At 70.8% G+C, this 57,671-nt stretch carries 44 protein-coding genes and 19 pseudogenes (2 of these 63 running past the window's edge); 43 read left to right on the top strand and 20 right to left on the bottom strand.

Annotated features, from left to right (window positions below):
* From rpsE to L2X98_RS05185, 10 genes and pseudogenes are all read left to right on the top strand, one after another.
* Positions 1–592 (top strand): annotated as a pseudogene (rpsE, locus tag L2X98_RS19440) (30S ribosomal protein S5); it begins 101 nt to the left of the window's first position.
* Complete coding sequence (rpmD, locus tag L2X98_RS05225) at positions 592–777, top strand: 50S ribosomal protein L30 (protein ID WP_259612548.1); 186 nt, start codon at positions 592–594, stop codon at positions 775–777. Before rpsE ends, rpmD begins: the two are co-directional and overlap by 1 nt.
* Positions 777–1,373, top strand: coding sequence for a 50S ribosomal protein L15 (gene rplO, locus L2X98_RS05220; protein WP_259612547.1), 597 nt, complete (start codon positions 777–779; stop codon positions 1,371–1,373). The genes rpmD and rplO overlap by 1 nt, the downstream gene beginning before the upstream one ends.
* Positions 1,374–1,513: 140 nt before the next feature.
* Positions 1,514–2,836: pseudogene (gene secY, locus L2X98_RS05215) on the top strand (preprotein translocase subunit SecY).
* The gene (locus tag L2X98_RS05210) at positions 2,833–3,435 is read left to right on the top strand and encodes an adenylate kinase (RefSeq protein ID WP_259612546.1); all 603 of its coding nucleotides are present in this window, start codon (positions 2,833–2,835) and stop codon (positions 3,433–3,435) included. The pseudogene secY and the gene L2X98_RS05210 overlap by 4 nt, the downstream one beginning before the upstream one ends.
* A gap of 1 nt (position 3,436) precedes the next feature.
* Positions 3,437–4,268, top strand: a pseudogene (gene map, locus L2X98_RS05205) (type I methionyl aminopeptidase).
* Positions 4,269–4,329: 61 nt separating this feature from the next.
* Complete coding sequence (locus L2X98_RS05200) at positions 4,330–4,953, top strand: DsbA family protein (protein WP_259612545.1); 624 nt, start codon at positions 4,330–4,332, stop codon at positions 4,951–4,953.
* Positions 4,954–5,097: 144 nt separating this feature from the next.
* Complete coding sequence (locus L2X98_RS05195) at positions 5,098–6,168, top strand: alkyl/aryl-sulfatase (RefSeq protein WP_259612544.1); 1,071 nt, start codon at positions 5,098–5,100, stop codon at positions 6,166–6,168.
* Positions 6,152–6,781 (top strand): alkyl sulfatase dimerization domain-containing protein, encoded by a 630-nt coding sequence (locus tag L2X98_RS05190; protein ID WP_259612543.1) that lies wholly within the window; start codon positions 6,152–6,154, stop codon positions 6,779–6,781. The genes L2X98_RS05195 and L2X98_RS05190 overlap by 17 nt, the downstream gene beginning before the upstream one ends.
* Complete coding sequence (locus L2X98_RS05185) at positions 6,775–6,972, top strand: alkyl sulfatase C-terminal domain-containing protein (RefSeq protein WP_259612542.1); 198 nt, start codon at positions 6,775–6,777, stop codon at positions 6,970–6,972. The genes L2X98_RS05190 and L2X98_RS05185 overlap by 7 nt, the downstream gene beginning before the upstream one ends.
* Positions 6,973–6,984: 12 nt before the next feature.
* Here L2X98_RS05185 and L2X98_RS20110 read toward each other — a convergent pair whose 3' ends face one another.
* The 4 genes from L2X98_RS20110 to L2X98_RS05165 all read right to left on the bottom strand — a co-directional run bounded on the left by L2X98_RS20110 (position 6,985) and on the right by L2X98_RS05165 (position 9,082).
* Positions 6,985–7,239, bottom strand: a complete 255-nt coding sequence (locus tag L2X98_RS20110; RefSeq protein WP_354002928.1) for an SHOCT domain-containing protein — start codon at positions 7,237–7,239, stop codon at positions 6,985–6,987.
* 155 nt (positions 7,240–7,394) lie between these two features.
* Positions 7,395–7,835 carry a DUF6325 family protein gene (locus L2X98_RS05175; RefSeq protein ID WP_259612541.1) on the bottom strand — a complete coding sequence of 147 codons (441 nt, stop codon included), beginning with the start codon at positions 7,833–7,835 and terminating at the stop codon, positions 7,395–7,397.
* Positions 7,836–7,901: 66 nt separating this feature from the next.
* The gene (locus tag L2X98_RS05170; protein ID WP_259612540.1) at positions 7,902–8,282 is read right to left on the bottom strand and encodes an AI-2E family transporter; all 381 of its coding nucleotides are present in this window, start codon (positions 8,280–8,282) and stop codon (positions 7,902–7,904) included.
* On the bottom strand, positions 8,276–9,082 hold the full coding sequence (locus L2X98_RS05165) for an AI-2E family transporter (protein ID WP_259612539.1): 807 nt from the start codon (positions 9,080–9,082) through the stop codon (positions 8,276–8,278). Before L2X98_RS05165 ends, L2X98_RS05170 begins: the two co-directional genes overlap by 7 nt.
* Positions 9,083–9,302: 220 nt before the next feature.
* Between L2X98_RS05165 and L2X98_RS05160 the strand changes: the two genes are divergently transcribed.
* Entirely contained in the window at positions 9,303–9,770 is a 468-nt protein-coding gene (locus tag L2X98_RS05160) for a DUF6325 family protein (protein WP_259612538.1), read from the top strand.
* 23 nt (positions 9,771–9,793) lie between these two features.
* Here L2X98_RS05160 and L2X98_RS05155 read toward each other — a convergent pair whose 3' ends face one another.
* From L2X98_RS05155 to L2X98_RS05130, 6 genes are all read right to left on the bottom strand, one after another.
* Entirely contained in the window at positions 9,794–12,004 is a 2,211-nt protein-coding gene (locus tag L2X98_RS05155) for a winged helix-turn-helix domain-containing protein (RefSeq protein WP_259612537.1), read from the bottom strand.
* Between the two features lie 465 nt (positions 12,005–12,469).
* On the bottom strand, positions 12,470–12,709 hold the full coding sequence (locus tag L2X98_RS05150) for a hypothetical protein (protein WP_259612536.1): 240 nt from the start codon (positions 12,707–12,709) through the stop codon (positions 12,470–12,472).
* Positions 12,706–13,554, bottom strand: coding sequence for a helicase HerA domain-containing protein (locus tag L2X98_RS05145; RefSeq protein WP_259612535.1), 849 nt, complete (start codon positions 13,552–13,554; stop codon positions 12,706–12,708). The genes L2X98_RS05150 and L2X98_RS05145 overlap by 4 nt, the downstream gene beginning before the upstream one ends.
* Entirely contained in the window at positions 13,551–14,876 is a 1,326-nt protein-coding gene (locus L2X98_RS05140; protein ID WP_259612534.1) for a hypothetical protein, read from the bottom strand. Before L2X98_RS05140 ends, L2X98_RS05145 begins: the two co-directional genes overlap by 4 nt.
* A 164-nt stretch (positions 14,877–15,040) precedes the next feature.
* A complete protein-coding gene (locus L2X98_RS05135; protein WP_259612533.1) occupies positions 15,041–15,823 on the bottom strand; it encodes a mechanosensitive ion channel family protein in 783 nt (260 codons plus the stop codon).
* 33 nt (positions 15,824–15,856) lie between these two features.
* Positions 15,857–17,509, bottom strand: a complete 1,653-nt coding sequence (locus tag L2X98_RS05130) for a SulP family inorganic anion transporter (RefSeq protein ID WP_259612532.1) — start codon at positions 17,507–17,509, stop codon at positions 15,857–15,859.
* Between the two features lie 280 nt (positions 17,510–17,789).
* Here L2X98_RS05130 and infA point away from each other — a divergent pair, with 280 nt between their 5' ends.
* From infA to rplQ, 6 genes and pseudogenes are all read left to right on the top strand, one after another.
* A complete protein-coding gene (gene infA / locus L2X98_RS05125) occupies positions 17,790–18,011 on the top strand; it encodes a translation initiation factor IF-1 (RefSeq protein WP_047544504.1) in 222 nt (73 codons plus the stop codon).
* Positions 18,012–18,079: 68 nt separating this feature from the next.
* The gene (gene rpmJ, locus L2X98_RS05120) at positions 18,080–18,196 is read left to right on the top strand and encodes a 50S ribosomal protein L36 (protein ID WP_259612531.1); all 117 of its coding nucleotides are present in this window, start codon (positions 18,080–18,082) and stop codon (positions 18,194–18,196) included.
* A 163-nt stretch (positions 18,197–18,359) separates the two neighbouring features.
* Positions 18,360–18,734: a 30S ribosomal protein S13 gene (rpsM, locus tag L2X98_RS05115; protein ID WP_259612530.1), complete on the top strand. Its 375-nt coding sequence runs from the start codon at positions 18,360–18,362 to the stop codon at positions 18,732–18,734.
* Between the two features lie 31 nt (positions 18,735–18,765).
* Positions 18,766–19,164 (top strand): 30S ribosomal protein S11, encoded by a 399-nt coding sequence (gene rpsK, locus L2X98_RS05110; RefSeq protein WP_129385805.1) that lies wholly within the window; start codon positions 18,766–18,768, stop codon positions 19,162–19,164.
* Between the two features lie 147 nt (positions 19,165–19,311).
* Positions 19,312–20,304, top strand: a pseudogene (locus L2X98_RS05105) (DNA-directed RNA polymerase subunit alpha).
* Between the two features lie 35 nt (positions 20,305–20,339).
* Positions 20,340–20,921: a 50S ribosomal protein L17 gene (gene rplQ, locus L2X98_RS05100; RefSeq protein WP_259612529.1), complete on the top strand. Its 582-nt coding sequence runs from the start codon at positions 20,340–20,342 to the stop codon at positions 20,919–20,921.
* A 174-nt stretch (positions 20,922–21,095) separates the two neighbouring features.
* Here the strand turns inward: rplQ and L2X98_RS05095 are convergent, their stop codons facing one another.
* Positions 21,096–23,042: an acyltransferase family protein gene (locus L2X98_RS05095; protein WP_259612528.1), complete on the bottom strand. Its 1,947-nt coding sequence runs from the start codon at positions 23,040–23,042 to the stop codon at positions 21,096–21,098.
* A 225-nt stretch (positions 23,043–23,267) separates the two neighbouring features.
* Here L2X98_RS05095 and truA point away from each other — a divergent pair.
* From truA to glmM, 6 genes and pseudogenes are all read left to right on the top strand, one after another.
* Positions 23,268–24,114, top strand: a pseudogene (gene truA, locus L2X98_RS05090) (tRNA pseudouridine(38-40) synthase TruA).
* Between the two features lie 50 nt (positions 24,115–24,164).
* Positions 24,165–24,914 (top strand): endonuclease/exonuclease/phosphatase family protein, encoded by a 750-nt coding sequence (locus L2X98_RS05085; protein WP_259612527.1) that lies wholly within the window; start codon positions 24,165–24,167, stop codon positions 24,912–24,914.
* Positions 24,915–24,989: 75 nt separating this feature from the next.
* Complete coding sequence (locus L2X98_RS05080; RefSeq protein ID WP_259612526.1) at positions 24,990–25,166, top strand: hypothetical protein; 177 nt, start codon at positions 24,990–24,992, stop codon at positions 25,164–25,166.
* Positions 25,167–25,393: 227 nt separating this feature from the next.
* Positions 25,394–25,841, top strand: a pseudogene (gene rplM / locus L2X98_RS05075) (50S ribosomal protein L13).
* Positions 25,842–25,867: 26 nt separating this feature from the next.
* Positions 25,868–26,351: pseudogene (gene rpsI, locus L2X98_RS05070) on the top strand (30S ribosomal protein S9).
* Positions 26,352–26,365: 14 nt separating this feature from the next.
* Positions 26,366–27,725 (top strand): annotated as a pseudogene (gene glmM, locus L2X98_RS05065) (phosphoglucosamine mutase).
* Between the two features lie 38 nt (positions 27,726–27,763).
* Here the strand turns inward: glmM and L2X98_RS05060 are convergent.
* A pseudogene (locus L2X98_RS05060) lies at positions 27,764–28,703 on the bottom strand (Ppx/GppA phosphatase family protein).
* A 201-nt stretch (positions 28,704–28,904) separates the two neighbouring features.
* On the opposite strand from L2X98_RS05060, the pseudogene coaA reads away from it, so the two are divergent.
* The 9 genes and pseudogenes from coaA to tsaD all read left to right on the top strand — a co-directional run bounded on the left by coaA (position 28,905) and on the right by tsaD (position 36,843).
* A pseudogene (gene coaA / locus L2X98_RS05055) lies at positions 28,905–29,843 on the top strand (type I pantothenate kinase).
* A 255-nt stretch (positions 29,844–30,098) separates the two neighbouring features.
* Positions 30,099–31,953: pseudogene (gene glmS / locus L2X98_RS05050) on the top strand (glutamine--fructose-6-phosphate transaminase (isomerizing)).
* A gap of 200 nt (positions 31,954–32,153) precedes the next feature.
* A complete protein-coding gene (locus L2X98_RS05045; RefSeq protein ID WP_259612525.1) occupies positions 32,154–32,600 on the top strand; it encodes a holo-ACP synthase in 447 nt (148 codons plus the stop codon).
* A gap of 99 nt (positions 32,601–32,699) precedes the next feature.
* Positions 32,700–33,721 (top strand): annotated as a pseudogene (locus tag L2X98_RS05040) (alanine racemase).
* Positions 33,722–33,771: 50 nt separating this feature from the next.
* Positions 33,772–34,165 (top strand): annotated as a pseudogene (tsaE, locus tag L2X98_RS05035) (tRNA (adenosine(37)-N6)-threonylcarbamoyltransferase complex ATPase subunit type 1 TsaE); the annotation flags it as partial.
* Between the two features lie 229 nt (positions 34,166–34,394).
* Entirely contained in the window at positions 34,395–34,637 is a 243-nt protein-coding gene (locus L2X98_RS05030; RefSeq protein WP_259612524.1) for a tRNA (adenosine(37)-N6)-threonylcarbamoyltransferase complex transferase subunit TsaD, read from the top strand.
* A 79-nt stretch (positions 34,638–34,716) separates the two neighbouring features.
* Positions 34,717–35,193, top strand: coding sequence for a tRNA (adenosine(37)-N6)-threonylcarbamoyltransferase complex dimerization subunit type 1 TsaB (gene tsaB / locus L2X98_RS05025; protein ID WP_259612523.1), 477 nt, complete (start codon positions 34,717–34,719; stop codon positions 35,191–35,193).
* Positions 35,190–35,765 (top strand): ribosomal protein S18-alanine N-acetyltransferase, encoded by a 576-nt coding sequence (rimI, locus tag L2X98_RS05020; RefSeq protein WP_354002927.1) that lies wholly within the window; start codon positions 35,190–35,192, stop codon positions 35,763–35,765. Before tsaB ends, rimI begins: the two co-directional genes overlap by 4 nt.
* Positions 35,762–36,843, top strand: a pseudogene (gene tsaD / locus L2X98_RS05015) (tRNA (adenosine(37)-N6)-threonylcarbamoyltransferase complex transferase subunit TsaD). Before rimI ends, tsaD begins: the two are co-directional and overlap by 4 nt.
* Here the strand turns inward: tsaD and L2X98_RS05010 are convergent.
* Positions 36,797–37,045: a hypothetical protein gene (locus L2X98_RS05010; protein ID WP_259612522.1), complete on the bottom strand. Its 249-nt coding sequence runs from the start codon at positions 37,043–37,045 to the stop codon at positions 36,797–36,799. The pseudogene tsaD and the gene L2X98_RS05010 overlap by 47 nt on opposite strands.
* Here L2X98_RS05010 and L2X98_RS05005 point away from each other — a divergent pair.
* A complete protein-coding gene (locus L2X98_RS05005; RefSeq protein ID WP_259612521.1) occupies positions 37,026–37,460 on the top strand; it encodes a hypothetical protein in 435 nt (144 codons plus the stop codon). The two genes, L2X98_RS05010 and L2X98_RS05005, sit on opposite strands and share 20 nt — an antisense overlap.
* Positions 37,461–37,462: 2 nt before the next feature.
* Here L2X98_RS05005 and L2X98_RS05000 read toward each other — a convergent pair.
* Positions 37,463–38,652, bottom strand: a pseudogene (locus L2X98_RS05000) (class I SAM-dependent methyltransferase).
* Between the two features lie 148 nt (positions 38,653–38,800).
* Between L2X98_RS05000 and groES the strand changes: the two are divergent.
* From groES to L2X98_RS04980, 4 genes and pseudogenes are all read left to right on the top strand, one after another.
* Entirely contained in the window at positions 38,801–39,097 is a 297-nt protein-coding gene (gene groES / locus L2X98_RS04995) for a co-chaperone GroES (protein WP_017203655.1), read from the top strand.
* Positions 39,098–39,178: 81 nt separating this feature from the next.
* Positions 39,179–40,121, top strand: a pseudogene (gene rarD / locus L2X98_RS04990) (EamA family transporter RarD).
* Positions 40,122–40,243: 122 nt separating this feature from the next.
* Positions 40,244–40,675, top strand: a complete 432-nt coding sequence (locus tag L2X98_RS04985; protein WP_259612520.1) for an ABC transporter substrate-binding protein — start codon at positions 40,244–40,246, stop codon at positions 40,673–40,675.
* Between the two features lie 2 nt (positions 40,676–40,677).
* The gene (locus tag L2X98_RS04980) at positions 40,678–41,514 is read left to right on the top strand and encodes an ABC transporter substrate-binding protein (RefSeq protein WP_259612519.1); all 837 of its coding nucleotides are present in this window, start codon (positions 40,678–40,680) and stop codon (positions 41,512–41,514) included.
* An 87-nt stretch (positions 41,515–41,601) separates the two neighbouring features.
* On the opposite strand, the gene L2X98_RS04975 is transcribed toward L2X98_RS04980, so the two are convergent.
* The 4 genes and pseudogenes from L2X98_RS04975 to L2X98_RS04960 form a co-directional block, all read right to left on the bottom strand.
* The gene (locus tag L2X98_RS04975; protein ID WP_259612518.1) at positions 41,602–42,339 is read right to left on the bottom strand and encodes an ABC transporter ATP-binding protein; all 738 of its coding nucleotides are present in this window, start codon (positions 42,337–42,339) and stop codon (positions 41,602–41,604) included.
* Positions 42,336–43,370 (bottom strand): ABC transporter ATP-binding protein, encoded by a 1,035-nt coding sequence (locus L2X98_RS04970; protein ID WP_435526250.1) that lies wholly within the window; start codon positions 43,368–43,370, stop codon positions 42,336–42,338. The genes L2X98_RS04975 and L2X98_RS04970 overlap by 4 nt, the downstream gene beginning before the upstream one ends.
* Positions 43,360–44,338: pseudogene (locus L2X98_RS04965) on the bottom strand (branched-chain amino acid ABC transporter permease). Before L2X98_RS04965 ends, L2X98_RS04970 begins: the two are co-directional and overlap by 11 nt.
* Position 44,339: 1 nt before the next feature.
* Positions 44,340–45,547, bottom strand: a pseudogene (locus L2X98_RS04960) (ABC transporter permease subunit).
* Positions 45,548–46,023: 476 nt separating this feature from the next.
* Here L2X98_RS04960 and guaB point away from each other — a divergent pair.
* Both guaB and L2X98_RS04945 read left to right on the top strand, forming a co-directional pair.
* A pseudogene (gene guaB / locus L2X98_RS04950) lies at positions 46,024–47,525 on the top strand (IMP dehydrogenase).
* A gap of 813 nt (positions 47,526–48,338) precedes the next feature.
* A complete protein-coding gene (locus L2X98_RS04945) occupies positions 48,339–48,584 on the top strand; it encodes a hypothetical protein (RefSeq protein ID WP_259612515.1) in 246 nt (81 codons plus the stop codon).
* 6 nt (positions 48,585–48,590) lie between these two features.
* Here the strand turns inward: L2X98_RS04945 and L2X98_RS04940 are convergent, their stop codons facing one another.
* Both L2X98_RS04940 and L2X98_RS04935 read right to left on the bottom strand, forming a co-directional pair.
* A complete protein-coding gene (locus tag L2X98_RS04940) occupies positions 48,591–48,902 on the bottom strand; it encodes a hypothetical protein (RefSeq protein ID WP_259612514.1) in 312 nt (103 codons plus the stop codon).
* 933 nt (positions 48,903–49,835) lie between these two features.
* A complete protein-coding gene (locus L2X98_RS04935) occupies positions 49,836–50,435 on the bottom strand; it encodes a hypothetical protein (RefSeq protein ID WP_259612513.1) in 600 nt (199 codons plus the stop codon).
* On the opposite strand from L2X98_RS04935, the gene L2X98_RS04930 reads away from it, so the two are divergent.
* The 4 genes from L2X98_RS04930 to L2X98_RS04915 form a co-directional block, all read left to right on the top strand.
* Positions 50,425–52,404 carry a hypothetical protein gene (locus L2X98_RS04930; protein ID WP_259612512.1) on the top strand — a complete coding sequence of 660 codons (1,980 nt, stop codon included), beginning with the start codon at positions 50,425–50,427 and terminating at the stop codon, positions 52,402–52,404. The two genes, L2X98_RS04935 and L2X98_RS04930, sit on opposite strands and share 11 nt — an antisense overlap.
* Before the next feature lie 501 nt (positions 52,405–52,905).
* Positions 52,906–55,221: a beta strand repeat-containing protein gene (locus L2X98_RS04925; protein WP_259612511.1), complete on the top strand. Its 2,316-nt coding sequence runs from the start codon at positions 52,906–52,908 to the stop codon at positions 55,219–55,221.
* The gene (locus tag L2X98_RS04920; protein ID WP_259612510.1) at positions 55,218–56,261 is read left to right on the top strand and encodes a hypothetical protein; all 1,044 of its coding nucleotides are present in this window, start codon (positions 55,218–55,220) and stop codon (positions 56,259–56,261) included. Before L2X98_RS04925 ends, L2X98_RS04920 begins: the two co-directional genes overlap by 4 nt.
* Positions 56,258–57,671: the 5' portion of a hypothetical protein gene (locus L2X98_RS04915; protein WP_259612509.1), read on the top strand. It continues 1,142 nt past the right edge of the window; only the first 1,414 of its 2,556 coding nucleotides appear in the window; its start codon is at positions 56,258–56,260; its stop codon lies beyond the right edge, outside the window. Before L2X98_RS04920 ends, L2X98_RS04915 begins: the two co-directional genes overlap by 4 nt.

Below are 57,671 nucleotides of genomic sequence, written 5' to 3'. Positions count from 1 at the left end.
CGAGCGCGGCGGCCGCGACCGCGGTGCGCGCAACTCGCGCGACCGCAGCGACAGCCAGTTCCTCGAGCGCGTGGTGACCATCAACCGTGTGTCGAAGGTCGTCAAGGGCGGTCGCCGGTTCAGCTTCACGGCCCTCGTGGTCGTGGGCGACGGCAACGGCGTCGTGGGCGTCGGCTACGGAAAGGCCCGCGAGGTGCCCCTGGCGATCTCGAAGGGCGTCGAAGAGGCCAAGCGCAACTTCTTCCGGGTGCCGCGCGTGAACAAGACGATCCCGCACCCGGTGCAGGGTGAGGCCGCCGCCGGCGTGGTGCGCTGCGCCCGGCCGCCGCCGGTACCGGTGTGATCGCCGGTGGCCCGGTGCGTGCGGTTCTGGAGTGCGCCGGCATCCACGATGTGCTGTCCAAGTCGCTCGGCTCGTCGAACACGATCAACATCGTGCACGCGACGGTCGCGGCGCTGAAGAGCCTCGAGGAGCCGCGTGCGGTGGCCGCACGTCGTGGCCTGGACTTCGACCAGGTCGCGCCGGCCCGTCTCATCCGTGCCGAGGCGGCGGATGCCGCTCGCTGCACGTGAGCAGAAGGTAGGTGCCTGATGGCTTCCCGTCTGAAGGTCACGCAGATCAAGTCCAAGGTGAGCGAGAAGCAGAACCAGCGCGACACCCTGCGCAGCCTCGGTCTGAAGCGGATCGGCGACTCGGTCGTCCGCGAGGACGACGCGCAGACCCGCGGTTACGTCAAGACCGTCGCCCACCTCGTGAAGGTTGAGGAGATCGACTAATGGCTGACAAGAACGACGCCGTCGAGGTGGAGGCCAAGGCCCCCGCCAAGAAGGCCACTGCCAGCAAGGCCGCCGCGAAGCCGGCTGCCGCCAAGTCCGCGCCCGCGAAGAAGGCGGCGCCCAAGAAGGATGTCGTGGACAGCCGTCCCGGCGTGCTCAAGGTGCACCACCTGCGTCCGGTCCCCGGATCCAACACCGCGAAGACCCGTGTGGGTCGCGGTGAGGGCTCGAAGGGCAAGACCGCCGGTCGCGGCACCAAGGGCACCAAGGCGCGCTACCAGGTGCGTCCGGGCTTCCAGGGCGGCCAGCTGCCGCTGCACATGCGTACGCCGAAGCTGCGCGGGTTCAAGAACCCGTTCCGCGTCGAGTACCAGGTCGTGAACCTGGACAAGCTCGCCGAGCTGTACCCGAAGGGCGGGGACGTCACCGTCAGTGACCTCGTCGCCAAGGGTGCGGTGCGCAAGAACGAGAAGGTCAAGGTCCTCGGGGCTGGCGACATCTCGGTCAAGCTGAACGTCGCGGTCGACAAGGTCTCGGGCTCTGCCGAGCAGAAGATCGTGGCCGCCGGCGGCACCGTGGGCACCGCGGCGAAGTAAGTCTCGTGAACGGGGCCGGAGGAACCTCCGGCCCCGTTTCGCATCCGGCGACACCAGCGGCGCGCTGAAGCGGCGCCCTGGGATACCCTGGTTGTCTGTGCGCACCGTGTGTGCCGGAAACCCTTTCTGGAGGAATCCACTTGTTCAGCGCCATCGTGCGGGTCTTTCGCACTCCAGACCTGCGCCGAAAGATCGGCTTCACCCTGGCGATCATCGTCCTGTATCGCCTGGGCGCGCACATCCCGACCCCGTTCGTGGATTTCGGGAACGTGCAGCAGTGTCTCGCCGACAGCGGCGGCACCCAGGGCCTGCTGTCGATGGTGAACCTGTTCTCCGGCGGCGCGCTCCTGCAAGCTGTCGATCTTCGCCCTCGGCGTCATGCCGTACATCACGGCGACGATCATCGTGCAGCTGCTTCGGGTGGTCATCCCGCACTTCGAGACGCTGTACCAGGAGGGGCAGTCCGGTCAGACCCGGCTCACCCAGTACACCCGCTACCTGACGATCGCGCTGGCGCTGCTGCAGTCGACCACGCTGGTCACCGTGGCGCGCAGCGGTCAGCTGTTCGGCTCGTCCTCCGCGGCATCCTGCCGGCAGGCTGCTCACGAACGACGCCTGGTGGGCCCAGCTGCTGATGATCCTCACCATGACCGCCGGCACCGGCCTGATCATGTGGTTCGCCGAGCTCGTGACCGAGAAGGGCATCGGCAACGGCATGTCGATCCTGATCTTCACCTCGATCGCCGCCACCTTCCCCGCCGCCATGTGGGCCATCCGCCAGTCGCAGGGCTTCGAGGTGTTCCTGCTCGTCCTGCTGATCGGCATCGTGATCATCGCGCTGATCGTGTTCGTCGAGCAGTCGCAGCGGCGCATCCCGGTCCAATACGCGAAGCGCATGGTCGGCCGACGCACCTACGGCGGGACGAACACGTACATCCCGATCAAGGTGAACATGGCCGGTGTGATCCCGGTGATCTTCTCGTCGTCGCTGCTGTACATCCCCGCGCTGATCGCACAGTTCAACCAGCCCGCGGCGGGCGAGACCCCGGCCGGCTGGGTGGTGTGGATCAACAATTACCTGGTCAAGGGCGATCACCCGCTCTACTGGCTGATGTACTTCCTGCTGACCATCGGGTTCACCTACTTCTACGTGGCGATCACGTTCAACCCGACCGAGGTCGCGGACAACATGAAGAAGTACGGCGGGTTCATCCCCGGCATCCGTGCCGGGCGACCGACCGCCGAGTACCTCGACTACGTGCTCACCCGCATCACCCTGCCCGGCTCGATCTACCTGGGTCTGGTCGCGCTGATACCGCTGATCGCCTTGGCGACCGTCAACGCGAACCAGAACTTCCCGTTCGGCGGCACCTCGATCCTCATCATGGTCGGCGTGGGACTCGAGACCGTGAAGCAGATCGACGCGCAGCGGCGAGCGCCACTACGAAGGGCTCCTGCGATGACCTCGTCTGCACGCCTGGTGATCGTCGGCCCCCAGGGTTCGGGCAAGGGAACGCAGGGCGCTCGGATCGCCGAGCTCCTGCGCATCCCCGCGGTCTCGACCGGCGACGTCTTCCGGGCGAACATCGCCGAGGGCACCCCGCTCGGCGAGCAGGTCAAGGCGATCACCGCCGCGGGCGACCTGGTCTCGGACGAGCTGACCGGACAGATCGTGCGCGACCGGCTGTCGCAGGATGACGCCGCCCGCGGCTTCCTGCTGGACGGCTACCCGCGCAACCTGCATCAGGTCGGCGACCTCGACACGTTCCTGAACGGGCGTGGCGAGCAGCTGGACGCGGTCATCGAGCTGAGCGTCCCGCGGGACGAGAGCATGGCCCGGCTGGCGCTGCGGGCGACCGCGCAGGGGCGCACCGACGATACCGAAGAGGGCATCGCCAAGCGGCTGTCGATCTACGAGAGCGAGACGGCGCCGATCCTGGACGTGTACCGCGAGCGCGGCATCGTCGACTCGATCGACGGCGTGGGCACCCTGGACGAGATCACCGAGCGCATCGTCGCCGCACTGACCGCCCGCGGCATCACGCGGCCGGCGGCCGTCTGACGTGGGCCTTCGGCGCGGCATCTACAAGTCGCCCGCGCAGCCGGGCGATGGTCGAGCCCGGTCTGATCACCGCCGCCGCGCTGGATGCGGTCCGTCCGCTGATCGTGGCGGGCACGACGACGCTGCAGTTGGATGCTGCGGCCGCCGCCGTGATCGCATCGCGGGGTGCGCAGTCCAACTTCCAGATGGTGCGCGGCTACCGGCACACGGTGTGCGTCTCGGTGAACGACGAGGTCGTGCACGGCATCCCCGGCGACCGCGTCCTCGAACCGGGTGACATCGTCTCGGTGGATGCCGGAGCCGAGTACCGCGGATGGAACGGCGATTCCGCGATCACCGTCGTGGTGCCCGACCCCGCGCGCCCCGAGCTGGTCGCCGACCGCGCCGAGCTGTCCCGGGTGACCGAGGGCTCGCTGTGGGCGGGGATCGCCGCGCTGGCCACGGCGTCGCACCTGGCCGAGGTGGGCGCCGCGGTGCAGGCATTCATCGAGGCATCCGGCCATGACTACGGCATCCTCCGCGATTATGTCGGGCACGGCATCGGGCGGAAGATGCACGAATCGCCGGCGGTCTTCAACTACCGTGTGCCCGACTCCGGCCCCGAGGTGCGGCCGGGCCTGGCCGTGGCGATCGAGCCGATGATCGTGACCGGCAGCGCCGTGACATCGGTCGGCGACGACGGCTGGACGGTCTCGACCGTGGACGGCAGCGCCGGCTCCCATTGGGAACATAGCGTGGCCGTGCATGATGACGGTATCTGGGTGCTCACCGCACCCGACGGCGGCGCGGCAGGGCTCGCGCCGTTCGGCATCGAACCCACTCCGATCGGATAGAGCGAGGACATCAATGGCTACGGCTGTACGGAAGACGAATTGGTTCGCCATCTGGGTGAGCGTGGCGGCCGTAGTGGTGCTGATCGCCGTCACCGGGGTCGTGATCGCGATCAACAACGCCTCGTCCGGTCCCGGCGCCGAGCCGTCCGGTGACATCATCAACACCGACGCCGGGACGGTCTCGTTCGGCGACGGCACGAACACCATCGACACCTACATCGACTTCCTCTGCCCCTACTGCAACCAGTTCGAGCAGAGCGTCGGCCCGACGATCGACGAACTGGTCAAGGGCGGCACGGTGACGCTGAACGTGCACCCGGTGACGATCCTGGACGGCCACTCGTCGCCGGCGGGCTACTCGAGCCGCTCCGCGAGCGCCTTCTTCGCCGTGGCGGCGGCCGACCCCGACAAGGCGTACGCGTTCATGCAGGCGCTGTTCGCCAACCAGCCGGCCGAGGGTTCGGCGGGTCTGACCAACGAGCAGATCGTGGACTTGGCCAAGCAGGCCGGCGTCAGCATGACAGACGACCTCGAGAAGGCGATCACGTCGGACCGGTACCAGAAGTACGCACTCGCCCAGAGCCTTCCCGCCGGCGCGACCGGCACGCCGCACCTCGAAGTGAACGGCGAAGCGGTCGCGGTCACAATGGACCCGGCGAAGGACATCACGGCCCACCTCAAGTAGGCGTCGTGGGTCCGAGGAGGGGGTGCCGGTCGGCATCCCCTCCTCGTCGTCTCACCCTGCGCGGGCGAGGCGAGGAGCTCTCTGCCTTGTGCCTTGACCCGGTGGGCGAGACGATGCAGGGGAACCTCGACGGAAGGACCACTCATGCAGCAGAACGAACCCCAGGCTTCGATTCGAGCGGCACACGCCGACGCCCTCTCACGCCTGCCGTTCGACGACGTCGCCGACTTCGAGAACGCGAAGCGGGGGTTCCTCGGAACGCTCGAGGATCCGCAGATCCGCAATGGGGCGGGCGATGTGGTGTGGGATGCGGCCAGCTACGACTTCATTGCGGGCGATGCCCCCGACTCGGTCAACCCGAGCCTGTGGCGCCAGTCGAAGCTGGTCGTCCAGCATGGTCTGTTCCAGGTCGTGGAGGGCCTCTACCAGGTGCGCGGTCTCGACCTGTCCGTGATGTCGATCATCGAGGGCGACACCGGTGTCATCGTGGTCGATCCGCTCATCTCGACCGAGACCGCCGCAGCGGCCGTCGGGCTGTACCGCGAGCACCGTGGCGACCGGCCGATCCACGCCGTGATCCACACGCACAGTCACATCGACCACTTCGGCGGGGTGCTCGGCATCGTCAGTCAGGACGACATCGATGCCGGCACCGTGGAGATCATCGTGCCCGAGGGGTTCCTCGAGCATTCCGTCGCCGAGAATGTCTACGCGGGCACCGCCATGGGACGTCGTGCCGGCTACATGTACGGGGCGACGCTGGCTCGCAACGCGAAGGGCGCGGTCGGGGCCGGTCTCGGCCAGACCACCTCGACCGGTGATGCGACGATCCTGGCCCCGACGCTGGAGGTGACCACCACCGGCGAGAAGCACACGATCGACGGCGTCGAGTTCGAGTTCCAGATGGCACCGGGCACCGAGGCCCCGTCCGAGATGCACTTCTACATCCCGCGCTATCGCGCGCTGTGCATGGCTGAGAACGCCACGCACACACTGCACAACCTCCTCACGCTGCGCGGTGCGGTCGTGCGCGATCCGCACGTCTGGTCGCACTATCTCACCGAAGCGATCGAACGCTTCGGTGACGAGGTCGACGTCGTGTTCACCTCTCACCACTGGCCCACGTGGGGCAACGCCGAGATCCGGAAGTTCCTCGGGATTCAGCGTGACCTCTACGGCTACCTGCACGATCAGACGCTTGCGCCTGACGAATAGGGGCTTCACCGGCACCGAGATCGCCGAGATGATTCAGATGCCACCCGCGCTCGAGGCGTCGTGGAGCACCCACGGCTACTACGGCTCGGTCAGCCACAACGTCAAGGCCATCTACCAGCGCTATATGGGATGGTTCGATGGCAACCCGGCGCGGCTGTGGCCGCATCCCCCGCAGGCGCTGGCCGAGAGGTATGTGAAGGCCCTTGGCGGCATCGATCACGTGATCGAAGTCGCGCAGACTGCCTACGACGAAGGCGACTTCCGGTGGGCGGCGACACTGCTGGACCACGTCGTGTTCGTCGACGCGACCCACGCCGCCGGGCGTGCACTCTATGCCGACACGCTCGAGCAGCTCGGGTACGGCTCGGAGAACGGCACCTGGCGCAACTTCTTCCTCTCCGGAGCGACCGAGCTGCGCGAGGGCAACTTCGGGACCCCTACCGTGACCAATGCCCCGCTCATCGTCGCCCAGCTCACCCCCGAGCAGGCCTTCGATGCCATCGCCATCACGGTCGACGGCCCGAAGGCCTGGGATCTCAATCTCGCGTTCGACGTGACATTCTCCGACCTCGACCGCAGCTTCCACCTGGAAGCTCGCACAACGGGGTGCTGATCTATGTCGAACGGGAGCCCGCCGAGCAGTCTGCGCTGCACCTGACCCTGGACAAGCCGCGACTCATCCGGCTTCTGGGCGGAGACCTCAGCCCCGAGGGGATGACGATCGACGGCGACCTGTCCGTCCTGCAGGCTTGCCTGGGCGTGCTGGACCCGGGAGATCCCGACTTCGAGATCGTGGTGCCCTGACAGCATCCGCCCTCATGACCGAAGCCCCCGGGAGGACATCCCGGGGGCTTCGGCCGTACCGTCGCTCAGCCCAGGAGCTTGGCCTTGGCTTGCGGCGAACTCCTCGTCCGACAGCACGCCGGCCGTGTGCAGCGAGGCCAGCTGCGTCAGCTGGGTTCCGATGTCGGTCCCGCCGGCCGCCGGCACGGCGGCGACCGGTGCCGCCGGAGCCTGCGCCGACAGCGCCGCCTGGGCGGCGGCGTCGATCTGCGCCTGCTGCTGCTGCAACCGCGTACTGCTCCTGCTCGTACTGCGACTGGGCCTTCCTCTGCTGGGCGCCGGCCATCGCGCCGCTGACCGCGGTCGCGGTGCCGGCGACCACGGCGGTGCGTGCGGCCAGGCCGATGAGGCCGGGACGCCCGACTCTGCGGATCATGGGCATGTCATTCTCCTTCGTTCTCGTGTTCCAGGGTGTCCAGGACGGCGTTGACCACAGGTGCCGGCACGCGCTCCGTGGCGAGCACGACCCCTCCGGCGGCGGCGAGGTGGGACGCGAGCTCACGCTGGAACGCCAGTTCCAGCACCACCAGAGCGGCCGAGCCGCCGAGGGGCACGAGCTCGGCGAACTCCGCGATGTCGGCGTCTCCGGCCAGGCCCGACGCGTCCGGCGCGTAGCCGCCCAGCTCGAGCGTGTCCGGGTCGTCCTCCACCTCGACGATGCTGGTCTCGCCGGACTCGGACCGGGAGATCAGGACGAAGTCGAGCAGACGGACGGCCCCCTTCTCCAGCAGCGCGACAAGCGCGTCCAGGGTGGCACGATCGGGGCGTTCGCCCTCGAAGCCGACGAGGTAGAACTCGACGGGTCCATATCGGAATTCGGGCATGGGATTCCTTTCTCTGCGGTCAATGGGATGCGGCGGTCACAGCCCGCTGCACAGGGCACAGCGTGCTCATCCGTCCGGGGAGGCGGTCTTCGCGTTCTGCGCCGGGATCACCACCTGCCGGATGATGATGAGGACCGACGCGGTGATGGGGATCGCGACCAGAGCGCCCAGCAGGCCGAACAGCGTCGCGCCGACCATGGCGCCCACGATCACGAGGATGCCGGGGACCGCCACGGCCCGCCCCATGATGCGCGGGGTGACGACGTAGGCCTCGATCTGGATGTAGGCGAAGTACGCGACCGCGAACACGAGCCCGGCCCACGGGCTGACGAACAGCGCGCACACCGTGCCCACCACCAGGAAGATCAGCGAGCCGATCAGCGGGACCAGCGTGATGAAGAAGGCGGCCAGGGCCAGCACCACGGCGATCGACGAGCCGATCAGCAAGCTGCAGGACGAACACGATGGCGGCGTTGATGCTGGACAGTGTCAGTCCACCCGCGACGAAGCCGCCGACCGCCGCGGTGATCTGCTCCATCAGGGCCATGAACCGCGCCCGCCGGTACTGCGGCACCAGTGTGCCGATCGCGGACTTCATCGTCTGCAAGCGATACGACGAAGTAGAGGGTCAGCACGACGACGATCACTCCGCTGGAGATGGCGCCGATCACTCCGAATCCCACCCGCAGGACACCGCCGGACACCGCGAGGAACGACGACAGGTTCACCGCGGATGCCAGCGCGTGGCCCACCACGGCGGGCAGATCGACGCCCAGGGTGGACTGCAGCGACGTGAACCAGTCGCTTGCCTCGATCTGGGCGAGCGCGGCCGGTGCGGCCTCGACGGCGTGGACGAACTGCCGCACGGTCGCCGGGATCACCCACACCACGATCAGTGCGACCACCACGAGGAACGTGATCGCCACGGCGGTCACGCCGCCGCCGCGAGACAGTCCGAGACGCTGCAGGGCGCGCACGGCCGGGTCCAGGCCGAGGGCGAGGAAGGCCCCGAGGAAGACGGAGACGAACACCGACGACAGCGAGCCGAGCGTCAGCGCGAGGCCGACGGCCAGCAGGACGCCGATCGCGACCAGGAAGCCGGAGGTCAACGGCCGCGCCGGCAGGAATCGGCGGATCGCGCCGCGCCGCCCACGCGACCCGGCATCCGGAGCAGGGGCGGCCTCGGCGGCGGCCGCGTCCGGCGACGCGGACGCGCCGACACCGTGCGCGGGCTGATCGGGTGCCATACGAGGCACGCTAGCCGGGGGCCGGGACCCGCGGTCCTTCGGTCGCCCGGTTCGGATGAGGCGGGTGCCCAACGTGCTCGAATGACCGGCTCTCACCCCTCGCGGGCGAGGACCGGTGACGGCGGCGAGGCGACCGGTTAGCGTGGCCGTGTCGTCGGTCGGTGCGCATCGCCACGCGCATCGACACTGCCGGCGGCAGCCGCGACGAGGGGAGGACGGCATGCCCGCACCGGTCTCGTTCGCCCTGGGCCCCGTCGAACTCATCGGCGTCCGGCTCGACGCGGCGGGCCCGGATGCCGGAGTCATCGCCGCGATCGGCGAGCAGGTCGCCGCACACGCGGTGCAGGTCGTCGACCTGGTGCTGGTGGCCGTGTCGCCGGAGGGGACGGTCAGCTGGCAGGAGGCGGACGGCGCTGCGTTCGAGCTGGCCGGGCTGCGAGGACGCGCGCCGGGGCTGATCGGCGAGGACGACATCCGCCAATTCGCCCGGTGGCTGCCCGCGGGCGGGTTCGCACTCCTCGTCCTCCTGGAGCTGGTGTGGCTGCACACGATGGCGGCCGATCTGGCGGATGCCGGCGGCACGGTCGTCGTGGACGAGCGTATTCCCGCCCCGATCGTGAACGCGGTGCTGGACGCAGCGGTGGAGCGCAGCGTGGCGGTCGCGATGGACGGCCGATTCGGCACCTGAGGTACCTGAGGTACCTGAGGCGGTCAGGGGACCAGCAGCCGCACCTCGCGCCGCGAGCTCACCTCGAGCTTGCGATAGATCGCCCGCTGGTGGCTCTTGATCGTGTTCACCGACACGCCCAGGTCCTCGCCGATCTCACTGAGCGTCTTCGCCGTCTGCAGCAGGGCGAACACCGCGCTCTCCCGCTCGGAGAGCTGGTCGAGCATGCTGTCGCCGCGGGGCTGGGTCAGGCACTCGGCGATGAACGCCTCGTGCGCGGTGCTGCGCACGATGTGCGCGGTCAGCAGGCGGCGCACGCTGAGATCGCCGTCGCAGAACGGCAGCCGGATTCCCTCGGCGGCGGCGATGTCCAGCGCCGCCTCGCACAGTTCGTGCGCCACCGCGGCATCACCGCGCTTCTCTTGGAGCAGGGCTGCCGTCACCCGCGTGGCGACCGCGATGTACGACACCTCGGCGTACGCGCGCTGCCGCTGCAGGATGTGGAGCGCGGCGGGCAGGTCGCCGGTCCGCCGCAGGATGCCGGAGAGCGCGACGCCGACGAACGGCAGGTCGGGCACCTCGAGATAGTGCCGGGCGATGGCCATCGCACGGTCGCGGTGTCCGGCCGCCTCCTCCAGCAGGGCGATCGCGGTGTCGCGGAACGCCGACCAGAGCACCCCCTGCGCCTGTCCGTTCGCCATCGTCTGCAGCTCGGCGGCGGCGCGGCGGCACCGTCGAGGATCGCGGGAACCGGCGGCCGCGGCGGCGAGCATCATCCGAGCCACCCCGCCGAAGGAGGTGCGGGCGCTGCCGCTGGCGATCACCTGGAAGAAGCTGTCGTAGGCGGCGTCGAGGTCTCCCGCCCAGTACTGCACCCAGCCTTCGCCGGTTGCGCGGCCTCCTCCGGCGTAATAGATCCACGGCACCGCGAGTTCTTCGTCATCGTCGCCGACCCGGCGCAGCACCGCCTGCGCCTGGCGCATGTGTCCGGCCCATGCCCGGGCCAGGACCAGCTGCCCGAGCGCGCGACGACGCAGCACGGTGTTGCCGGATGCCTCGGCTTCGACGGCGGCGGTCTCGAGGAACTCCGCCACCACCGTGGGGTTCATCCGGTGCCGCAGCTCGGCCCAGCCGACGACGTAGAGCAGCGCCGCCCGATCCGAGGTGCCGAGTGCGACCGACGACTCGAGCAGCCGCCGCACCTGCGCGCTGGCTTCGGCGGCGTCCGCGCGGTCGTCGATGAGGAACAGCCGGGCGAGCATCATCACCTCGGCGCTTCCCTCCAGGCCGGGTTCGGCCGCGAGGCGGGACGATGCCCGGGCGAACAGCGTGCGGGCCATGGTGTGCTGGCCCAGGACGTCCTGGGCGCACGCGCGCACGAGCAGGACTCGCGGGTCGTCGGCGTACGGATCGGGCAGTCGTGCGCACAGCAGCTCGACCGCCGGCGCCTCGGTGCCCACCACCAGCCGGACCCAGTGGAACAGCAGCGTGCGCACCGCGTCCTCGGGGCGCTCGGCCCGCAGGAAGTGCGACACCGCCCGCAGCGGTTCGGTCGCGGTGAGCACCTCGGCCGCCTTCTGATGCAGCTCCCGCAGGAGGGCCGGATCGTCCGCGCCCAGCAGTGCCGTGCACTGCCGGGCGAAGACCAGATTCCACCGGTAGGCCGGTCCGACGCTGCGCTCGTACCGATCCAGGAACAGGCCGTGCGTGGCACAGTGCTCCAGCAGGTCGGCCGCATCATCCCGGCCGCTGAGCTCGGCGGCAAGTTCGGGGCCGATGTCGGTGCAGATCGTGGTGTGCAGAATGAATGTCGCCAGATCCGCGGGCAGAGCACCCAGGACGTGGCGCTGGACGTAGTCGTGCAGCCGGTTGTCCATCGAGGGCTGGGACTCCAGCGCACCGTCCGGGGCGACGCCGCCGACGAGCATCAGGCGCACGGCGATCGGCCAGCCCTGCGTGTGCCGGATCACGTCCGCCGGCGGCAGGGTGGATGACTCCCGGGTGACGAGGGTCTCCACCTCGGCGGCGGTGAAGCCCAGTGTGTCGGTGCCGACCATCGCGCCGGGGTCGGTCAGCAGCATCCGCGACATGGAGACCTCGAGCAACGACGTGCCCACCAGGATGATCCGCAGCGTCTCGGGCGCGTTCTCGATGAGCGCCCCGAGCAATCCGCCGGTGAGGGCGTCCTGCGCCCGATGCGCGTCGTCCACGACGAGGTGCACGGTGCGGCCGCTTTCCTGGAAGTAGCGGCACACCGCCCGGTAGGCGATGGAGTCCAGCTCCGCTTCCGGGTCGAGTTGGAGAACGCGCGCCGCGCCGCGGTCGGTGGCTCCGCGCAGGGCCAGCTTGCAGCGTCTCCACGAGGCCGATCCGCAGCGCCTCCGGGTCGCGGTCGAACGGTCCGAGTCCCAGCCATGCCACGGTGTCGGCCGTGTTCGCGGCCCAGGCGGCGACCGCCGTGGTCTTGCCGTAGCCGCTCGGAGCCGTCACGACGGTGACGCGGCGCGTGCGCACGGCGGCGTCGATCGCGTCGGTGACCCGGGAACGAGCCAGCGATCCCTGCGGCTTCCGGGGCGGCTGGAACCGCGTCCATTCAGCCTGATGGATGCCGAGCTCGAGGTAAGGCACGTGGTCAGGTTATCGTCGCCGTGCGCGCAGGGGGAGTCCCCATGCCGGGTTGCGCCATCCGAAGACACATGGCGCCGCGGCGCCGCGGCTGCTCAGCGGATCGGGATGGCCACGTCGCCGCCACCCTCCTCGGTGAGCCGGCTGCCCATCTGCACCAGCTGCGGCTCGGCGCTGAAACCGCCGGCGAACAGCGCCTGGCCCTTGCCGAACGCAGGCGCGGCGCTGACCAGCTCTTCGGGAGCGTAGCCGAACAGTTCGCGCAGCTCGCCGAGATCGCGGGGCGAGGCGGTCTTCATCAGAGCGAGGTTGTCGCACTGCGACAGCACGTTCACGTGGATCTTCGAGGGACGCTGAGTCGACAGCGAGCCAGATGCCGTATTTGCGCCCTTCGGCCGCGATCTGGATGATGCGCTCGACCAGGGCCCGCTGCAACGGCGTCGAGGGGTCCGGCGGGCAGAGGTTGTGCGCCTCGTCGATGACCACCAGCCGCCCGACTCGCTCCAGGCGGTGCGCCCAGAGGTGGTCGAGCACGGCCAGGGCCGCCGCCTGCATCTCGGCCGACGTGGGAAATCCGGCCAGGTCGAGCACCGTCGCGTCCGGGCGCTCGTCCACGACATCCGTGACGTCCCTGCCGCCCCATGCCCAGAGCCTGCCAGTCGGCCACGCCCAGGTTCTGCAGCCGCATCGCGATCCGGTGGCGGCCCGGGTCGTCCGAGGACCGCAGGTACGGGAGCAGCGGCTGGTCCAGTCCGCCGCGGAGGTCGGCCTCGATCTCGAGCGCCGTGTGGAAGTCCTCGGCGTCCAGCACCGGGTCCAGCTGCAGGATCGCCGTGCGGGATCGGCCGGGAAGGTCCAGGAAGCGCACCTGCAGCAGCTCCTGCGCAGGCGACGGGGTCACGCTCAGGACGCGGATGTCGCGGGTGGCCAGGGTGGCGGCGTCCTCGGCCGGCGCATCCGGGCGCACCTCGGACATCCGCACGAAGTCTGCGTTCGGGTCGAGCACGATGATCGGCAGCGCCGTGTGCAGCAGCACCTGCTCGAGGAGCACCCCGAGCGCGTACGTCTTGCCCGACCCGCTCTGCCCGCACCAGAACGTGTGCCGGTTCAGGCGGGTGGCCTCCAGGTGCGCGGGGCGATCCGTCTCGCGCACCGTTCCGATCGACAGCTCCGTGGTCATGGCGCCAGCGTACGGGATCCCGCCTCCTCCACCGGCGCCGGAGCGGCCGGCCGGCGGAGGATCTCGACCAGGAGCAGCACGAGGATGACGCCGCCCAGCACCGCGAACACGCCGCCGGTCGTGGGCGGGCGGTTCACGAACACCAGCACGGCGGCCACGACGATCGCCGCGGTGATGATCACCAGGCGCCAGCGTTCGACGAACGCGCCGAACCGTCCGGTGCCCAGGTGGTGCCGGTCCATGGTGGCGCGCAGTGCGGCGAAGCCGCGGGCGCCGACGGTGCGCAGCGTGACCGCGGCGCGTCCGGATCCGGCCAGCCAGCTGCCGACGGCGACCAGGATGCCCAGCACGAGGAGCGCGACGATCGCCGACTTCATCAGCTCGATCACCTGGTCGAAGATCGTGTTCGCCACCCCGCGGGGCATGATCGACGGACTCACCGAGCTGAGGAACAGCTGCCGGCCGATGCCGATGCCCAGCGCGAGCGCGGCCATCACGGCGGCGAAGCCCACCGCGGTCCGGGTCAGGGTGCTCAGCCGCCTGCGGGCCACGAGCACGCCCGCGACCAGCAGCCCGAGCACGACCCAGGGCAGCCAGTAGCCGGCCGCCACCGCGACGTTGTAGGTCGTGCGGACCAGGGTGATCGCGTCGGCGCGCACCACCGGGACGACCACGCTGATCTCGGGGATCGCCTGGGCGATGGTGAGACCTCTGTCCACGAGCTGTCGCTCGACACCGGAGATGATCTGGCCGAGATCGAGCGAGATGGTGCCGTCCTCGCCGATGCCCACCAGCGCGTCCGGGTCGCCGTTCAGTGCGGCGATGGCCTGACGATGGGTGACGGTCAACGCCTGGGTCCAGAGCTGCTCGAACGCGGGCGAGGCCACCGCGCGGTGCACGGCGTCCGAGATCAGCGTGTGCACGCCCTGGGTCGCCGGCCCCTGCAGGAGGGTCAGCGCCGAACTGGCGGCGGTGGGCAGGTCCAGCTTCTGCAGGCCGTCGAACGCGCTGCCGACGAGCCCGTCGATGTCCACGTTCTCATCGATCGCGTCGACGACCTGATCGGAGACGAACGACTGCACGCCCGCGTCGGACGCGAGCGGCGCGAACGTCTTCACGAAGGTGTCCGTGTCGACCAGCTCGAAGCGCGCCCAGGTGCCCACGGCCGCGACCGGAGCCAGCACCAGCCCGACCACGATCAGCACGGCGGACAGGATGCTGCGACCCGGCCGTCGTCGGGGCTTGGTCGGGGTCGTGCGCAACGCGGCGTTCTCCGCCTCGAGCGCCCGCAGCCGCTCCTGAAGGTCTTCGACTTCGCCCATCCCCGCTCCCGTCGATGTCGCCCCGGTGTCGGACCGCACCGGTGTCGGCTCGCTGCGCCTCACGCTAGGGGCGTCCCGGATGCCGGTGCGGCACGGTCACCCGGCACGGGTGACGCGTCACACGTGGTCCGGCGGGGGCAGGGGAGTGCCGACGGCGCCGCCGATCACCGTGGATGTGAGCTCCTTCGCATCCAGCGCCGCGGCGACGGCACGGACCACGGCCGAGACCAGCACCGCACCCTCGTCGGGGAGTGCCAGAACCACACGCGGAGCGTGACCCGATCCGTCGAGACATCCTGCACCAGCGTCTGCACCGGCTCCTGCGGACGCACCCGCGGAACGGCGGCGATGGCATCCCGCACGAGTCCGGCGACCTCGTCGATGGAGTGCGCTGCGCGCGCGACGCGCACCTGGACCTCGCTGCGCCGCGTGCCGTGCTGAGAGTGGTTGACCACCGAGTCGGACAGCAGCTTGGCATTGGGCACGTGGATCGTGCGGCCGTCCGCGGTGACGATCACCACCGCGCGGGCGTTCGCCTCGAGGACGCGCCCCACGACCGTCTCGTCCAGCGCCGAGACCTGGACCTGGTCGCCGACGTCCACCGTGCGACGCGACTGGATCAGCACCCCGGCGGCGAAGTTGTCGGCGACCCCGCGCAGGACCAGCGCGAGCACGACGACGACCACGATCACGACCGCCAGCACCGGCTGGATGTCGGCGCCCATGAGGACCAGGGCGATGCCGACGGCGAGCAGGATGATCAGGTACCCGGTGACCCGGGCGATGATCGTGATGCCGGAGGGGGAGATCCCGCGCACGCGGGACAGGACCGCGCGCATGCCGCGGCGCGCGAGGCCGGCCAGGACCCAGCCCGCGACGAGCACGGCGACCGTCAGGAGGATCCCTCCCCACGTCACCGTGTCCGGAAGGAACTGTGCGACATCCACCGTCTCATCCTCTCCGATCGGCTGCCCGGCACGTCAGGTTCCCGCGGGTCCGGCGAGGGATGCCGCCGCCTCGCGGTTGGTGTCGTAGACGGTCTCGTCGCGGATGATCTCCAGCCGCTGCAGTCGTGGCAGCGCCGTGGACCGCACCCGGCTGAACGCGAGCGTGACGTCGCGGGCCGCCAGCCAGTCGCGCAGCGACGCGAACGCCTCGGCGCCGGTGACGTCGACGTCGGTCACCGCCTCCATGTCGATCACGACGCTGTGGACGGTGTGCGCCGGCACGACGGCGGTCACCGCCGCGGTCACCGCCGAGGTGAACGCGTTGCCGTTCGCGAAGAAGATCGGCGCCGCCATCCGAATGACCAGCACCCCGGGCGCCGTCACCTCACCGCGGGGAGCGCTCTCCAGCAGCGAGTCGGAGGGGTTGTCGTTCGCGGCGAGGACGTCGATGGCCGGGCTCGCGGCGCGCTTGGCCATGTTCACCAGCGCCAGGACGAAGGCGACGAGGATGCCGGGGATGGACCCGACGAACAGTGTGACCAGGAAGCAGGTGGCCCCGATCGCGAACTCGAAGCGGTCCTGCCGGAAGATCTCGACGAAGCTGCGGATGCCCAGCAGCGGCAGAACGGCGACGCCGACGATGGCCCCGATCGTCGGGGACGGGATCTCGGCCAGCAGCGACGTGCCGAACAGCAGCAGCAGGAGCGTGCCCGCCGCCAGGACCAGCGACGGCAGCTGCGTGCGGGAGCCGGCCTGGTCCATCGCCGCGGTGCGACTGGTGGAGGAGCCCATCATGAACGAGCCGCTGGCCCCGGCGGCGATGTTGCCCAGCCCGAAGGCCAGGAGGTCCCGGTTCGGGCTCGTGGCGTAGCCGCGCTGCTCGCCGTACGAGCGCGAGACCAGGAGCCCCTCGGCGACCGTCACCATGGTCAGGGCGATCGCCGACGGGACCAGCGCGAGCCACTGCATCCAGCCGAGCACGGGCCACGTGAGCGGCGGGGGACCGGCCGGCACCGGACCCAGGACCGCCACCCCCGCGGCATCCGCGTGCGTGAGCGCGACGACGATCGTGGTCACGATCATCGCCACCAGCGCCCAGGGCAGGGCCGCCAGCAGCCGCCGCCCGAGCGGCAGCGCGACCACGCCCACCGAGATCAGCACCGACCAGAGACTGGTTCGGGGCAGACCGGTCACCAGTCCGGTCAGCTTCTCGACGAACTCGCCGCCGGACTCGATCTTGATGCCGAGCATCTTCGCGATCTGCGAGACAAGGATGTCCAGCGCCAGACCGCCGACGAAGCCGACGAGGATCGGCTTGGAGAGGAAGTTCGCGAGGAAGCCGAGCTTGAGCCACGACATGGCGACCAGGAGCACGCCGCAGATGATCGCCTGGGCCAGCGCCATGGTGGCGTAGTTCTCGGACCCGGCCGCGGCCAGTCCGCCGATCGAGGAGGCGACCAGCGCGGCGGCGGCGGCATCCGGCGACGCCACCAGCTGTCTGCTCGAGACCACCAGGGCGTACACGACGGTGGGCACGATCAGCGCGTACAGGCCCGCGGTGGCCGGCAGGCCGGCGATCTGGGCGTAGCCGATGTTCAGCGGGATCGCGATGGCGATCAGGGTGACGCCCGCCGAGAGCTCGCGGACCAGGTTCCTGCGGTTCAGTCCGACCAGCGGTGGCTGCACGTGCCCCTCCTCGTCCGCGCGGATGCCCCCGCCGCGCAGTGCGCGTCCTATGATTCACCAGACTGCCGGGTCGTCGAAAGGCTCCCCCCGGACGTCACCCGGTTCGGGTGGCACGCGAGGGGGCGCCCGGCGTTTGCTTGCGCGTCGTGCGTGGCGTACACTCGTTCTTTGGTGTCTTGTGCCTCTTTTGGCGTGTCCTCGTGAAGCCATCCGAGCGTCTCCGACATCGATCATCCCATCCACCGCAGACCGACCGGTCGGCAGAATCGATAGCGAGGCTATGGCGAAGAAAGACGGTGTCATCGAGATCGAAGGCACGATTTCCGAGGCGCTGCCCAACGCGATGTTCCGCGTTGAGCTGAGCAACGGACACAAGGTGCTCGCCACGATCTCCGGCAAGATGCGGCAGAACTACATCCGCATCATCCCCGAGGACCGCGTGGTCGTGGAGCTCAGCCCCTACGACCTGACCCGCGGCCGCATCGTCTACCGCTACCGCTAGACCGGTCGAGAAGTAACGGCCGCGGGCATCGCTGTGCCCGCGGTACGAAGACAGCGAACAGGAACATCATGAAGGTCAAGCCCAGCGTCAAGCCCATGTGCGATCACTGCAAGGTGATCCGTCGGCACGGGCGTGTCATGGTCATCTGCAAGGCGAACCCGCGCCACAAGCAGCGCCAAGGCTGAGCGAGCGAGGCGAGTCGAAACCTCGCCGAGTGAGCGAAACACCCGCAGAGCACAACTCGATATCACTGACAGGCAGGATCAGAACCCGCAAGGGGGACACCTCGGGGCGGAGGCCCGGGCACCGATCCTGCTCCACACCTCCACACACTCCTAGGAGAGCCGCATGGCACGTCTTGCCGGCGTCGACATCCCGCGCGATAAGCGCGTGGTGATCGCACTGACCTACATCTACGGGATCGGCCGCACGCGGTCCGACGAAATCCTGAAGGCCACCCAGATCGACGAGAACATCCGCGTCAAGGACCTCACCGACGACCAGCTGATCGCCCTGCGCGATCACATCGAGGGCACCTACAAGGTGGAGGGTGACCTTCGCCGTGAGGTGGCCGCCGACATCCGCCGCAAGGTCGAGATCGGCTCCTACGAAGGCCTGCGCCACCGTCGCGGCCTGCCCGTGCGCGGCCAGCGCACCAAGACGAACGCGCGCACCCGCAAGGGCCCGAAGCGCACCGTCGCCGGCAAGAAGAAGGCGCGCTAACCAGCGCCCCCAGGGTTTTTAGGAGAATCGCATGGCACAGGCCAAGAGCGCCGCGCGCAAGCCGCGTCGCAAGGAGAAGAAGAACATCGCGTTGGGCCAGGCCCACATCAAGTCGACGTTCAACAACACGATTGTCTCGATCACGGATCCCTCGGGTGCCGTGATCAGCTGGGCGTCCTCGGGCGGCGTGGGCTTCAAGGGCTCGCGCAAGTCCACCCCGTACGCGGCCGGCATGGCCGCCGAGTCGGCCGCCCGCCAGGCCGCCGACCACGGCGTGAAGAAGGTCGACGTCTTCGTGAAGGGCCCGGGCTCGGGTCGCGAGACGGCGATCCGCTCGCTGCAGGCCGCCGGCCTCGAGGTGGGCTCGATCCAGGACGTGACGCCGCAGGCGCACAACGGCTGCCGCCCGCCCAAGCGCCGCCGCGTCTGAGATTCCCGTGCCGGATGCCTGTGACCCAGGCATCCGGCACTCATCCGCTTCCGGATGCCGAGGGTCTCGGCATCCCCTGGAGAAAACTCAACACCTCATCAACTGCACGTGTCATATAGCGGGCACGTCGCACGAAAGGAACACATAGTGCTCATTGCACAGCGTCCCACCCTGACCGAGGAGAAGATCGGGAGTTCCGCAGCCGCTTCGTCATCGAGCCGCTCGAGCCCGGCTTCGGCTACACGATCGGCAATGCGCTGCGCCGCAGCCTCCTGTCGTCGATCCCCGGCGCGGCTGTCACCAGCATCCGCATCGACGGCGTCCTCCACGAGTTCAGCACCATTCCGGGTGTGAAGGAGGATGTCACCGAGATCATCCTGAACATCAAGCAGCTCGTGGTCTCGAGCGAGCGCGACGAGCCCATCACCGCGTACCTGCGCAAGACCGGCGCCGGTGAGGTCACCGCCGCCGACATCTCCGCCCCGGCGGGCGTCGAGGTGCACAACCCCGAGCTGGTCATCGCGACGCTGAACGACACCGCGCGCTTCGAGCTCGAGCTGACCATCGAGCGCGGCCGCGGCTACGTGTCGGCCACGCAGAACCGCAACGAGTACGCCGAGGCCGGCCAGGTGCCGGTCGACTCGATCTACTCGCCGGTGCTCAAGGTCAGCTACCGCGTGGACGCCACCCGTGCCGGTGAGCGCACCGACTTCGACAAGCTGGTGCTGGACGTGGAGACCAAGCCGGCGATCTCGCCGCGCGACGCGGTCGCCTCGGCCGGTCGCACCCTGACCGAGCTGTTCGGCCTGGCCCGCGAGCTGAACGTCGACGCCGAGGGCATCGAGATCGGCGCCGCGCCGGTCGAGACCGTCGTCTCGACCGAGCTGTCGATGCCGATCGAGGATCTCGACCTGTCGGTCCGCTCGTACAACTGCCTCAAGCGCGAGGGCATCAACACCGTCTCGGAGCTGGTCGCCCTGTCCGAGACGCAAGCTGATGAACATCCGCAACTTCGGTCAGAAGTCGGTCGACGAGGTGCGGGACAAGCTGGTCTCGCTCGGCCTGTCGCTGAAGGACTCCGTGCCCGGATTCGACGGCGCGCACTTCTACGGCGGATACGACGACGCCGAGAACGCCTGATCTTTCATCGACTCATTCACCTGGAGTAATTGAGAATGCCTAAGCCCACGAAGGGACCCCGCCTCGGAGGCGGCCCCGCACACGAGCGCCTGCTGCTGGCGAACCTCGCTGCCGCACTGTTCACGCACAAGTCGATCAAGACGACCGAGACCAAGGCCAAGCGCCTGCGTCCCGTCGCCGAGCGGCTGATCACGTTCGCCAAGCGCGGCGACCTGCACGCGCGTCGTCGCGTGCTCGGCGTCATCGGCGACAAGGACGTCGTGCACGTCCTGTTCACCGAGATCGCGCCGCTGGTGGCCGACCGTGAGGGCGGCTACACCCGCATCACCAAGGTCGGCAACCGCAAGGGCGACAACGCCCCCATGGCCGTCATCGAGCTCGTCCTCGAGCCCGTGACCAAGAAGGCGTCGCCGGTGAAGAAGTCGGCCGCTCCGAAGGCCGAGAAGGCTCCCGCGGAAGAGGCTCCGGCCGAGGACGCTCCGGTCGAGGAGGCCGCCTCGGAGGAGGCCCCCGCGCAGGACGCCGCCGTGGACGAGGGCGCCGCCGCCGACGAGACCCCGGAGGCCGCTGCCGCCGAGGCGCCGGCCGAGGACGCTGCCGAGGAGAAGTCCGAGTAGCGCTCCCTGCACATCTGATCGAAACCCGCGGGCCCTCTGGCCCGCGGGTTTCGTCGTCTCGGCCGCCGCGGTCAGCCGGGCGCGTGCAGAACTCCGGAGAAACCGGCCGTGGGGCGGCGACGCGCCGCCGTCCGGCCGATGTGCCGCACGGATCTCCGGAGTTCTGCACGCGGATCACGCGGCGCCGCGGCGCACGCGGCGCCGCGGCGCACGCGGCGGGCAGGATGCGGTGGGCAGGGCAGGAGAGCGGCGGAGCGCCGCCGGCCGGTCAGAGGGCGATGTCGGTGGGCTGGGCGAGCCGGCAGGCCCGCAGCACCATCTGCTCGTGCTGCGCGGCGTGCGCGCGCTGCGCCGCATCGATCGCGTCGGCCACGGTGCGGGCGTAGATGCGGCCGCCCGCCTCGCCCGGGTGGATGCCGTCCCCGGCCAGGCACTGCCCGGTGCGGATCGATCGCGGCGGCCCAGTCGGCGACGATCACCTCCGGGTGGGCGGCGGCGTAGTCGCGCAGGGCCCGGTTGACGCCCGGGATCCACGACCGGTCGGCATAGGCGGTCACCAGCACGAGGTGACGCCGCGGTCCGAGGGCGGCGACCACGTGATCGAGCGAACCCCGGTCGATCGCACCGTTCGTGCCGAGGCCGAGCACGACATAGCGGCGCAGCGCGCGATCGCGGACGAGCGCATCCACCAGTCCGGGGGCGGTCCACATCGACCGCGAGACCTTCGCATCGATGTGGATGCCGGGGTAGCGCTTGCATCAGGGCGGGAGCCGAGGCGAGCATGACCGAGTCGCCGATCGCGTCGATCTGCGCACCGGTCACGGCGGCCGGTGCGGCGCCGCCGGAGGGGTGATCGGCCTGGTCAGCGGCGAGCAGCGGCGGCCGCGGCCCGGCGTCCTGCTCGAGCGCGCGCTGGCCGGCCTGCACGACGGACTGAGCGGATGACTCGGCCGGCGCGACCTGGATGGCGGCGGTGGTGCCGGCAATGACGGCAGCGCCACCCACCAGCACGCCGATCGCCCGCAGTCGCGCACCCGGCGGACCGACCAGATGCCGGTGCAGCCGGCGCAGCGAGCCGCGGAATCCGTACCGGCGCACAGGCTGCTCGACGAAGCGGTGCGAGGCGGCCGCGCACAGCACCGTGAGCACGAGGACGAGTCCGCCGATCCAGGCCGGAAGCGGGTCGCTGCCGGCGGTGCGTCCGGTCATGGCGGCGATCAGCACGAGCAGCGGCCAGTGCCACAGGTAGATGCTGTACGACCGGTCGCCGATCCAGCGCAGGGGGCCGGCATCCAGCGCCGGGCCCAGTGCCGAACCGGCGGCGGTGCCGGCCACGATCACGATCGCGGTCAGCACGCTGGCGGCGGCCAGGGTGCCCGGGAAGGTGATGGTGTCGGGCTGTTCGGGCAGGAGCGCGATCGCGAACAGGCCGGCCAGCGCGACCGTGCCGACGGCGGCACCCGTCGCGCGTGCGCCGGTGCGCAGCATCCATGCCGGTGGCGCGGTGAGGACCCGCTGCAGTCCCACCGCGAGCGCGACCCCGAGCAGCAGGCCGAACGCGTGCGTGTCGGTGCCGAAGTAGGCGCGGGTGAGGCCGCCGCCGCCGGAGACCACCGCAGCCATCCACCACGCCGACGCGACCGCGGCCGCGAGGGCGGCCGCAGCGCGCGCCCACCGGCGCGGGAGGAACAGCAGCACGAGCAGCAGGAGCGGCCACACCAGGTAGAACTGCTCCTCGACCGCCAGCGACCACAGGTTGCGCAGAAGCTCGGGGGTGCCGGCGGTGAAGTAGTCCGAGCCGCCCGCGACCGACACCCAGTTGTAGCTGAAGGTGATCGCGCCGGCCACCTGCCAGCCCAGGCGCACGAGCACGTCGCCGCCGATCATCCATGCCCACGTCGCCGTGACCGTCACCAGCAGCGCCAGCGCCGGGAGCAGACGGCGGGCGCGGCGGCGCCAGAAGTCGACCAGGGCGATGCGGCCGGTGCGCTCCCGTTCCCGGCAGCGCAGCGAGGTGATGAGGAATCCGCTGATCACGAAGAAGACGTCGACCCCGATGAACCCGCTGCGCAGCCACCAGCCGGGGAACAGGTGGTACACCACGACCAGCACGACGGCCACGGCACGGAGCCCGTCGAGCCCGGTGAATCGGGCGCGCGGGGGCAGAGAAGGGGCGGGAGTCGTCATGGCGGGGCGGCTGCGGCGGGCTGGTCCGGGGAACCGCGCCGCGCCCGACCCAGTCTACGGTGCGGACCCCGGCTGAGACCGTTGATCCGGCCCACCGTCATCCCGTGGCGGAGACCGCACGCGCCCGGAGTGCCGGCGCCCCGCCGCTACGCTGATTTCGTGCGCATCCGGCTCGACATCGCCTACGACGGCACCCACTTCCGCGGGTGGGCCCGACAGCCCGGGCTTGCGCACGGTGCAGGGCGCCCTCGAGCAGGCGCTCGCCCGGATCGTCGGCGGCGAACCGCGCCTGGTGGTGGCCGGGCGCACCGATGCCGGCGTGCACGCGAGCGGCCAGGTCGCGCACCTGGATCTGGACGCCGAGCAGCGTGCGCGCCTGTTCACGCAGACGCGGCGGGATGCCGCATCCGACCCCGTGGAACGGCTCGCGCACCGCGTCCGCGGTGTGCTGGGCGGATACCCCGACGTGACGGTGCATCGCACCGGCACGGCGCCCGACGGCTTCGATGCCCGGTTCTCGGCGGTGTGGCGCCGGTACGAGTACCGGATCGCCGACGAGGTGGGCGGCTACGATCCGCTCGAGCGGGCGCGCACCACGACCGTGCATGCGCGCCTGGACGTCGAGGCGATGGATGCCGCGGCCCGGTCGCTGACCGGGCTGCACGACTTCGCCGCCTACTGCAAGCCCCGGGACGAGGCCACGACGATCCGCACGCTGCTCGAGTTCGACTGGCACCGCGACGACGACGGGTTCCTGATCGCCAACGTGCGCGCCGACGCGTTCTGCCATTCCATGGTGCGCGCCCTGGTCGGCGCGTGCACCGCGGTGGGCGCGGGCCGGCTGAGCGTCGCGGATGTCGCGACCCTGCGCGACGCGGGGCAGCGCACCAGCGCGTTCACGGTGCTGGCCGGGCGCGGGCTCACCCTCGCCGAGGTCGGCTATCCCGCCGACGAGCTGCTGGCACTCCGGGCCGAGCAGACGCGGGCCCGCCGAGACCGCGAATAGCCTCAGCATCCGGCCGACGCACGTGGGACGCGGCTACCCTGGAGAGCAGGATGAAGCTGCTCTCGTACAACCTCCGCAAGCATCGCGCCGCCGCCGAACTGGCGACGCTGGTGGACCGGCACGGTGCAGACCTGCTCTGTCTGCAGGAGTGCGACACCGCCGACATCCCGGCTCAGATCGCGGGACTTCGACTCGCCGACGTCACCCATCGCAACCGGCTGGGCCTGGCCGTCTACTTCCGGATGAGCATGTACCGCCCGATCGAGATCCGGTCGATGTCGCTGAAGAAGTCCCTGCACGACCGGGTGCTCAAACCCGCCGAAGAGCGGATGCTGGGGGTGCGCCTGCACGACATCGACCAGGGCCGCGACCTGATCGTGGCCTCGTTCCACGCGGCGCCGCTGACCGCGCTGAACTCGCTGCGGCGCCACCAGATCCACGCGGCGCTCGCCGAGCTGCAGGAGCTCGGCGACGGCCTGCCGGCGCTCATGGTCGGGGACTACAACTACCCCGTGTTCAAGGAGAACCTCGGCCAGAAGGTGCGTGAGCAGGGGTACGAGCTCACGCTCAGCGACGCCCGCACCTACACGCGATACCGGTATTTCCGCGGGCATTACGACTTCGCCACGTCGATGGGGTTCGACATCGAGCGCATCCGCACGCTGCCGCAGGGCCTGAGCGACCACCTGCCGATCCTCGTCACCGCGCGGATGACCCATCCGGTGAGCGGGCCGGCCACCGGGAAATCGGATCAGGAGGGCGACTCGGACCCCGATCGCGGCCTGGCCGCGGCATCCTGACGGCGCCGTCGTGTCCGCCGGACGGCCGAGAACGCGGTAGCCTGAAGTCAGCACAGACCTCCGGGAAGGATCCGCATGTTCATCGTCTGCTTCCTGCTCTTCGTCGCAGGGTTCGCATGCTTCGGCTACGCGCCGTTCGTCGATGGATGGCAGTCCGTCATCTTCGTCCTCGGAGTGCTGCTCTGCGCCGCCGCCATCGGCATCCCGATGCACAAGTCGCGGCACGACCACAAGAGCAGCGAGCTGCCCTGACCTCTCACACAGCGCCGGCATCCGCGAGCGGATGCCGGCGCTGTGCTGTGTCGGCCGCGCATTTGGCCGCGGGATCCGCATGCCGTAGACTCTCCCTTTGGTGCGTCGCCCTGCCGGCGTTTCCACGAACGTGAGCCCTCCACTGGCGTGTTCGGCGGCCCTGCCGCAGAACCACCCCGGAGTGGGATTCACGAACCTCTCCGTTCGAACAAGAAGCAGGCACTTCCGTGACGCGCACTTTCACCCCCAAGGCTGGTCAGATCCAGCGTGACTGGCTGGTCATCGACGCCACCGACGTCGTGCTCGGCCGCCTCGCCTCGCACGCCGCCGCGCTCCTGCGCGGCAAGCACAAGGCGAGCTTCGCGAACCACCTCGACACCGGCGACTTCGTCGTCATCATCAACGCGGACAAGATCGTCCTGACCGGTCAGAAGCTCCAGAAGAAGATGGCCTACCGCCACTCGGGCTACCCGGGCGGCCTGAAGTCCGTGTCCCTACGGCGAGCTGATGGAGAAGAACCCGGTCCGCGCCGTGGAGAAGGCCGTGCGCGGCATGCTCCCCAAGAACAGCCTGGGCCGCCAGCAGCTGAGCAAGCTGAAGGTCTACGTCGGCGCGGAGCACCCGCACGCCGCGCAGCAGCTCAAGCAGTACATCTTCGACCAGGTCGCCCAGTAAGCGCCGCAGACACAAAGGACACACTCGTGGCGAATATCCAGGACTCCACCGAAAACACCAGCTTCTCCACTGAGACGCCTGCCGAAGAGGTCGTCGAGGCGGCCCCCCGTCCGGTGCTCAGCGTCCCCGGCGCAAGCCGTCGGCCGCCGCAAGCAGGCGATCGCCCGCGTGCGCCTGATCCCCGGCACCGGCACGATCACCGTCAACGGCCGCGCGTTCGAGGACTACTTCCCGAACAAGCTGCACCAGCAGCTGGTCACCGACCCGTTCACGGTGCTCAACCTCACCGGCGCATACGACGTCATCGCCCGCATCCACGGTGGCGGCGACTCGGGCCAGGCCGGCGCTCTGCGCCTGGGCATCGCCCGCGCGCTGAACGAGATCGACCTCGAGAACAACCGCCCGACGCTGAAGAAGTCCGGCTTCCTCTCCCGCGACGCGCGCGTCAAGGAGCGCAAGAAGGCCGGTCTGAAGAAGGCCCGCAAGGCTCCTCAGTACTCGAAGCGCTGATCGGGACCGTCTGCATGCCGCTCTTCGGCACGGACGGGGTGCGGGGGCTGGCCAACGGCTCCCTCACCGCCGATCTCGCTCTGTCCCTGGCCCAGGCGACCGCGGTCGTCCTGGGCCAGGGCCGTTCCGCCGAGGCGCGCCGCGCCGCGGGCAAGCGGCTCACCGCCGTCGTGGCCCGCGACCCGCGCGTGTCCGGCGAGTTCCTCTCCGCGGCGGTCTCGGCCGGACTGGCGGCATCGGGTGTGGACGTGCTCGACGCCGGCGTCATCCCGACGCCCGCCGCCGCCTACCTGGTCGGATCGATCGACGCCGACTTCGGCGTGATGGTCTCGGCATCCCACAACCCGGCACCCGACAACGGCATCAAGATCTTCGCCCGTGGCGGCGTGAAGCTCCCCGACATCGTCGAGCAGCGCATCGAGGCCGCCCTCAGCGGCGCGAAGCTGCTGCCGACCGGCGCCGACGTCGGCCGGATCCGCCGGTTCGCGGATGCCGAGGACCGCTACGTCGTGCACCTGCTGGCAGTCGCTGCCGCACCGGCTGGACGGCATCCACGTCGTCCTGGACTGCGCCAACGGCGCAGCCTCCGGCGTGTCGCCGGAGACGTTCCGGGATGCCGGCGCGACCGTGACCGTGGTCGGGGCCGACCCCGACGGCGTCAACATCAACGACGGCGTCGGCTCGACGCACATCGACAAGCTGGCCGCGCGGGTCGTGGAGCTCGGCGCCGACGTGGGCATCGCGCACGACGGCGACGCCGACCGATGCCTGGCGGTGGATGCCGAGGGCAGGCCGGTCGACGGCGACCAGATCATGGCGATCCTCGCCGTGGCGATGAAGGAGCGCGGCACGCTCGTGGCCGACACCCTGGTGGCCACAGTGATGAGCAACCTCGGGCTCGACCGGGCGATGGCCGAGCACGGCATCCACGTCGAGCAGACCGCCGTGGGCGACCGGTACGTGCTCGAGCGCATGAACGAGGGACGCTTCTCGCTCGGCGGCGAGCAGTCCGGCCACGTCATCATGAGCGAGTTCGCCACCACCGGAGACGGGCTGCTCACCGGCCTGCACCTGCTGGCGCGGATGGCGGCCACCGGCAAGTCGCTCGCCGAGCTGGCCTCGGTGATGACCGTGTACCCGCAGGTGCTCGTCAACGTGCGCGGAGTGGATCGCACCCAGGTCGCGCACGCCGACGTGGCCGCCGCGGTCGCCGAGGCCGAGGCCGCGCTGGGCGACACCGGCCGGGTGCTGCGCGCCTCGGGCACCGAGCCGCTGGTACGGGTCATGGTCGAGGCGGCCGACGTCGACGCGGCGTCGCGGATCGCCGGCCGCCTGGCCGACGTCGTGCGCGAGCACCTCGCGCTGCCGGCGTAGCGGGCAGCGTCAGCGCGATCGCCCCACCGCGGGCGGCGTCAGCCCGGCGGCGGCGTCCAGGCCAGCGACTCGATGTAGCGCAGCACGCCCTCGCGCAGCGCCCACGGGCACACCTCGAGCTCGGCGACATCCATCAGCTCCATCGCGGTGTGCAGCACCACGGCGCCCGCGACGATCTGGAACGTGCGGTCCGCGGTGATCCCGGGCAGCTCCTGGCGGGCGGATGCCGGGATCCGGGCGAGCCGCGGGATCCACGAGCCGAGTGCGGCGCGGGCGGCAGCATCCGCTCGTTCCCGGTCCACCCCGGTGCCGGGAACCCGGCGAGCCGGGCGAGCGAGCGGACGGCCTTGGACGAGCCGACGACGTGATCGGCGCGCGGCAGGGCGCGGAAGCGCGCGGCCACCGGAGCGAGCGTGTCGCGGGCGTGCGCGCGAGCACCGCCACCGCGGCCTCGCCCGGCGGGTCGTCCGGCAGGAACCGCAGAGTCATCCGCCCGGCGCCCAGCGGGACGGATGCCGCGACCTCGGGGAGCTCGTCGGGTCCGGCCGCGAGCTCGAGCGAGCCGCCGCCGATGTCGAACAGCTGGATCCGTCCCGACGCCCAGCCGAACCAGCGCCGCACGGCCAGGAATGTCAGCCGCGCCTCGGTCTCGCCGTCCAGCACCTGGAGCGGCGCGCCCAGCGTGCGCTCCAGCTCGGCGATCACCGCCGGCCCGTTGGTCGCGTCGCGGACGGCCGAGGTCGCGGTGGCCAGCAGCTCGTCGACGGGCTCGGTGGCCACCTGATCGCGGGCGTCGGCGACAGCATCCACCAGCGCCCGCACGCCCTCATCGCTGATGGACCCGTCGGAGGTCAGGAAGCGCATCAGACGCACGATCGAGCGCCGGCTGGTCGTGGCCAGCGGCCGCCCGCCGGGGCGCACGTCGGCGACCAGCAGGTGGACGGTGTTCGAGCCGATGTCCAGGACTCCGAGGCGCACGGGGACAGCGTAGTGCGCGGGGCGGCGTAGTGCGCGGGGCGGCGAGTGCGCGCCGGCCCGGGTTCGCCGAGACACAGTGATCCTCGCGACACAGGGGAGATCGCACCGGGTCTCGCGGAGGATCCCGTGATTCGACGGCGGGCAACGGGCGGCGGGGCAAGCGGCAGACGAGGCGGCATCCCCGCCCGATACGATGGCCGGGTGCCAGAGAATGCGCCCGCACCCGAGATATACCGCGAGATCCCGCGCGCCGAGTGGGCGCGCCTGGCCGCGGGCATGGCCCAGCCGCTCACCGAGACCGAGGTCGTGCAGATCCGCGGCCTCGGCGACCGGCTCGACCTCGCCGAGGTGCGGGACGTGTACCTGCCGCTGAGCCGGATGCTGAGCCTGTACGCCCGGGCGACCAAGCAGCTCGGCGCCGACACGGCCGCGTTCCTGCAGGAGGCCGACTCGACGACTCCGTTCGTGGTGGGCGTGGCCGGATCGGTCGCGGTGGGCAAGTCCACCATCGCGCGGCTGCGCGCGAGCTGATGAGCCGGTGGTCGGACACGCCCCGGGTGGAGCTGATCACCACCGACGGATTCCTCTATCCGAACGCCGAGCTGGAGCGCCGCGGGCTGATGGACCGCAAGGGCTTCCCCGAGTCGTACGACCGGCGCGCGCTGGTCGAGTTCCTGATGGCGATCAAGAGCGGCGCCCCCGAGGCGCGCGCGCCGTTCTACTCGCACATGCGCTACGACATCATCCCGGACGCGCACGTGACGATCCGGCGTCCGGATGTGCTGATCGTGGAGGGGCTGAACGTCCTGCAGCGGCCGGCGGCACCGGACGACGTGTCGGTCGGCGACCTGTTCGACTTCTCCATCTACGTGGATGCCGAGGCATCCCACATCGAACGCTGGTACGTCGACCGATTCCTGGCGCTTGCGCAGCGGCGCGTTCAGCAACCCGAACTCGTTCTTCAAGGTGTTCGCCGACCTGGACGACGACGCCGCGGTCGCGCGCGCACTCGGATTCTGGAACGACATCAACCTGCCGAACCTGGAAGAGAACGTCCTGCCCACGCGCAAGCGGGCGACTCTCGTGCTGCGCAAGGGACCTGACCACGCCGTGGAGCACGTGCAGCTGCGCAAACTCTGACGCCCCTCGGCGCGGGTCGTCGCGCCCGCGGCGTTCTGAGCGGATGCCGGTGCGTGCAGAACTCCGGAGTTCCGGTATGCGAGCGGCCTCCAGCGTGCTGATGGAGCGAAATACGGTGCAGAACTCCGGAGTTCTGCACGCGCGGGCGGGCGCCCGGGGCGGTGCCGGCGCCCGGGCGGGGCGGGCGCCGCCGGACCCGCCCAACCGGGGCTTTGTACAGGCGCCTCGCAATCTGTGTTCCGTACGATTGACGGCATGTGTGGAATCGTCGGCTATGTCGGACCCCGTGAGAGCCAGAGCATCCTCATGTCGGGCCTGGCGCGTCTGGAATACCGCGGCTACGACTCGGCCGGCATCGCCGTCATCGGCGAGGACGGCGAGCTGGGGATGCGCAAGCGCGCCGGCAAGCTCAGCGTGCTGCGCGACGACCTGATCCGCACGCCGTTGGCCGACGGCACCACCGGCATCGGCCACACCCGCTGGGCCACGCACGGCGGACCCACCGACCAGAACGCGCACCCGCACCTGGCCGACGACGGAAAGCTCGCGGTCATCCACAACGGGATCATCGAGAACTTCGCCGCGCTGCGCGCCGAGCTCGAGGCATCCGGTGCCCACTTCCTGAGCGAGACCGACACCGAGGTCGCGGCGCTGCTGCTGGCCCGCGAATACCGGGCGAACGGCCACGATCTCGCGGCGGCCTTCCGTGCGACGGTGAACCAGCTGGAGGGCGCCTTCACGCTCCTGGCGATGCACGAGGACCACCCCGGTCTGGTCGTGGGTGCGCGCCGCAACTCTCCGCTGGTGATCGGCCTGGGGGAGGGCGAGACCTTCCTCGGCTCGGATGTCGCGGCCTTCGTCGAGCACACCCGGCACGCCCTGGCGATCGGCCAGGACCAGATCGTGGCCATCCGTCCCGGGGCCGTCGAGGTCACCGACTTCGACGGCACCCCGGTCACGCCGGAGCCGTTCGAGGTGACGTGGGACGCCGCCGCCGCCGAGAAGGGCGGCTGGCCGTCGTTCATGGCCAAGGAGGTCTCGGAAGAGCCGGATGCCGTCGCCAACACCGTCCGCGGACGCATCAGCGACGGCGCGGTGGCCATCCCCGAGCTGGACGGACTGGACGAGCTGTTCCGCGACATCGATCGCATCGTGGTGATCGCGTGCGGCACCGCCGCCTATGCCGGCCAGGTCGGCAAATACGCGCTCGAGCAGTGGGCGCGCATCCCGGTGGACGTGGAATTGGCGCACGAGTTCCGCTACCGTGACCCGGTGCTCAGCCCCCGCACGCTGATCGTCTCGATCAGCCAGTCCGGCGAGACCATGGACACGCTCATGGCCGTCAAGTATGCGAGCGAGCGCGGCGCCAAGACGCTGTCGATCTGCAACACCCAGGGCGCGACCATCCCGCGCGAGTCGGACGCGATCGTGTACACGCACGCCGGGCCCGAGGTCGCCGTGGCCTCGACGAAGGCGTTCGTCGCGCAGATCACCGCGCTGTACCTGCTCGCCCTGCACATCGGGCGGGTGCGCGGCGCGATCAGCGCCCACGAGCAGGCGGTCAACGTCGCCGAGTTGGAGGCCGTGCCCGACAAGATCCAGCAGATCCTGGACGAGGAGCAGGAGCGGACCACCCAGCTCGCGCACTGGATGGCCGACACCCGCTCGGTGCTGTTCCTGGGCCGGCACGTGGGCTTCCCGATCGCGCTGGAGGGCGCGCTCAAGCTCAAGGAGATCTCGTACATCCACGCCGAGGGCTTCGCCGCCGGCGAGCTCAAGCACGGCCCGATCGCGCTGATCGAGCCCGGTCAGCCGGTGTTCGTGATCGTCCCGTCGCCGCGGGAGTCGCCGCTGCCTGCACGACAAGGTCGTGTCGAACATCCAGGAGATCCGCGCCCGCGGCGCCCGCGTCATCGTGATCGCAGAAGAGGGGGATGCCGCGGTCCTGCCGTTCGCTGACGAAGTGCTGCGCATCCCGCTGGCCGGTCCGCTGTTCGAGCCGCTGCTGGCCGTGGTGCCGCTGCACATCTTCGCGATGGGGCTGGCCACGGCCAAGGGCCTGGACGTCGACCAGCCGCGCAACCTCGCCAAGTCCGTCACCGTCGAGTAGCCCCCGCTCTTCTTGGCCGCGGGCGCGTTCTCTTCTCTTCTTCTCTCTTCTCTTCGAAATCGTACGATTTGGCCGAGTGCACATCATCCTGGGCCGGGTTTGATGTGCAGTCGCGGGTTTGATGTGCAGTCGCGGTGATCCGAAGATCCCGGCGCGATAAAGTCGAGGATGCCGCACCCGCGGCGCTGAGGGGAGTCCGCATGATCGTCGGGATCGGCGTCGACCTCGTCGACATCCCCCGATTCGAGCGGACCATCGCGCGCACGCCGCGACTGCTGACCCGCCTGTTCGCCCTGGCCGAGCGTCCGCTGGCCGCACGCTCGCTCGCGGCTCGCTACGCCGCGAAGGAGGCGTTGATCAAGGCACTGGGCGGATCCGACGGCGTGCACTGGACCGAGATGGAGATCACGACGGATGCCGCGGGCAAACCGTGGTTCTCGCTCACCGGCTCCACCGCCGAGGTCGTGGCCGGTCGCGGCATCCGCACGCTGCATCTGTCGATGTCGCACGATGCCGGCCTCGCGATCGCGTACGTCATCGCCGACGGCGAACCCGCCCCCGCAGAACCCGCCCCCGCAGAACCTGCATCCGCTTCAGCCCCCGCAGAACCCGCATCCGCTTCAGAACCCGTGGAGCCCAGGACATGACCCGGATGGCCGACGGCGTGCTGCGCGAGGCCGTGATCGACACCTCCGCCATCACCGAGAACGTCCGACAGCTTGCGCCGCGTCGTGCGCACCGAGGTCATGGCCGTGGTCAAGGCCGAGGGGTACGGCCACGGTGCGGTGCGCGCGGCGGCGGCCGCGCTCGCCGGTGGCGCCACCCGGGTGGGCGTGACCGACATCTCCGAGGCGCTCCAGCTTGCGCCGTGGCGGGATCGATGCGCCGATCCTGGCCTGGCTGCATGCGCCCGGGGCCGCGTTCGACGAAGCGGCGGCATTCGGCATCGAGCTGGGCATCTCGAACATGGAGAGCTCGAGCGGGCGGCGGCCGCGGCATCCGCCGATCGTCCGGTGCCGGTGCACCTGAAACTGGAGACCGGGCTCGGCCGCAACGGCATCTCGCCGGCCGAGGCATCCGCCGTGCTGGCAGAAGCAGCGCGGCTGGAGCGCATCGGCCGCCTGCGGGTGGTCGGGCTGTTCAGCCACGTCTCGAACACCTCGCCGGAGGAGGATCGCGCCGCGCTCGCCCGGTTCTCGGACGGCTTCGCCACCGCCTCGGCCGTGGGCCTCGCGCCGCAGCTCGACACATCGCCGCGACCGCCGCCGCGATCTCGCTGCCCGAGACCCGGCTGGACTGCGTCCGCCTCGGGATCGGCATCTACGGTCTCTCGCCGTTCACCGGGCGGACCTCGGCCGAGCTCGGGCTTGCGTCCGGCGATGACGGTGCGCGCCGGCGTGGCGGCGGTCCGCCGCGTGCCCACCGGGCAGGGCGTCTCGTACGGCTACACCTACCGCACCCGGCAGGAGACCACCCTCGCGCTCGTGCCGATCGGCTACGCCGACGGGGTGCCCCGACAGGCCTCGGATGCCGGGCCGGTGACGATCGGGGGCGCCGCTTCCGCGTCGCCGGACGGATCGCCATGGACCAGTTCGTCGTCGACGTCGGCAACGCGCCGGTGGCGGTGGGCGACGAGGTCGTGCTGTTCGGCGACCCGACCCTGGGCGTGCCCGCCGTCGAGGAGTGGGCGGATGCGGCATCCACCATCAACTACGAGATCGTCACCCGGATCGGGCCGCGCGTCCCACGCCGTGAGGCGTCGGTGTGACCGGGCTCGACGCGCTCGTCGGGCGGCACGAGGTGGCCTCCGCATCCGATATGGAGCGGCTCGGCGTACGAATGGGCGGGATGCTGTCGGCCGGCGACCTCGTGGTGCTCACCGGTCCGCTGGGTGCGGGGAAGACCACGCTGACCCGCGGCATCGCCGAGGGGCTGGGTGTGCGCGGACCGGTGCAGAGCCCGACGTTCGTGATCGCGCGGACGCATCCGTCGCTGACCGGCGGTGCGCCGCTCGTGCATGCGGACGCCTACCGGCTCGGTTCGGCCCGCGAGCTGGACGACCTCGACATCGACGTCGACGACGCGGTCGTCGTGGTCGAGTGGGGTCGCGGCATGGCCGAAGGGCTTGCGCGAGGTCTGGTGGGAGGTGGAGATCGAGCGCGCGGCCGGCGGGGATGCCGCAGGCACGGGCGACGTGCGCGGGGACGCGGTGCGCGGGGCCGCGGGCACGGCCGATGTCCGCGGGGACGATGTGCGCGGGGCCGACGTGCGCGGGGACGCGGGCGGGGCCGACGTGCGCGGGGACGCGCTCCCGGACTGGGACCCGGAGGACGAGGACGCGCCGGACCCCCGCGTCGTCACGATCACCCGACGCCCGTGAAGCGGCCATCGGGCTCACGGTGCGAGCAGGGACCGGTGCGGGCCACGACTACCCTGGAAGGGTGATTCTCGGCATCGACACCTCCCTCGGCACGACCGTCGCGGTCGTCGAGGCCGACGGGGTCATCCTCGCCCAGGTGGACAGCGCCGAGCCGCTCGCGCATGCCGAGGTGATCGGCACGCTGCTGGAGCGCGCACTGGCGGAGGCGCAAGCTGTCGGAGGCCGCGCCGGCCGGGGCGAGGGTGTCGGAGTCTGCGTCGGCGGTTGCCGCGCAGCATCCCATCTCCTCTGCGACTGCACATGAAACTCGCGAGAGCACATCAAACTCGGCCCAGACTGATGTGCACTCGGCCAAATCGTACGATTTCGAGGCGGGGGGAGGGGTGACGCACGTGGCGGCGGGGATGGGGCCCGGGCCCTTCACCGGGCTGCGGATCGGGATCGCCGCCGCGCGGGCGTTCGCGCTGGGGCGGGGCATCCCGGTCGTCCCGGTCGTCAGCCACGACGCGATCGCGCTGCAGATCATGCTGGGCGACCCGTTCGACGAGCTGCCGCGCTTCGCCGTGGTGACCGATGCCCGGCGCCGCGAATACGCCTACTCGGTCTACGACGGCACCGACGACGACGGACTGCCGGTCCGGGTCGCCGGCCCTGCCCTGGCCCCCCGCGATCGGCTGGACGATGTGCTGGCCGAGTTCGGCGCGCAGCGGCGCGATGCGCATGCCGTGTCGGGGGCGATGATCGCCCTGGTCGCCGCGCGCGCCCTGCAGGCCGGCCGCGAGGTCGCCCCCCGCGAAGCGATCTACCTGCGGTCGCCCGACGTCGCCCCGCCCGCCGCGCCGAAGCGGGTGGGCACGTGACCGCCGCGCTGCGCCCCGCCGTGCCCGACGATCTCGACGCGATCATGGTGCTGGAACAGGCATCCTTCCCCACCGACGCGTGGAGCCCGCGCATGATGCGCGACGAGCTCGCCTCGCCGCACGGCCGCTATCTCGTGCTCGTCTCCGACGGCGTCGTGGCCGGCTACGCGGGGCTGCGGGCGCCCTCCGGCGCCCACGACGGCGACATCCAGACGATCGCGGTGGCGGCGGCATCCCGCGGCCATGGATGGGGACGGATGCTGCTGTGCGCGCTGATCGACGAGGCGGTGCGCCGCGGGGTGCGCGATCTGTTCCTCGAGGTGCGCGCCGACAACCCGGTCGCGCAGGCGCTGTATGTCTCGGAGGGATTCCGCGAGGTCGGGCGCCGGCCGCGCTACTACCAGCCCGACGACGTCGACGCGATCGTGATGCAGGCCGATCTCACCCGCCGTGAGGCGCGCAGAACTCCGGAAGAATGGACGGGGCGGGCCGAGGACCGGCCGGATCCGGCCCGTGATGTGCAGAACTCCGGAGTTCTGCACGCCGACCTGCCGAGCGGAGGCGAGGAATGAGCCGGGAGCCGCTGGTGCTGGGCATCGAGACCAGCTGCGACGAGACCGGGATCGGCATCGTTCGCGGGCGCACCCTGCTGAGCAACACCATCGCCAGCAGCATGGAGCTGCACGCCCGCTACGGCGGCGTGGTGCCCGAGGTCGCGGCGCGCGCCCACCTCGAGGCCCTCGTGCCCACGATCGACGCGGCGCTGACCGAGGCCGACATCGCCCTGACCGACCTGGATGCGGTGGCCGTCACGTCCGGTCCGGGCCTTGCCGGCGCGCTCATGGTGGGCGTCGGCGCGGCCAAGGCGCTCGCCGTCGCCCTCGACAAGCCGCTGTACGCCGTGAACCACCTCGTCGGCCACATCGCCGCCGACATCCTCGACGCCGACGCCGGCCCGCTGGACTACCCCACCGTCGCGCTGCTGGTCTCGGGCGGGCACACGTCGCTGCCGCTCGTGCGCGACCTGACCGACGACGTGGAGCTGCTGGGCGAGACGATGGATGACGCGGCCGGCGAGGCGTTCGACAAGGTCGCACGCATCCTGGGGCTGCCCTACCCGGGCGGGCCCGAGATCGATCGGGCCGCGGCATCCGGCGACCCGGCGGCCATCCGGTTCCCACGGGGGCTCGCGCGCGCGTCCGACATGGACCGGCACCGCTACGACTTCTCGTTCTCGGGGCTGAAGACCGCCGTCGCCCGCTGGATCGAGCAGCGCGAGGCGGCGGGCGAGACGGTGCCGGTCGCCGACGTGGCCGCGAGCTTCCGTGAGGCGGTCGTGGACGTCCTGGTGACGAAGGCACTGGATGCCTGCGCCCGGCACGGCGTGCCGCGGCTCGCTGCTGGGCGGGGGAGTGATCGCGAACCGTCGGCTTGCGTGAGGTCGCGCTCGCGCGCGCGGCGGCGGCCGGCGTGACCGTCCGCATCCCGCCGCTGAGCCTGTGCACCGACAACGGCGCGATGATCGCGGCGCTGGCCGCACAGCTGATCATGTCCGGACGCGAGCCGTCCACACTCGTGTTCGGCGCCGATTCGACGCTGCCGGTCACCGAGATCCAGGTGGCGGCGCAGGATGCCGGAGCCGCCGCATGACCGCGTCGCGCACGCCCGACTCCCCGCCCGAATCCCCGAAGGGGCGCAACCCGAGGCGCCCGGCGCCCACGCCGGAGATGCCCACGCCGGACAGGTCCAGTCCGGACAGGTCCAGTCCGGAGGACTCCGTGCCGCCGAAGCCGCCTCTGCCGCCCAAGACATCGAAGACGTCGAAGCCGCCGGTGACGCCGGTCGAGACCACCGCCCCGACCCCGGACGTCGACGCCGACGCGGGCGCGACGGCGCTGCCCGGCGCCCACCAGGGCGGGTTCCAGCGGCTGCCCACCGCGCCGGTGGACGTGCCCGCCACCGACAGCGGGCCCGCCGAGGACGGGGAGCCGTTGCCGGAGGCGCAGTGGGTCACCTCGCCATCCGCTCCCCGCAGCCTCGCCGGCGGCGCCCTGACGATGGCCGTCATCGCCCTGATCGTCTCGTTCTTCGTCGGGTGGGGGTTCCCGCTGGGCCTGGTGGCGATCGTGCTCGCGATCATCTCGCTGCGCCGCCCGCGCGACAGCACGGTCGTCGCCGCCTGGGCGCTGGCCCTCGGCATCCTCTCGGTGCTGTACAGCGGCGGATGGCTGCTGTGGGCGGCGGGCCAAGCGGGCCTGGCCGAATAGCCTCAGCCCACGCGGTCGGCGAGCAGCGCGAGCCGCCGGTCGCCCACCCGGGTCAGGATCAGCGTCGCCGATCCCTCGCCGGACAGGGTGAGGCGGCGGCGGAAGACCGCCGGGTCGACGTCGACGCCGCGCTTCTTTATCTCCAGCGTGCCGATCCCGTGCGCCCGCAGCGCCGCGTCGATCGCCTTCGGCGTCGCGGCCAGCGTCTCGCGCACCCGGAACGACTGCACGAACGGGCTGGTCAGTGCCGCGTCGCCGGTGATGTACGCGATGCGCTCGTCCAGCATCCCGCCCTCCAGCTGCCGGGCGACGTCGCCGATCAGGCGGGCACGGATGACGGCCCCGTCCGGCTCGTGCAGGAATGCGCCGAGCTCCCGCACCGGAGCGTCGTCGGCGTCCGCCGACGCGGTCAGCTCGTGGGTCTGCTCGCCGCGGAGAACGAGCGCTGAGCGGCGCACGCCGTCGCGGGCCAGGCGCCCGGTCCACACGACCAGTTCGACGACCGACCCGTCGGCGCTCACCCACTGGGTCTCGGCGGCCTCCGGCAGCCGGTCGCGGTCGTGCCCCGGGCCCAGCTTGATGCCGGTCGGGATCCGCTCGGCGGTGGCGAACGCCCAGTCCAGGGACGGGGAGTAGTCCTCCGCCGCCACCCGGTGCGTCTCGCGGTGGCCGGCGGTGCGGCGGGCCGGGTCCAGCCAGAGCGCGTCCGCACCCTGGAGATCAGTGGACTCGGCCTCCCCCTGCGCGACCGTGACCGCGGCGCCGAACGGCGCCAGGTTGTACGCGGCGATCGCCGCGGTGACCTCGTCGGCGTCCACCGCCTGCACGGTCACCCCGGCCGCCGCGAACGCCAGGGCGTCGCCGCCGATGCCGCAGCCCAGGTCGGCGACCCGCCCGATGCCGGCGGTCCGCAGCCGATGTGCGTGATGGGCGGCCACCGTGAGCCGGGTGGCCTGCTCCAGCCCGGCGCGGGTGAACAGCATCCGTGCGGCGAAGTCGCCGAACTTCGCGACGCCCTTGGCCCGCAGATGCGCCTGGCCGACCACCGCCGACACCAGGTCGGGGAGTGCCCGGCCTTGCGCAGACGCGAGACCGCGCGGGCGGCATCCGCCGTCGAGGCCACCGGGCCGAGCTCGTCCAGCAGGCGCAGTCCCTCGGGCGTGAGCAGCGCCGTCAGCTCGGACATCTCCATCCCTCCAGGGTAAGGGGACGTCATCGGTTGGCACTCGCGTTGCGTGAGTGCCAACTGATGCCTAAACTGGGATCAGCACTCGACAGGTTGGAGTGCTAACGAGTCTTCAGTCTCAACTCGGTAGTTCACACACAGGAAGAGGTAGACCGTGTCGGTTTCCATCAAGCCACTCGAGGACCGCATCGTCATCAAGCAGGTCGAGGCCGAGCAGACCACCGCGAGCGGTCTGGTCATCCCCGACACCGCGAAGGAGAAGCCCCAGGAGGGCGAGGTCGTCGCCGTGGGTCCGGGTCGCATCGACGACAACGGCAACCGCGTTCCGCTCGACGTCGCCGTCGGGGATCGCGTGCTCTACAGCAAGTACGGCGGGACCGAGGTCAAGTTCGGCGCGGACGAGTTCCTCGTCCTGTCGGCCCGTGACGTGCTGGCGGTCGTCGTCCGCTAGTCGTGACACGACGAGGGCCCGGATGCTGCGGCATCCGGGCCCTCGTCATTCCCCGGTGCCGCGCGAGCCTAGGCTGGACCGGTGACACCGCAGCAGACCCGCCGGCAGCCGAACGGCGCCGTGCGCGGCGGTGTGTACGCGTTCTTCGCGTACCTGCTGTGGGGGCTGTTCCCGCTGTACTTCCTCGCGCTCCTGCCCTCCAGTCCGTGGGAGGTCGTGGCCTGGCGGGTGCTGCTGACCCTCGTCTTCTGCGCCCTCGCCCTCACCGTCACGCGCGGCTGGGGTCGGCTGGCGGCGGTCCTGCGGCAGCCGCGGGTGCTCGGCTGGACGGCGGCGGCCGGTGTCCTGATCTTCGTCAACTGGACGACCTACCTCGTCGCCACCCTCAGCGGTCACGTGATCGAGGCGAGCCTGGGCTACTTCATCAACCCGATCGTCACGGTGCTGCTGGGCGTGCTGGTGCTGCACGAGCGGCTTGCGCCCGGCGCAGTGGGCGGCGATCGGCATCGCCCTGATCGCCGTCGTGGTGATCGTCGTCGGGTACGGCCAGGTGCCGTGGATCGCCCTGCTCCTGGCGTTCTCGTTCGGCACCTACGGGCTGGCCAAGAACCGGGTGGGCGGCTCGGTCGATGCGGTCACCGGACTCACCCTCGAGACCGCCTGGCTCACCCCGGTGGCCGCCGTGATGCTCGTCTGGGTCGGCGTGACCGGCGGGCTGACCATGGGCTCTGCCGGGCCGGCGCATGCGGTGCTGCTGTCGCTGGCGGGGGTCGTGACGGCCGTTCCGCTGCTCTTCTTCGCCGCGGGTGCGCGCCGGGCGCCGCTGAGTCTGATCGGTCTGCTGCAGTTCCTCACCCCGATCCTGCAGTTCCTCACCGGCGCGTTCATCCTGCACGAGGACATGCCGCCCGAGCGCTGGGTCGGCTTCAGCCTGGTGTGGGTGGCACTGGTGGTGCTGTCGGTCGACTCGGTGCTGAACGCGCGTCGCCGACGCGGCGTGGCGGATGTCGCTGAGATCGCCTGAACGACGGATGTCGCGCCGCGATCGTTAACGCACTGATACGTCGGTTCCCGCCAAGCGAGCCCGGGTGCCAATAAGGTGAGAACACCCAGCGTGGCACGACCACGTTCAAGCAAAGGAGCACCATGAACGGAATGAAAGGCCTGCGCGGAGGCAAGGCGATCGCGGCGATCGCCCTTGCGGGCGCGGTCGCCGTCGTGATGGCCGGGTGCAGCGGCTCGCCCGCCAGCAACCCGAGTGACACGAGCGGCGGCAACAGCGGTCCGGCGACCGAGCTCACGCTCAAGCTCGGTTCACTGATGCCGGAGACTGGATCACTGGCCTTCCTCGGTCCTCCCCAGGAGGCAGGCGTCGGGCTCGCGGTGCAGGAGATCAACGACGCCAAGGCCGGCATCACGATCGACTACACGGCCGCCGACGAGGGCGACACCGACACGAAGGCCTACGAGACGTCGATCTCGAAGCTGCGCAGCGCGGGGATCACCGCGATGGTCGGGGCTCGGCATCCGGCGTCACCAAGCTCATCCTGGACGGGAACATCTCGGCGGGGATCCTGACGGTGTCGGCGTCGAACACGTCGCCCGACTTCACGGACTGGCCGAACAAGGACCACCTGTACTTCCGTACGGCTCCCAGCGACCTGCTGCAGGGCGAGGTGCTGGGCAACCTGCTCGCGCAGGACAAGAAGAAGTCGCTCGGCGTGATCTTCCAGAACGACGCCTACGGCAACGGTCTCTACCAGGCGATCAAGAAGACGTTCGAGGCGTCCGGCGGCCAGGTCGTCGCCAACGCGTCCTTCAACGTCGGCGACTCGCAGTTCGACGCCCAGGTGGCCACGATCAAGGCGGCCAACCCCGACTCGGTCGCGATCATCACGTTCGACCAGTTCAAGACCATCGGCCCGCTGCTGGTCAACGCCGGCATCCCGGCGAAGGACTTCTACATGGTCGACGGAAACCTGTCCGACTACGGGAGCTCGTTCCCGGTCTCGCTCGAGGGCGCGCAGGGCACCAAGCCCGGACCCGCCCTGGCCGACGACTTCACCCAGCGCCTGGACACGTACTGGACCGGCAAGGGCAACAAGAAGATCGCCGACTTCACCTACGCGGGTGAGGCCTACGACGCCGCGGTGCTGATGGCGCTGTCGGCGCTGGAGGCGAAGTCCACCGAGGGCGCGGCCATGGGCGCGAAGATGCAGGAGGTGTCCGGCGGCTCCGGCAACGGCACCGAGTGCACCTCGTTCGCCGACTGCGCGGACCTCATCAAGTCCGGGAAGGTTCCCGCGTACCACGGGTACTCCGGCATGAGCAAGTTCGATGACAAGAACGACCCGCAGGGCGCCGTCATCGGCATCTACAAGTACAACGCGAAGAACACGCCGGAGCGGACCAACTGATCCACCGGTGACGGATGAGGGCCCCGGACTCGCAGAGTCCGGGGCCCTCATCCGTGCGGGGATGCCGCAGCGGTGACACGGAGCCGGCTACGCCGCCTCGGTGCCCAGCGTGCCCAGGTACAGCCCGATCACCTTCGGGTCGTTCAGCAGTTCGCGTCCGGTGCCCTCGTAGGCATCCTTGCCCTGATCCAGCACGTAGCCGCGGTCGCAGATCTGCAGGCAGCGGCGCGCGTTCTGCTCGACCATGATCGTGGTGACCCCGGCCTTGTTGATGTCCGAGACGCGGATGAACGCGTCATCCTGCCGCACCGGCGACAGCCCAGCCGAGGGCTCGTCCAGCAGCGGCACAGACGGGTCCATCATCAGCGCCCGGCACATGGCGACCATCTGGCGCTCGCCGCCGGAGAGCGAGCCGGCACGCTGGTTCAGGCGGCCGCCGAGTTCGGCGAAGATGCCGGTGACGAACTCGAGCCGCTCGGCGTACGCCTTCGGATTCTGGAAGAGGCCCATCTGCAGGTTCTCGGCGATGGTCAGCGAGGGGAACACGTTGTTGGTCTGCGGGACGAACGCCACCCCGCGCGAGACCAGCCTGTCGGCTTTCAGCCCCACGATGCTCTCGCCGTGCAGCCGCACATCGCCGCCCCGGACCTGCACCATCCCGAAGATCGCCTTCAGCAGGGTCGACTTGCCGGCGCCGTTCGGGCCGATGATCCCGACCAGCTCTCCCTTCTGAGCGACCAGGCTCGCCCCGTGCAGGATGTCGACGCCGGGCAGATACCCGGCGGTGACGTTGTCCACCTCGACGACAGCTCCGCTCTCACTCACGCGTCCCGCCCCTTCCCGTCGGTCCCGTCCTCGTCGACGGTCTCCCTCTGCACTTCCTGATCGATCTCTTCGAGCAGGTCGATCGCGGACGTGTTCAGCTCGCCCGAGATCCGGCCGGTGACCACGCCCAGGTCGACGTCCTGATGACTGCCGAGGTAGGCGTCGATGACCGCCTGCTCCTCCATCACCCTGTCGGGCGGTCCCTCGGCGACGACCCGACCCTCCGCCATGACGACGACCCAGTCGGCGATGTGGCGCACCATGTGCATGTCGTGCTCGACGAACAGCACGGTCATCCCGCGGTCCTTCAGATCCAGGATGTGCCCGAGCAGCGACTGGGTCAGGGCCGGGTTCACGCCGGCCATCGGCTCGTCCAGGAGCACGAGCTGCGGATCGCTCATCAGCGCACGCGCCATCTCGAGCAGCTTGCGCTGCCCGCCGGAGAGCGACGCGGCGAAGTCCTTCTCCTTCTCATCGAGCTTGAACCGGGCCAGCAGCTCCCGCGCCTTCTGCTCGATCTCCCGCTCCTGGGCACGCCACAGGAACGGGAACAGGCTCTGCCAGAATCGCTCGCCGGTCTGGTCCCGCGCCCCCAGCTTCATGTTCTCCAGCACCGTGAGCAGGGAGAGCGATTTGGTCAGCTGGAACGTGCGCACCTGACCCATGCGGGCGACCTTGAACGAGGGCACCCCGGCGAGGTTCCTGCCCTCGTAGGACCATGCCCCGGCGTTCGGCCGGTCGAACCCGCACAGGAGGTTGAACAGCGTCGTCTTTCCGGCACCGTTCGGGCCGATGAGCGCGGTGATCGCGCCCCGCGGGATCTCGAGGTGGTCGACGTCCACGGCGACCAGACCCCCGAATGAGCGGGTGACGCCGTCGATCTTCAGGATCGGGTCGACCTTGGCGACACCCGGAACCGGCTCGCTCTGGGCGAGGCCGGTCGTCTTCGCGCGATGGGTGCCGGGGGCCGGCGCAGAGGCACCGTCGGTCGGCTCTCCACTCGGCGTGCTGCTTGGCTCGCTATTTGACAAAGGTCATCTCCCTCTTGTCTCCGAGGATGCCCTGCGGGCGGAAGATCACGAGCAGGCATCAGCGTGATGCCCACGAGGATGAACTGGATGACGCTGGCCTGGCTGGTCGACATGGGCAGCCAGCCTGCGGCGGCCAGCGCCGGGAGCAGGTTGTTCATGAAGGCGAGCACGACCCAGAAGAGCACCGCGCCGAGGGTGGGTCCGAAGACGGTCGCCGCCCCGCCCAGGAGCACGATCACCCAGAGGAAGAACGTCAGCGAGGTGGTGTAGCTGCCCGGGACCACGGCCGAGGGCAGGACGAACACGATGCCGCCGGCCGCGCCGATCACACCGCCGACCACGAGCGCCTGCATCTTGTAGGCGAAGACGTTCTTGCCCAGCGATCGGACGGCGTCTTCGTCCTCGCGGATTCCCTTCAGGACCCGTCCCCACGGGCTTCGCACGAGGGACCACACCAGCAGGAGGGAGACGGCCAGCAGCGCGAGACCGAACACCACGACCCAGAGCTGGGCGGCCGTGTACGTCCACGGGCCGAAGCCGTAGCGGCCCGGAGGGAACGGGTTGGCGCTGTTGAATCCGGCGTTGAAGTTGGCCAGTCCCTCGGCCGAGCCGGTCCACTTGTTGAACAGCTGCGTCGTGAACAGCAGACGGATGATCTCGGCGGATGCGATCGTCGCGATCGCGAGGTAGTCCACGCGCAGTCGCAGCGTCGGGATGCCGAGCAGCAGGCCGAACAGCGCCCCGGCGGCGAGACCGATGAGCATTCCCAGCCACCACGGCGCGCTGAAGGTGAGCACCGAGATGGCGTAGCCGTAGGCGCCGACGGCCATGAACGCGGCCATGCCGAAGTTCAGCAGGCCGCCGTACCCGAAGTGGACGGCAAGGCCGGTGGCCGCCAGCGCGTAGGCGATCGTCACCGGGCTGAGCAGGTAGCTCGCGGTGTTGCTGAAGATCTGTCCCCAGTCCATGTCAGCCGAGCCTTTCCTTGCGTCCGAGCAGTCCCTGTGGTCGCACCAGCAGGATCACGATCAGGACCACCATCGCGCTCGCGTACTTCAGGTCCGAGGGGATCCACAGGGTCGAGGTCTCCACGGCGATGCCGACGATGAGCGCCCCCACGAACGCGCCGAGCGCCGTGTTCAGGCCGCCGAGGGTCATCGCGGTGAAGATCAGCAGGAGCATCTGGACTCCCATGTCCCACTTCACCCCGGGGCGGTAGTACGCCCACAGCACGCCGGACACGGCGGCGAGCAGACCCGCCACCGACCAGACGATGCGGATGACGCGGTCCACGTTGATCCCGGAGGCGGCGGCCAGCTGCGGGTTGTCCGAGATCGCCCGCGTCGCCTTGCCGATTCTCGTCCGGGTGAGGAAGAACGCCACACCCAGCGTCGCCACCAGGCTGACCGCCATGCTCGCGATGTCGATGTAGGACAGCGAGATCGGTCCGAGCTGGAGCGGCTTGGGGCTCGACCCGGGAAGCTGCAGGGTGCCGCCGCCGATGATGAACTCGAAGGCGTACCGCAGCGCCAAGGACAGGCCGATGCTGATGATCATCAGCTGCACCGTGCCCAGCCCCTTGCGGCGCAGCGGCTTCCACAGCCCGGCATCCATCCCCCAGCCGAGCCCGGCACCGGCCACCACCGTGACGACCAGGGCGAGCCACAGGGGCAGATGCCACCAGGTGGAGGCGATCAGCGCGATCACCCCGCCCCAGGTCACCATCTCGGCGTGCGCGAAGTTCGTCAGCCGCGTGGTGCCGAAGATGAGCGCCGCGCCCATCGAGGCGAGCGAGAGCAGCAGCCGAAGTTGACGCCGCTGACCAGCCGGGTCAGCAGGCTTGCCGAGGCGAACGACTGTGTGACCCGCTCGCCCTGCCCGAGGAACAGGTTGACGTACGCGGTGTTCGTCAGCCCGAACGTGACCTCGCGAGAGGCGGACTCGCCCTTCACGATCACGCCCTCGGGCAGCGTCGCCTCGTCGACGGTGAGGGTATAGGTGGCCTTCTTGGGCACGTACAGCTTCCACGATCCCTCGGCGTCGGTCTTCGTCTTCGCCGAGAAGCCGTTGCCCTCGATCGAGACGACCACCCCTGCCAGGGGCTTGTCCTTGTACGAGATGAAGCCGGCGAAGAAGAAGTCGGTCTTCGGCGCGTTCTCGTCGGCGGGCCGCGGCAGTCCCGCGGTTGCGCCGTGAGCGAGCGCGGCGGTGGGGGCGTGCGCGGCGGCGGGCGCGGTGGCCGGGTGGTCGGCGGCGGATGCCGCGGCCGCCGGCTGCACGAGGAGGAAGAGCGCGGCCGCTGCCACGCTCAGCAGCGCGACGCGCCACTTTCCGGGTCGGCGCGGCGCCGTCGTCCTGAGTCTCACGCATCCTCCACACTGAGTCGATCGCGGCGCCGTCGGGTATCGTCGCCGCCTCGCGTGCGGTTCGAGCGTAACGTGCCGCGCGCCGGTTGTCCCGCGGATGCGCGAGATCGATCGATCTTCGCAACGCGGCGGCCCGCGGCATCCGTCTGGATGGCACGTCAGGCGCCCGGCAGCGGGAATGCACGGGTGCTCCACGCGATTACAATCAGTATCGGTGGAGGGCCGTCTCTTCCACGCCGAGGACGCCCGCCGCCGCCAGCGCGCCCCGCGGGGCGAGAGGAGAATCAATGGATCAGCCCGACCCCTTCGGTTTCGTCGGCCTCACGTACGACGACGTCCTGCTGTTGCCCGGCCACACGGACGTCATCCCGAGCGAGGCGGACACCTCCTCGCGCGTGACCCGGCGGATCACGGTGGCGACGCCGCTGATCTCGGCGGCGATGGACACCGTCACCGAAGCGCGGATGGCGATCGCGATCGCGCGCGAGGGCGGGCTCGGCATCCTGCATCGCAACATGTCGATCGAAGACCAGGCGGGCATGGTCGACCAGGTCAAGCGCAGCGAGTCGGGGATGATCACGAACCCGATCACCACCACTGAAGATGCCACCATCGAAGAGGTCGACGCGCTGTGCGCGCAGTACCGCATCTCGGGCTGCCGGTCGTGGATCCGGACGGGCGCCTGGTCGGCATCATCACCAACCGCGACATGCGGTTCGTATCGGGCTTCGAGCGGCAGACCACCAAGGTCCGCGACGTGATGACCACCAAGGGCCTGATCACCGGGCCGGTCGGCATCAGCGCCGGCGAGGTGATCGCGACGTTCGCCGAGCACCGGGTGGAGAAGCTTCCGCTGCTCGACGAGGACGGCAGGCTCGCCGGCCTGATCACGATCAAGGACTTCGACAAGAGCGAGAAGTACCCGCTGGCGACCAAGGACGAGCAGGGCCGCCTGCGGGTCGGTGCGGCGATCGGCTTCTTCGGCGACGCCTGGCAGCGCGCCGAGGCGCTGCGCGACGCGGGCGTGGACGTCCTGGTGGTCGACACCGCGAACGGGCAGTCGGCGGGCGTGATCGAGATCATCTCGCGTCTGAAGGGCGACCCGTCGTTCGCCGGCATCGACGTCATCGGCGGCAATGTGGCCACCCGCGAGGGCGCGCAGGCGCTCATCGACGCCGGGGTGGATGCCGTCAAGGTCGGCGTGGGCCCGGGCTCGATCTGCACCACCCGCATCGTCGCCGGTGTGGGCGTGCCGCAGGTGACCGCGGTGTACGAGGCGTCCCTCGCCGCGCGCGAGGCGGGCGTGCCCGTCATCGCCGACGGAGGACTGCAGTACTCCGGCGATCTCGCGAAGGCGCTCGTGGCCGGGGCGGACGCCGTGATGATCGGATCGCTGTTCGCCGGCACCGACGAGTCGCCCGGCGAGATCGTGTTCCAGGGCGGCAAGCAGTTCAAGCAGTACCGCGGAATGGGATCGCTCGGCGCACTGCAGACGCGCGGCAAGAAGACTTCGTACTCGAAGGACCGCTACTTCCAGGCGGACGTGCCCAGCGACGACAAGCTCATCCCCGAGGGGATCGAGGGCCAGGTCGCGTACCGCGGCCCGCTGGGCGCCGTCGCCTACCAGCTGATCGGCGGACTGCGCCAGTCGATGTTCTACGTCGGCGCGCGCACCGTCGACGAGCTCAAGCAGCGTGGAAAATTCGTCCGGATCACCGCCGCCGGCCTCAAAGAGTCGCACCCCCACGACGTCCAGATCGTGGTCGAGGCGCCCAACTACAAGAAGTAGGGCACCCGGGCCGGGGCATCCGCCTCGATGACGGCCGAGGCTGACGGCGCCGGACGCGCGCTGGCAGGAGAGCCGACAACCGCCATATGCGCTTGTCTGCATATATGGGTGGCCGGGTGGTCCAGCTCCGCCCGCGCCGCGGAGCAGCGCGCGGCTCGTCGTCGTCCGGCGCCGGATTTCCCTGCTTGACGAGCACTCGAGCGCGGGTATACGTTTTGCCACGGACACCGCGCCCGCTGGGCTGATCTGGGTTTCTGCCCCCGTTCTCCGCGCCGCGTCCAGGCCAGCGATCCTTTCGGTCGCCTCGGGGAAGGCTGGCCTGATGGCTGCGACGGGCAGGCGCGCGCACGGCGATCGGCTGCGCGTCGCGATGCCCCGCCGCCCCATGCGGCCGCTGCCGCCCCTGCTCGTGTCGGCGGTCGTGGCGATCACGCCGATGGGCGCGTCGACCGCGGCGTTCGCGGCCCCGCCGGCACCGGCCGTGTCGGCGCCGTCCTCATCCGTGCCGGCCTCCTCCGGCCCGGCCGCTCGGACCCCCGCCGCGTCCGACAGCGCAACCGTCCCCTCAGCGTCGATCGGTGCCACCGGCGGTGCGAAGTCGCCCGTGACATCCCCGGCCCCCCGCCGACAGACCACGCAGCGGACCGTTCGCATCGTCGTCCCGCCCTCCGCGGGCTCACACCCCGTCACGATCCGCATCTCCACGCCGACGCCGACTCCGGTGGTATCCGTCCGCCCGGCCTCGCCGCGGCCGTCGACATCCGCGACACCCACGCCGCAGCCGAGCGCGACGAGCACTGGGTCGCAGATGGTGTGCGTACGCTCCGCCGACGGCAACTCAGTCACCTGCACGTCGGGCCGGGCGACCCCGACGACACCTGCTCCGCCGGCACCCGGTCCGACCACGTCACCTGCGCCGACGACGTCGCCGTCGCCCGCTCCGTCCACATCGCCGTCGCCCGCTCCGTCCACGTCGCCGAGCCCGAGCGACTCGGCGACCCCCGCCCCGACCGATTCGCCCAGCCCCGCCCCCAGCGACTCGCCCAGCCCGACCGGTGACGGCACTCATCTGCTGCAGGCGGCTGCCGCTCCCGCCACCCCGGTCGCGCCCGGCACCGACGCACTCAGTGCGGGCACACTGGCCGCCGCGGTGACGCAGGCCGAGGGGGAGTGGCGGGCTGTGGATCCGTCGGCGTCGTTCAGCGGCTTCTCCGCGAGCGTCGGCGAGCTGCCCGGTCTCGATCTCGGATCCGAGGGGTCGAACGCCGTGGTCATCGATACGAACGCCGCCGGCTGGGGGTGGGGAGCGGCCCCGCGCAGATGGATCTGCTCACCGTGGTACGGCATGAGATCGGCCACTTCCTCGGTCTCGGACATGTCGCCGGCGGGCTGATGGCCCCGACGCTCGCCGCCGGCCACGTGTGGCAGGTCGACGGCTCGCTGCTTCCGCAGCCGGCCGCGGACACGAGCGGCGTCGATACCGGCACGGCGGGCACGAGCACGGCGGGCACGAGCACGGCGGGCACGAGCACTGGGGACACGAGCACTGCGGACACGGCTCCAGCCTCCGCCTCGAGCACGACGGCTCCCGCCGTGACGCCGGCGGCGACCGGCGATCCTGCACCGACACAGACCCCTGCTCCCGTCGCTTCGGCGTCGCCCGTGCCGACGGACTCCGCTTCGCCCGTGCCGACCGACCCGGCCACCCCGACAGCCGCCGATTCGGCGTCACCGGCACCGAGCGACTCGGCTTCGGCCGCCCCCGCCGACACGACCGCCCCGACCACGACAGCGACGCCGGCGGGTCCGGCCTGGGCCTCCGCCGGCGGCGTGCTGACACTGACAGCGGGGACCGGCACCCTGAAGGGCGCCGTCACCTACGACGCCGCCGCAGCATCGGTCCGATTCACCGGCGTCGACGGCGCCGTCCTGGCCGCGCCGATCGGCGCGGCCAAGACGGTCGTGGTGCTCGGTGGCGCGGGTGATGACGTGGTCGTGTTCGATGTGGCGGGCGCGCCCGCCGGCCTCGCGTTCCGCTTCGACGGGGGCGCCGGCGCCAACACGATCGGCGGTCCCGCCGTCGATACCCGGTGGTCGGTGACCGGCGCTGACACCGGCACGTTCGGGGCCGTCTCGTTCATGCGAGCAGGCCGTCTCGCCGGTGCGGCCGGCAACCGCGACACCTTCACGATCCAGCCCGGCGGGTCGCTGACCGGGCTGCTGGACGGCGGCGCCGGCGGGTACGACACCCTGGTCGTGGCGGGGCAGCGCACCGCGGTGGGCACGACGGCGGTCGATCACAGCTCCGGCTCACTGCACATCGACGGCACCACCCTCGCCTACACCGGGCTCGAGCCGATCACGCTCAGCGCCGGTGTGGTGCACGTGACCGGCACGGCCGGCGACGACACCATCACCGTCGGACTCGCCGCCGGCGTCATCACGGTCAGCTCGCCCACGATGGAGACGCTCGCCTTCGGCTCGACGGCGACCTCGATCGTGATCGACGGCGGCGCGGGTCACGACGCCGTGTCGTTCTCGACCGACCTGCTCATCCCCGGCGTCTCGCTGACGGTCGACGCGGAGACGATCACCGTCGACGGGGTCACGATCAACACGCAGGGCGGCACCGGCGACGGCAGCATCGTCCTGCGCGCGACAGCATCCGACGACGGCACGACCTCGCTCGGCAAGATCACCGCCGCGCCCGGAGCCCACATCACGCTGACCGGCGCGACGCTTGCGCGGCGGGACCATCACGCTCGCGGCGAGTGCCGCGGCGAATCCGGCCTCGGCCGTTCCGGTCAGCGTCGTCACGGTGGACTCCACCGCGACCGTGTCGATCACGGACAGCACGATCGTCGCCAGCGGCGCCGCCGACGTGTCGAGCTCTTCGACCGTGACCGCCACCGCGGCCTCGACCGACGGCAGCCCGAACGATCCAGCCGTCGACGCCGCCTATGCCCAGCTCGACGTGACCTCGACCGCGCAGACCCACTTGTCAGGCACCACGCGCTTCCAGGTCGCGGGCGCCCTGTCGCTGTCGGCGACCACCACGTCGAACCTGACCGCCAACGGCAGCGCGCTGTTGGCCGGGGCCGGCGCCGGCGTCGCGCTGCTCACCCTGAACCAGACGACCAAGGCGTACATCGACGCGAACACCACCGGCAACACGGCGGCGAGCCTGGCCGTGCGCGCCGACACCGACACCACGCTGACCACGCACGCCGCGGCAAGCCCCGGCGGTGCCACCGCCAACACCGACGGCGCGGGGGCCGCGATCACGCCGGCCCAGTTCGTCGGGGGCACCATCACCGCCCTGAGCCCGCTCACGGTGGCCGGAGCCCTCGCCGTGACCCGCATGACCGGCGACACCGAGGCGTACATCGCGCCGTCGTCGGGCACGTTCGGGCTGACGACCGCGCCGACCGGCACTGTGATCGTGCACGCCGACGGCGGCACGTCGGCCGACACGGTGGCCGACGGGCACGCGATGCTGCGCTCGGGTGCGGCCATCGCCGCCGCCGTCGCGGTGGCCATCGCGACGCTGACCACGACGGCCGCCATCCGCGGTACCGTCGATCTGCAGACCGGCACGGTCACGGTCGACGCGGTCCAGCCCGTCGATCCGGTCACCGGCGTGGCCCCGGCATCCGCCCAGACCTTCGACACCCGCGCCACCTCGGGCGGCGGTGCGGGCATCGCCGTCACGAACCCGGTCGCGTCGCCCGTCAGCTTCCAGGGCTCATTCGCCGTGAACGTCGTCACGGTCGACCACTCGGCCGCCATCGGCGCCGGCGCCCGTCTGAGCGTGCACGGCGCCGACGTCACGGTCGCCTCGACCCACGGCACCGAGTCGACCACCAGCGCCCGCCCGTCCGGCCCGTTCTTCGACCCCACCGTCGCGATCGAGGCCGACCACAAGACCATCGATCTGCCGATGCCGTTCCTGCACTCCAACGGCGGCCTCGCCGGCTCGCCGGTGCTCACCGGCGACAAGGTCGTCTACACCTCAGGCGGCGGCAGCGACATCGGGGGCCTCACCGGCGGCGGCACGTATTACGTGTACTGCCCCGGCGGCATCGGCTTCGCCTGCACCCCCGACCCGATCACCGGCATCACCAGGGTGCAAGCTGATCTCGGCGAGCCTCTACCCGGCCGTTCTCCTGAACGGCTCGATCGTGCTGACCCTCGACCCGTCGGCGGCCAGCGGCACCGACCACCAGCTGACCCTGGTGCAGAAGCCCATGGATGCGGTCGGCGTCGGCGCGGGCGTGTCGGTGAACATCGTCAACGACACCGGCACCGCCGCGATCGCCGACGGGGCCACCCTCACCGGCGCGCACGACCTGACGCTCGCCGCGGCATCGACCGTCGACATGACGGTGAAGTCGAAGGCGGGCTCGTCGGGCGGCATCGCGTTCACCCCGGTCGTCTCGGTCGGCATCTCGAACGCCACCACGCACGCCGGGGTCGGCACCGGCGGCGCGCTCGTGCTCACCGGTGCGTTCGACGCCGAGGCCACCCAGGCCGCGACGATCAACACCGGAGCCAGCGGCGACACCACCTCGAACGGGGCGATCGGCGTGTCGGTCGCCGTCAACACCGCCGACCACACGGTCACCGCCACCACCGCGCGCAGGCATCACCGCGGTCGGATCAGCCACCTTCGCGGCCGTCGGCTCGTCGGCGACGTCGGCCACCACCTGGGCCGGCACCGGCGGCGCCCCCGACGAGAACTCCTCGCCGGCCGGGTCGGTCAACGCGCAGGCCGACAAGTTCCTGGGCATGGCCAACGGGCTCGCCGGCAGCAACGGGGCCGACAAGGGCAAGGATGCGACCACCCCCACCGCCGGCACCGACGGGGGTGCGTCGCTGAGCGTCGCGGCGGCCATCTCGTTCAACCTCGTCACCACCACCAGCGATGTCACCCTGCCCGGCGGGGTGACCTTGATCGTCACCGGGGGGCCGGTGACCCTCAACTCGTCGGCGAACACCGACGCGACCGCTGTGGGCGACGGAGAGACCGCGACCGAGGCCGCGACCGCCGCCATCGGCGCCGGCATCGCGCTCAACCTGGCGAAGGTGATCAACACCGCCGACGTCGCGCCCGGCGCCATCATCCGCGCCGACGGCCTCACCCTGTCGGCGACCGTGACGCCGGTCTGCGTCGCCGACGACACCGACGCGTGCGCCGACACCGACACGAGCCACAGCTTAGACGCCGAGGGGTACTCGGCCGCGTCGGGCGGCGGCAAGCTGGGCCTCGCCGGCTCGGTCGGCATCAACATCGCCTCGGTGACCACCAGTGCGCATGCGCTCGTCGGGCACCACCGCCGCGCAGGTCGATGCGGGCACGGGCGACGTGACGATGGATGCCGTGGCCGGCGTCGACGAGACGACCTCGGCCGTTCCCTTCCTGAACGCCTTCGACCCGGCATCCGCGATCCTGCCCGGCCCCGACGGCAGGCTCACCGTCATCCAACTCGCCTACGCGGTCACCGACGGCAACCTGCAGACGGGTGACGCCGTCGTCTACCGCACCGGAGGCGGCGACCCGATCGGTGTGGTCACGAACAACCCTCGCCTGCTGCCGCCGACCCTGGTGAACAACCGCACGTACTACGCCATCGTCGTCAAGCCCGGCTACATCGAGCTGGCCGCCACCTTCGCCCAGGCGATGGCACTCGACCCGCTCGTGCTGATCCCGAGCAAGGCCACCGGCGACGCGCACTACCTCGTCGCCGACGGCGGCGACGGCCCGAAGATGGGTATCGGCGCCTCGTTCGCCTTGAGCATCGACAATGTGACCACGACCGCCGGCATCCAGAACGGCGCCGTGCTCACCGGCGGCGCCGCGCTCGAGATCCGCGCCGAAGACGACAACACCGTCGACACCCTCGCCATCAGCGGCTCGGGCGGCGACATCGCACTGTCTCCTGCCGTGGCACTCGCCATCGTGAACCTCACGACCTCGGCCGTGATCGGCACAGGCACGGCGCTCGGGCTGTCGGGCGACGTCGTGGTGGCCGCGTCGCAGACCGCCGAGACCACGACCGAGTCCAGCGGCGACGTCGACCCCGACAAGGTGGGCATCGCCCTCGCCCTTGCCCTTGCCGTGGTCGCCGATGATGTGCACGCGACGCTGTCGCGCGACCTGCACGCACACGGTCCCGTCACCATCAGCGCGACCGGCTCGTCGACCAACGAGGGCGGGACGGATGCTGCGGCTCCGGGAAGCTCGGGGCAGACCGCCGGCGGCATCAACGCGACCGCCAACCGGGTGCTGGGCCAGGGCAACGCCGTCTCCACATTGAACACCGGCAAGGGCGCCGCCAAGACCTCGACGCCGACGGCCGGAACCAGCGACAACGGCGGAGCATCCCTGTCGATCGCCGGCGCGTTCACCATCCTCATCGTCACGACCTGGTCGCGGGCCACCATCGGCGACCACCTCAGCATCGCGTCCGACACCGGGACGGTGACCGTGGCCAGCAGCGCGAACACCGACGCGGTGGGCGAGGCGAACGGCAGCACGGCCACGAAGGGCTCGGTCGGCGTCGGTGCGGGCGTCGCCGTCAACGACGTGTCGATGACCAACGTCGCCACCACCGGGGCATCGGCGATCGACGCGCACGGTCTCACGGTCACCGCCACCATGACCCCCGTCGACTCCGAAGACGGCGAATCCGACACCGTGCACACCGTGTCGGCCACCGCCACCTCGGGTGCCAGCAACGCCGCGAAGGTCGGCGTCGCCGGTGCGCTGGCGATCAACATCGTCAGCGCCGACACCGAAGCGCTCATCCCGTCCGGGGCGTCCGCCGACGCCCACGAGGGCGACGTGACGCTGACCGCGGTGTTCGTCCAGCACGACACCGCCGAGGCGTCGTCGAAGGCCGGGTTCAAGACGTGCGCGCAGGTGCTGGGGCTGCCGTGCAACATCTCGACCGCCATCACCGGGCAGGACGCCACGGGCGCCGGCCTGGGGGTCGGGGCCTCCGTCGCCATCCAGGTGCTCACCCCGACCGTCACCATCGCGCAGATCGCCGACGGCGTGCCGGTCGCCGCCGGCGGCGACTTGGCCATCACGGCCGACTCGGAGCGGTCGGTCACCACGATCGCCGAGGCCGGGACGAAGGGCGGAAGCGCATTCAGCCCGGCGGTCGCCCTCGTCGTCGACACCGGCGACACCGCGACGGCCGGGCTCGGCTCGGCGCCCGGCGTCCTCACGGTCGACGGTGCCGTGACGATCCGCGCCACGCACACCCTCGACGCCGCCGAGACCGAGGCGAACGCGAACGTCGAAGCCGAGAAGGTCGCCGTCGGTGCGGCGGTCGCCCTGCCCATCATCATCGGATGGAGCACGCTGGCCCGGCTCGGCCGCGGTGTCACCGCCGCCGAGGTGACCGTGACCGCCGAGTCCGAGATCGAGGTCGCCGCCACCGCCAATGCGAGCGCGATCGGCGGGTTCGACCTGCCGTCCGGGGGCAAGACCACCGACCAGACCGCCACCGACACCGTGGCCAAGGATCCGAACGCCGGCGGGAAGGGCGCCAACTCGCCCCCGTCCGCCGACAGCGCCGCCAAGCAGGGCGGCACGAAGGCAGCGCGCAGAGCGGCGAATCCGGCGGCGGTGTCGGGGTCGCGGCATCCATCGCCATCGTCTGGGTCCAGACGACCAACACCGCCATGATCGACCCGGCAGTCACCGTCATCGCCGACGGCGCGGTCGAGGTCGAAGCACTTCAGCTCACCAGCATCGCCGCCCGCGCCCTGGGCATCGCGCTCAACCCGAAGGACGCGAAGACCAACATCGGCGCCGGGGTCGGCTTCACCTACCTGTCGGTGGCCAACACCGCCGACATCGGCGCCGGAGCGCGCATCGCGGCCGACGGCATCCGCATCACCGCCGGCACCCCGATCGACGAGAGCACCGGCGAGGCCGAGCTGAACAGCGTCATCGTCTGGGGGCTGGCCGCGGCCGGCGGCAAGAGCAACCCGCAGATCGCAGGCTCGGTGGGTCTGACCGTCATCAGCTACACCACGACCGCCCACGTCGAGGCCGGAGCGGATCTGAACTCGGCCGGCGCGCTGTCGATCACGGCCTCCAACCCGATGGGCCTGCAGAACCTCGCGATCGCCGGAGCCCTGTCGCAGGGCGGCGCCGCGGTGGGCGCGGCGATCGCCATCAACATCCTCGAGCCGGTGCGCACCACCGCCACCGTCGACTCGTCCACCGCCACTCCCACCCGGCTCGACGCCGCCGGTGCGATGACGATCCGGAGCACCGCCGCGCTCGGCCTGCTCGGCGTCGACGTGGGGCTGATGGGATCGAACCTGCTCGGCGCACTGGAAGGCATCCCCGGGGTATCGCTGATCCCCGCACCGGGCAGCCAGGTCGCCTCGCCGGCCGTCTCGACGATCGCGGTGGCCGGCGGCGCCGGCACCGGTGAGCTGTCGCTCGGCGGCTCGTTCATCGTCAACGTGTGGAGCCGCACCACCACCGCGACCATCGGGGCCGGTGCCCTGATCAACCAGCGCCGGGCCGGCACTGCCGCGCAGACGGTGACCGTCCTCGCCCGCGACGACACCGAGCAGGTCGAGATCGCCGGCGCCCTGGGACTGTCGACCGGCGACGCCGGGATCGGCATCGCCGTGATCGTGGATGTCGTCGACACGACCGTGACCGCGTCGTTCGGCTCGTCGTCCCGGGTCAGCGCGGGGGAGACGTGAGCGTCACCGCCGCCGCCACCGACCCGGTGCTGGCCGTGGCCGCCTCGGCCGGCGCCGCCGGTGAAGCCGGGATCGCCGGATCGATCATCGTGATCCTGCAGAACGTCGCCGGCGGAACCGGGGTGCGCGCCGCGATCGGCGGAGGAACGACCGTCGGCACCACCGTGCGGGCCGGCGGGGACCTCACCGTCGCGGCCCACCAGAACACCGACGACCCCGCCCTCGCCGTCGCACCCGACCGCAGCGCCGCCTGGCACACCAGTGACACCTGGGTCGCCGGAACCGCCTACCGCACGGGTCGGATCGTGTCCGGTCACGCCGGCCAGTACGTCGCCACCCGCACGCTGACCACGTCCACCGATCTGCCCGGCAGCTGGCGGCGCGTGGCCACCTGGGACGCCGACGGCGAGTACGCCACCGGCACGGTCGTCGACTACCTCGGCACGGCGTACCGGGCGCTGACCGACGTCGTCGGCGCCCCCGTCCTGGACGACGGCACGATCGTGACCCCCGACGTCGACGTCGAGGAGTGGCAGGCGCTGGCGGCATCGGATGCGTGGGCCGCGGCATCCGCGTACGCCGCCGGAGACCTCGTCACCGATGGCGGCGCCATCTACCAGGCGGCCATCGCCATCGCCGCCGCGACCGACGCCCCGAGCGACTGGGCCTCGATCCAGGAGTGGACCCGCGGCGGCGCCTACGCATCCGGCGACCTCGTCACCTACGACGGCATGGTGTACCGGGCGATCGCCGACATCGGCGAATCCGACGCCGGCCCCCGCCTCGCCACCGCCGACTGGCAGCGCGCCGACGCGTGGACCGCGGGCGGCTCGTATGCCGCGGGTCAGGTCGTGTTCTTCGACGACGGGTTCTATCGGGCGAAGGTCGCGGTCGACGGCTCGACGACGACACCGGACGCGGATGTCGCACGCTGGGCGCCGATCGCCGCCTGGGCGTCGGGCAGCCACTACGCGCAGGGCGCGCTCGTGGCGTTCGGCGACATCGCGTTCCGGGCCGTCGACGCCCTCGACGGCACCACGGCGCAGAAGATCCAGCTCTATGCGGGCGGCCTCGCCTTCGGCGGCACCGCCGGGGTGGGACTGGCCGCCGCCGTCCTCGTGCGCACCATGCCGGTGACCGCGTCGATCGCCTCGGACGACGACGTGTCGTCGGCCGCCGACCTGCTCGTCGACGCACGGCAGCACCAGGACCTCACCTCGATCGCGATGGCGGGCGCCGTCGGCGGCGAAGTGGGGGCGGCAGGATCGACGACCGTGCTCGTCCTCACCGACACCACGGCGGCCTCGATCGGCGACCGGACGCTCGTCAACTGCGTCGGAACGACATGCACCGATCCCTCCGCGCACCCCACCCAGACCGTGCAGGTCACCGCCGCCGACACCAGCACGA

This window comes from Microbacterium elymi (assembly GCF_021582895.2).
In the GTDB taxonomy this organism is placed as follows: domain Bacteria; phylum Actinomycetota; class Actinomycetes; order Actinomycetales; family Microbacteriaceae; genus Microbacterium; species Microbacterium humicola.
Note: the sequence above shows the minus strand (reverse complement) of the source record. Positions and strands in the feature narration are given on the sequence as shown.

Coding starts and splice junctions, on each gene's coding strand:
- L2X98_RS04940 (WP_259612514.1), bottom strand. CDS start 48,902: ATGTCCGAGACCGAGGAAGTGGCCGATCTCATGCCGTACCACGGTGAG.
- L2X98_RS05045 (WP_259612525.1), top strand. CDS start 32,154: ATGATCGTCGGGATCGGCGTCGACCTCGTCGACATCCCCCGATTCGAG.
- L2X98_RS05080 (WP_259612526.1), top strand. CDS start 24,990: ATGTTCATCGTCTGCTTCCTGCTCTTCGTCGCAGGGTTCGCATGCTTC.
- L2X98_RS05165 (WP_259612539.1), bottom strand. CDS start 9,082: ATGGCACCCGATCAGCCCGCGCACGGTGTCGGCGCGTCCGCGTCGCCG.
- L2X98_RS05175 (WP_259612541.1), bottom strand. CDS start 7,835: ATGCCCGAATTCCGATATGGACCCGTCGAGTTCTACCTCGTCGGCTTC.
- L2X98_RS05195 (WP_259612544.1), top strand. CDS start 5,098: ATGCAGCAGAACGAACCCCAGGCTTCGATTCGAGCGGCACACGCCGAC.
- rpmD (WP_259612548.1), top strand. CDS start 592: ATGGCTTCCCGTCTGAAGGTCACGCAGATCAAGTCCAAGGTGAGCGAG.
- L2X98_RS05085 (WP_259612527.1), top strand. CDS start 24,165: ATGAAGCTGCTCTCGTACAACCTCCGCAAGCATCGCGCCGCCGCCGAA.
- rpmJ (WP_259612531.1), top strand. CDS start 18,080: ATGAAGGTCAAGCCCAGCGTCAAGCCCATGTGCGATCACTGCAAGGTG.
- infA (WP_047544504.1), top strand. CDS start 17,790: ATGGCGAAGAAAGACGGTGTCATCGAGATCGAAGGCACGATTTCCGAG.
- L2X98_RS04985 (WP_259612520.1), top strand. CDS start 40,244: ATGAACGGAATGAAAGGCCTGCGCGGAGGCAAGGCGATCGCGGCGATC.
- rpsM (WP_259612530.1), top strand. CDS start 18,360: ATGGCACGTCTTGCCGGCGTCGACATCCCGCGCGATAAGCGCGTGGTG.
- rpsK (WP_129385805.1), top strand. CDS start 18,766: ATGGCACAGGCCAAGAGCGCCGCGCGCAAGCCGCGTCGCAAGGAGAAG.
- L2X98_RS05145 (WP_259612535.1), bottom strand. CDS start 13,554: ATGACCACGGAGCTGTCGATCGGAACGGTGCGCGAGACGGATCGCCCC.
- rplO (WP_259612547.1), top strand. CDS start 777: ATGGCTGACAAGAACGACGCCGTCGAGGTGGAGGCCAAGGCCCCCGCC.
- L2X98_RS05160 (WP_259612538.1), top strand. CDS start 9,303: ATGCCCGCACCGGTCTCGTTCGCCCTGGGCCCCGTCGAACTCATCGGC.
- L2X98_RS04920 (WP_259612510.1), top strand. CDS start 55,218: ATGATCGACCCGGCAGTCACCGTCATCGCCGACGGCGCGGTCGAGGTC.
- rplQ (WP_259612529.1), top strand. CDS start 20,340: ATGCCTAAGCCCACGAAGGGACCCCGCCTCGGAGGCGGCCCCGCACAC.
- L2X98_RS05210 (WP_259612546.1), top strand. CDS start 2,833: ATGACCTCGTCTGCACGCCTGGTGATCGTCGGCCCCCAGGGTTCGGGC.
- L2X98_RS05140 (WP_259612534.1), bottom strand. CDS start 14,876: ATGGGCGAAGTCGAAGACCTTCAGGAGCGGCTGCGGGCGCTCGAGGCG.